This is a genomic window from Streptomyces sp. NPDC051677 (genome assembly GCF_044453465.1).
GTDB lineage: Bacteria > Actinomycetota > Actinomycetes > Streptomycetales > Streptomycetaceae > Streptomyces.
This window is the reverse complement of sequence record NZ_JBITCT010000016.1, coordinates 113,410-167,702: the sequence shown is the minus strand read 5'-3', so window position 1 is coordinate 167,702 and position 54,293 is coordinate 113,410. Positions and strand designations below refer to the sequence as shown.

The following is a 54,293-nucleotide window of genomic DNA, read 5'->3' as shown; positions in this document are numbered from 1 at the left end:
GATGTCATCGCCGCGGATTTCGTCAACACGCCGCTCAGTGCCGCAGCCGGTCGAAGCGGAACGGTGCGAGGGAGGCGGGGCGACGGCCGGTGAGGACGTACTCGGTGAGCTGGTGGCCGCTGGCGGGGCCGAGCGTGACGCCCAGCATGCCGTGGCCGGTGGCCGCGAAGGCGTTGGCGTGGTCGGGGACCCGGTCGATGACCGGGAGTCCGTCGGGGAGGAAGGGCCGGCCGCCGACCCAGGGGTCGCGGATCAGGCCGACCAGGTCGTCCGGGTCGTCGAACCAGCGGCCCAGGTAGTGGCGGCTCGCGAGGGCCACGGCGACGACGCGCCGCCAGTCGAGGCGGTTGTTGTTGCCGCTCAGCTCCATCGTCCCGCCGATCCGCGTGGTGCCGCCGATCGGCGAGGCGACGGCCCTGCGTTCACCGAAGTACAGCGGGTGCCGGGGCGCGGGATCCAGGTCCACCGAGAAGCTGTAGCCCTTGCCCGCCTGGAGCGGCAGCCGGGACCCGAGAGCGTTCAGCAGCGGCGCGGAGCGCATGCCGGCCGCGATGACGACGGCCGTGCAGGGAATCTCGCCCTGAGCGGTGCGCAGCGCGGTCACGCGGTTCCCTGACACGCGGAACCCCAGGGTCTCGACGTGCTCGTGGATCTTCACCCCCGAGGCGGCGAGGGTCTCGCCGAGTCCGCGGGCGAACGCCTCCGGATCCACCACGCCCTCCCCCTCGACGAGATAGGAGGCGCGCACCCCTGGCGACAGCGCGGGGTCCAGCAGCCGGGCCTCGTCGCCGGTGACGACCTCGTCGGGGACGAGGTAACGGCCGTCCGCCATCTCCCGTTGCAGGGCGAGGTGGTGGCGGGCCTCGGCCGGGGACAGGAAGGCGTGGACCATGCCGGGTCGGGTCAGGGTCGTCTCGGCCCCGGCCGCGCGCAGGCCGTCGAAGAGGCCGAAGGTGGTCCGGTTCAGCTCGGCGATGGCCGCGTAGCCGCGCCGGAAGGCGGCCGGTGTGCTGCTGCGCCAGAAACGCCACAGCCACCGTACGAACGCCGGGTCGGGCAGGGGCCGTAGATACAGGGGCGAGTCCGGCCGGCCCAGTGAGCGCAGCGCGTACCGGACGACGCCCGGCGCCGGGACCGGCGTCGAATGGCTGAGGCAGATCCAGCCCGCGTTGCCCCGGGACGCCCCGGAGCCCAGGCCCCGGCGTTCGACGACCTCCACGGGCTGGCCCGCCGCGGCCAGGTAGTAGGCCGTGCACAGTCCCACGACACCGCCGCCGACCACCACGACCGGGCCGCCGCCGGCGAGTGCGGCGGTCATGACGCGGGCCCGTAGGAGGCGAGGAACTCCCGGGTGCGGGCCTGGGCGGGGCGGTCGAGGACGTCGCTCGGCCGGCCCTCCTCGACGATCCGGCCGCCGTCGACGAAGACGAGGTGGTCGGACACCTCTCGGGCGAAGGACAGTTCGTGGGTGACCAGCAGCATCGTCATGCCGTCCGCGGCCAGTTCCCGCATCACGCCCAGGACCTCCCGGGTCGCCTCCGGGTCGAGGGAGGAGGTGGGTTCGTCGAAGAGCAGCACCTCCGGCCTGAGCGCGAGCGCCCGTGCGATGGCGACCCGCTGCTGTTCCCCGCCGGACAGTTGCTCGGGCCGGGCGAGGCCGCGGTGGGCCACGCCCACCCGGCGCAGCAGGGTGACGGCCCGCTCAAGGGCCTCCCGCTCGGGGATGCCCGCCTTGCGTTGCGCGAGGACGACGTTCTCCACGGCCGTGAGGTGCGGGAACAGGTTGAACCGCTGGAAGACCATGCCGACGGTGCGGCGCAGTCGTGGCAGGTCGCGGCAGAGCGACCGGCCGCCGTCGTGCACGACCTCGCCGGCCACCTCGACCGTGCCCCTGTCCGGCCTCTCCAGCAGGTTGACGCAGCGCATCAGGGTGGTCTTGCCGCCGCCGCTCTGCCCGATGACGCTCACGATGCGACCGCGGTCGACCTCCAGGTTCACGTGGTCGAGGACCTGACGGCCGTCGAAGGACTTGCTCAGCCCCTCGATCCGTACGACGGCCTCGGTGCGGGCGGGCGGGGTGGTCCTCGCCTCGGTGACGGGCTCGGTCATGCCGCGGCCTCCTTCCGCTTGACGTCCGTGCCGAAGCCGGCGGCGAGGTCGGCCGCGAGAAGCTCCCTCGCCGCCCGGACCCGCCGGCGCCGCCACGGGGAGAGGGGGACGCCCGCTCGTACCTTCCTCTCCAGGAGCAGCAGGAGCTGGGAGAGCGGGTAGCAGAGCGCGAAGTACAGGGCGGAGATCACCAGGTAGACCTCCAGCGCCCGGAACGTGGTCGAGGTGATGAGCCGACCCTCCGACATCAGTTCCGCAGCGGAGACGGTGACCAGCAACGAGGTGGACTTGAGCAGGTCGACGAGCATGGTGTTGGTGCCCGGCAGGGCCTGCCGGACGGCCTGGGGCAGGACGACGTGCACGAAGATGCCCGCCCTGGCCATGCCCTGCGCCTCGCCCGCCTCGGTCTGTCCGGCGTGCACCCCGCTGATGGCGGCGCGGAAGATCTCGGACAGGTAGGCGGCGTAGAAGACGACGAGACTCAGACAGCCGGCCGTGAACACGTCCAGCCGGATCCCGGCCGAGGCGAGGCCGAAGTAGGTGAGGAAGATGATGGCGAGGAGGGGGACGTTCTTGAAGACCTCGGTGTACACGGCGGCGACGGCCCGCGCGGGCCATGCCCTGCTCAGCCGGAGCAGGGCCACGACGAGGCCGAGGACGACCGCCCCGGCGAAGCTGACCACCGTGTACGAGAGGGTGCGCCCCAGCGCGTCCAGCAGGTCGGACCGGTAGTCGGACCAGGGGACTTGGAAGAGACCGGACATGTCATCCCCTCACTGACCGGACCGGCCGACGGTCGGCGGCGTCCAGTCCTGCGGGCGGTCCACGCCACGGCGCGCGGCCGCGACGTCGGCGGCGGGTACGAGGAACTGCTGGGGATCGCCGCCGTACTTCTCGACGAGCCTGGCCATCTCGCCGTTGGTGTACATGGCGTCGATCTGCGCGGAGATCGCCTGCTCCAGCTTCGTGGCCTTCTTCGGGAGGTAGAAGCCGGTCTGGTACGGCTGGAAGTACGCGTAGGCGGGCTTCGCCTTGACCTCGGCAGCGGTCGGCGGGGTCAGGTACTCCGTCCTGATCTTCAGTTCCGGGCGCTGCTTCTGCGCCGCGATGATGATCAGCGGGTCGAGGAAGCCGACGTCGACGCGGCCCGCGCCGAGGTCGTCGAAGACCCCCGTGGCGTCCGGGTAGGCGTGCAGCTCGGCGCCGGGCACGGACTGGATGGACTTGACCCACACATAGCCCTCGACGGTGCCGAGGGCGAGGCCCTTGAGGTCGTCGACGGTCCGGTAGGTCTTGCCGCTGCGGACGGCCATCGCCGGGGGCGAGTAGTAGGGCGGATCGGTGAAGAGTCCCTGCTTCTGCCGGTCCGCGGACCAGGCGACACCGCCGACGGTGATGTCCACCCGGCGGGACTGCACTCCGGCGAGCATCCCGGCGAAGTCGGTGACCTGCGGTTTGATCGTCAGGCCCAGCTTCTTGGCCACAGAGGCGAGGATGTCGCCGTCGAGGCCGACGATCTTGCCGCCCCGGACGCTGGTGTACGGCGCGTACGGCTGGACGGCCACCTTGATGACTCCGGGCGTGAGCGTCCCCAGGGCGGCAGTCTTCGCGGAGACGTTCTTCGGAGCGTCGGCGGCGGCGTCGGAGCCGCAGGCGGCGACCGACGGGAACAGGAGAAGTGCGCAGAGAGCGATCAGGAGGGAACGCATACGGGTCATCGGCCCGGGCCTTCCGTAGGGCGCTGGAGGAACCCGCCGTTCACCACGTCGAGCCCCCGGCGGGGAAGTGATGAGGCCATACGCTAGGGATCCGCCTGCCGCGCGTCACCGTTCACTTCGTACGAATGTGTGGCTGATATCGCTCGCTCCCCTGTACGGTGCGTCCATTCACGGCCCCACCGGCGACGGGAGGAACCCCGTGCTGAGTCCGTCACTCGCGCAGGAGATCGCCGGGGACACCTCCGCCGTGATCGGCTTCAACGTGCTGATCACCGATGCGGACGGCATGGTCATCGGCAGCGGCGACAGCAGTCGGGTCGGCACCTTCCACGAGGCCTCCGTCGAGGTCGTCCGCACTCAGGAACCGGCCACGCACAGCGCGTCGCAGGCCCACCGGCTGCGCGGGGTGCGTCCCGGGGTGACCCTGCCGCTGGTCAGCGGCGGCCGGGCGGTGGGCACCGTCGGGATAACCGGCACTCCCGCCCAGGTACGCCGGTTCGGGCTGCTGGTGAGGCGCCAGACGGAGATCCTGCTGAGGGAGTCCGTGATGCTGCGCTCCCGCCTGCTCTCGGAGCGGGCGGCCGAAACGCTGCTCGCCGACATCGCCTCCTACGATCCGCAGGTCGTCGAGGGCGACTTCCTGGTGTTCCGAGCCGCCGAACTCGGTTTCGACCTCCGACTGCGCCGGGTCGCGGTGGCCTTCGAAGTGACCGTGCCCGACGCGGCCGCACGTCGCCGGGGCGCGCCCACCCAGGACATGGCGCTGATCCGCTCGGAACTGCTGCGGACCGTCCGCGAGGTCTTCGCCGACCCCCAGGACATCGTCGCGGGCGCGGCGCCCGGATGGATCGGCGTCCTGCACCGGCTGCCCGCCCGGCGACCCACCGAGTCGCTGGTGACCGACTGCCGACGGGTGGCCGACGTCATCGCCGCGCAGCACGGTCTCGCCGCCCGCGCGGGCATCGGTGAGCCGGCCGCCTCCGTGGGCGGTCTGCACGAGTCCTACCAGGACGCGTGCGACGCGCTCCGGCTCGGCGGCCGTCCGCCGGACGGCTGTTCGGTCCACCTCATCGCCGACCTCAGGGTCCATCAGGTCCTGGCGGCGGTGAGCCAGTCCGCCCGCACCCGCCTGCTCGACCTCACCGTCGCGGGTCTGCGGGCCCAGCCGGACTGGCCGGTGCTGCGCGACACGATCACCGCCTGGTGCGAGAACGGCTTCAACCTCGTACGGGCCTCGGCCGCCCTGCACATCCACCGCAACACCGTCGTCTACCGGATGAACAAGATCGAGCAGGTCACCGGCCGTCCGCTGCGCGACCACCGGGCCACCATGGCGCTCTACCTCGCCTGTCTGGCGGACCGACTGGGCGGCGGCTGAACCCCCTCCAGGCCGCTCCCGCCGCCCGCGGTCACCAGGTCACCAGGTCACCGGCAGCTCCCGCACGCCGTGGACCGCGCGTCCCTCGAACGCCAGCTCCTCCGTCTCCGGGCCGGTCAGCCGCAGGTCCGGCAGGCGCTCGAAGAGCATCGGCAGCGCGATCTGGAGCTCGGCCCGGGCCAGCGACTGTCCGAGGCAGTGGTGCAGACCGTGACCGAAGGCGAGATGCTGCCCGGCGTCCCGGGTGAGGTCGAGCGCGTCCGGGTCGGCGAACACCGCGGGGTCCCGGTTGGCCGCCTGCAACGCGACAACGACGCCCTCACCCGCCCGCACGGTGACCCCGCCGACCTCGACGTCCTCGGTGGCGATACGGCGCAGCCCGATGTGGACGACGGTCAGATAGCGCAGGAGTTCCTCCACCGCGCCCGGCACGAGGTCTCTCTCTGCGCGCAGCGCGGCCAGTTGGTCCGGGTGGCGCAGCAGCGCGACGACGCCGAGGGAGAGCATGCTCGCGGTCGTCTCGTGCCCGGCGATGAGCAGTTGGACGAGCAGACCGGCCGCCTCCGCCGGGGTGGCCTCCCCGGTGGCGACCCGCTCGGTGGCGAGCTTGCTCATCAGGTCGTCGCCCGGTCGGCCCGACTTGGCGGCCAGCAGTTCCTGCAGATAGCCGAAGAGGGCCGCCCAGCCGGCCCGCATCGCCTCAGGTCCGGCCGACACGGTGGCGAAGGCGGCGGCCTGCCGGTGGATGAAGTCCCGGTCCGCGTACGGCACTCCGAGCAGTTCGCAGATGACGAGGAGGGGCAGCGGCAGGGTGAAGTGCTCGACGAGGTCGGCGGGTTGGTCCTGTGTGACGAGAGCGTCGAGGAGCTCCCCCGTGATCTTCGCGATGGCGGGCCGCAGTTGCTCGACCCGGCGGAAGGTGAACTCGGGGATGAGCATGCGGCGCAGCCGGGTGTGGTCGGGCGCGTCCATCGCGAACAGCTGGCCGGGGCTGCGCGGCGGCGGTGTCGGCTGGAGTCCGGGGAATCCCGGCCGGACGTTCTCCGAGCTGAACCGCGCGTCGCTGAGGACGGCCCGGGCGTCCTCGTGCCGGGTGACCAGCCAGGGGTGGGTGTCGCCCCACAGGCTGATCCGGGTGAGGGGCCGCTCCCTGACCCAGCGCCCGTACTCGGCGGCGGGATCGAGGAGGGGGCGGTGCCGGGGCAGGGGCGGCGGGGTGTCCGTCGAGTGCATGTGGGGGGCTCCGGTGGTCAGGGGGCGGTGATGCCGGCCAGCGTGAGAAGGAGGTTCTTGACGTCCGTCGCGTCGATCTCGCCCGTTGCGAGGTCCGGACGCGAGCAGAGCAGCACGGGGCTGTCCTGCGGGTCCTGGGGCAGCCGGCCGTGGCTGCCGCGCACACCGGAGGGGTCCAGCGGGACGGTCTTGATGCGGTAGCGCAGGCCGGCTTTCTTTCGGACGACCTGGCCGACGGCGCGCGCCTTCACGCCGGGCACGGTGGGGTCGTAGAGGAGTTCGGCGGGGTCGTAGCCGGGTTTGCGGTGGATCTCGACCTGCCGGGCGAAGTCCGGGGCACGCTCGTCGTCCAGCCAGTAGTAGTACGTGAACCAGGCGTCGGACTCCGCGACGGCGACCAGTTCTCCCGAGCGTTCGTGCGCGAGTCCGTGCCGGGCCTTGCCCTGCTCGTCGAGCACCTCGTCCACGCCGTCGAGCCCGGCGACGACCTCGGCGGTCTTCGCGAGGTCGGCGGGGTCGCGGACGTAGACGTGGGCGATCTGGTGGTCGGCGACGGCGAACGCGCGGGACGTCCAGGGGTCGAGGTACTCCATGCCGTCCTGCGTGTGCACTTCGAGGAGCCCGGCCCTGCGCAGGGCGCGGTTGATGTCGACCGGCCGGGAGGCGGGCGCGATGCCGTACTCGCTGAGGATCACGACGGTGGCGTCCTCGCGCCGGAAGTGGTCGAGCAGCGGGCGCAGGGCGTCGTCGAGCCGTCGGGCCTCGCGGGCGGTCTGCGGCGAGTCGGGGCCGGAGCGCTGGGGTTCGTAGTCGAGGTGCGGTACGTACACCAGGGTCAGATCGGGGCGGTGCTCGTCGAAGATCTGGCGGGCGGCGGCCAGGATCCACTGGCTGGAGGGCAGTCCCGCGTTGGGTCCCCAGTAGGTGAACAGCGGGAACGGGCCGAGCCTGGTGGTGAGTTCGTCGTGCAGGGCGGGCGGCCAGGTGTAGCAGTCGGGTTCCTTGCGGCCGTCGGAGTAGTAGACGGGGCGCGGCGTGACGGTGAGGTCGACGTCGGCCCCCATGGCGTACCACCAGCAGACGTTGGCGACCTTGTAGTCGGGCTTGCTGCGGCGTGCGGTGTCCCACAGTTTCTCGCCGCCGACCAGCGCGTTGTGCTGCCGCCACAGCAGGACCTCGCCCAGGTCGCGGAAGTACCAGCCGTTGCCGACGATGCCGTGCTCGGCGGGGGGCGCGCCGGTGAGGAGGGTGGACTGCACCGAGCAGGTCACGGCTGGCAGCACGGGGTTGAGCCGGGCCTGGAAGCCCTGTGCGGCGACGGCCGAGACGGCGGGCATGTGGCGCAGCATGCGGGGGGTGAGGCCGACGATGTCGAGGACGACTGTTCTCGTCATGAGACGCGCTCCTTTCGCGGGTGTGCGGTGGGTTCCCGGACCAGGCCGAGTTCCTCGAACCGGTCGCGGGTCCAGGCCAGTTCGGCGGCGAGACCCTCGACGAGGCTCGCGCCGTCGTGCGGCCGCAGGTGATCGGGCAGGACCGACCAGGTGTACGTCTCGACCTCGACGTGGTCGCAGACAGCCTGCGGGCCGCCGAGCAACTCACCGAGGGTGGTGGTCAGTTCGTCCGCCGTGGTGCGCAACGGCGGTGCGGGCTCGGCATGCAGCGGGGCGTGGAAGTGCACGCGCCAGGCGGAGCCGGGGTCCAGCTCTCCGGCGAGGGCGTCCGGCAGGTCGTCCACGCCGGAGACGACGCCGTGCGGGGCGGTACGGGTCTGGTGCAGGAAGCGGGGCTCGGCGAACCGGGCGAGGGCGGCCCGCGCCTGCGGGTCGGCCGGGTCGTCGGCCTGGAGGGCGCTGGACGCCTGCACCTTGACGACGGGGAGTCCGGCCTCGGCGAGGCGACGCAGGGCCGCGGCCGGTTCCTCGAACTGCACGGCGAGATGGCAGGTGTCCAGGCAGACGCCGAGCCGCTCGGGGTCCAGTCCCCCGAGCTCCCGGGCCGCCTGGACGGTGTCCTCCACCACGCATCCTGGTTCGGGCTCGAAGCCGACCCGGATCGTGCGGCCGGTCTCGCGTTCCAGGTCGGCCAGCTCCCGGGCGAGTTCGTCCGCCGCGCGGCGGGCGGTGTCGCGGGCGGCCGTCGGCCACGGGGTGCGCCAGGCCAGCGGCAGGGTGGAGACGCTGCCGCGCCGCGCGTCGTCGGGCAGCAGCCCGGCGAGCACCCGGGCGCAGTCGACGGTGTAGCGCAGGCGCGCGGGGTCGGTCCAGTCGGGCAGGTAGACGGCCCGTTTCACCACCTCGCGGTGGAAGCCGCCGTAGGGGAAGGCGTTGAGGGTGACGGTCTCCAGGCCGCGTGCGGTCAGTTCGGCGCGCAGGCGGCGTACGGCGTCGGGCCGGGCGGTCAGTTCGGTGACGACGTCGTGGGCCAGCCACAGGCCGATGCCGAGCAGGTCGACGCCGAGGGTCTCCCGGACGGGCTGGGCGTAGGCGGCGAGCTGGTCCACCACTCCGTCGAGGTCCTCGGCCTGGTGGACGTTGCTGCAATACGCGAGGTGGACGGTGGTGCCGTCGGGGTGTCGGAAGCGCACCGCGGGTTCACTCTCCGCCGCGCTTGATGGAGTTCCCCTCGAACAGACCCGTGTCGTCCGGTTTGACGTCGTCGAGGTCGAGCCGGCCGCTCTGGCCGTAGAAGGCCACGGGGTTGCGCCACATGACCTGGTCGACGGTGTCGTCGTCGAAGCCCGCGGCGAGCATGGCGTCCGCCGTCTTGCGGGTCTTGAGCGGGTCGCTGCGGCCCCAGTCGGCGGCGGAGTTGACGAGCATGCGCGCGGTGCCGTGCTCCTGGAGGATGCGGACCATGCGGTCCTCGCTCATCTTGGTGTGCGGGTAGATGGAGAAGCCCATCCAGCACCCGCTGTCGGCGACCATCGACACGGTGAGTTCGTTGAGGTGGTCGACGAGGACGCGCTCCGGCGCGATGCCGGACTCGCGGACCACGTCGAGGGTGCGCCGGGTGCCGACGGCCTTGTCGCGGTGCGGGGTGTGGACCAGGACCGGCAGGTCGTGCTCGACGGCGAGTTCGAGCTGACGGGCCAGGGCGACGTCCTCCTCGGGGGTCATGGAGTCGTAGCCGATCTCGCCCACGGCGACCACCCGGTCCTTGGCCAGATAGCGCGGCAGGACGTCCAACACCCCTGCGCAGCGCGGGTCGTTGGCCTCCTTCGGGTTGAGGGCGATGGTGCAGCGGTGCTGGATGCCGAACTGCGCGGCGCGGAACGGCTCCCAGCCGAGCAGCGCGTCGAAGTAGTCGGTGAAGCTGTCCACGGAGGTGCGCGGCTGGCCGAGCCAGAAGGACGGCTCCACGACCGCCCGGACGCCGGCCGCGTACATCGCCTCGTAGTCGTCCGTGGTGCGCGAGGTCATGTGGATGTGGGGGTCGAAGATACGCATCATGCGGCTCCTGCGGGCGCGGCGGGGGTGGGGGGATCGGTGACGGCCGAAGTGGTGGAATCGGTGGCCGCGGAGGTCGTGGCGTAGGCCTTGAGGGCTCGTACGGCCGCGGCCCGGCGGTCGGGCACGGGTGAGCGGGTCTCCGCGGCCAGCCCGGAGGCCTCCAGCGTGCCGGGGTGGGCGTGCAGCAGCGGCCAGACGTCGGCGGGGACGTCACGGCCGGCGGCGACCCGCTCATGGGCGAAGTCGGCGAGCATACGGGCGAGTTCGCGGTCGGCGCGCTCGGCCAGACCCGCCACCCGATCGAGGGGGACGTCGTAGAAGACGCACTTCAGCACGGCGTGCCGGTAGCCGTCGTAGTCCAGGTGACGTGCCGCGTACGGGCCGAGGGCCGCCTCGATCAGGTCCGTGTCGTTGCCGCGCAGGGCCTCGCGCACCAGCGGCAGTCCCCGGTCGGCGAACGACGCGTCCGCGTCCTCCAGCAGGGCCAGCGAACGCAGCACCGCCCGTTGTTCGGCGGCGTCTCCGTACCGGTGGAGAGCGGTGATCTCCTCGGCGAGCGCCGCTCCGCGCAGCGGTAGGGCGGCGAGCAGTCGGGCGCGGGCGGCGTCCGCCACCGTCCAGCCGTCGACGAGCGGGCCGCGCCCGCAGCGTCGGCCGACTGCCGGGAAGGCGGCGCGCACGGCCGCCGGGTCCCGGCCGACGCGGTCGACGGCATCCGCCAGCCAGTTCTGGGCGTCGGCGGTGAGCTTCCGGTCGAGGGCGGAACGCATGGGGATGTCTGGGTCCACCGCGCATACCTCCTGTTTGGCTGCGCGTACGACAACGGCCGTACGGGGGGGGTGGGGGTGAGGGTGCTCGACGGAGCGACGGGACCGTCGCGGCGTCAGAACGGCTCGGCGGCCTGGAGGAACTCCAGGGACCGGCGGGCGACTTGGGGGGCGTCCAGTGACGCACCCTGGATCTCCACCGAGACCGGCCCTCGATAGCCGGCGGCCTTGAGGGCGGCCAGGACAGGCGGGAAGTCGATCTCGCCCGCGCCGAATTCCAGGTGGTGGTGCACGCCCCGCCGCATGTCCTCGATCTGCACGTTCACCAGGTACGGAGCCGTGCGTGCGACGCAGTCGAGCAGCGGGAGGTCGTCGACGCAGTGGGCGTGGCCGATGTCGAGCGTGACGCCGAACAGGTCGGGGCCACCGAGCCGTTCGCGCAGCTCCAGGACCCGTTCCACGGTGTCGACGAACATGTTCGGCTCGGGCTCGAACCCCAGGGCCACGCCGTACTCGCGGGCGATGTCCAGAACCTCTTCGCAGCCCGCGGTCAGCCGCTTCCAGGCCTCGTCCTCCGACACCCCTTCGGGCGCGGGACCGCTGCACAGGTGGACGGCCGGGGCGCCCAGGTCGGCCGCGATCCGCACGGCGCCGGCCAGCAGCTCGACGCGTCGCCCGGCGCCCTGGGCCGACATCAGCGTCGGGATGTGCTTGTGCCACGGGTCCAGCAGGTACGGCGCCCCGGTCTCCACCACGACCGCCAGCCCGAGCCGGTCCAACCGCCGTGCGAGGGCGTCGACCTGGCGGGGCAGGTCGGGTGCGAACGGATCGAGATGACCGTGATCGAGCGTGAGCCCGACCGAGTCATAGCCCAGGTCGGCAAGCACGGTCAGCACGTCGTCGAGCCGGTGATGGGCGAACCCGTTGCTCCCGAACCCATACCGAAGCCGCCCCGAGAAGGACGAACCGGGGCCGCCGGGTTCCGGCCTCATGTGGGCGACACCTTCCGGGCGAGTCTGCGTGCCAGGGGGTGTGCCGCGGCCAGGGCTCCTGCCAGGGCCGCGCCTCCGCCGCCCGCGGTGAGCGCCGCCTGCAGCGGCATCAGGGACATGATCCCGGTGCCGACGGCGCCGCGGACGTTCGCCGCGGACGGCTCCCGAGCCGCCCGCGCCTGTGCCGTGCCGTACGAGGCGAGGTAGCCGAGCGCGCCGACGGCGGCGCCGATCCGGGCGGCCGGGGTCCGGCGCTGTAAAGCCGGAAGGGCCGCGGCGGCCAAGGCGGTTGCGGTGCTGCCGGCCAGCGTGGCGGCGGGCACGCTGCGCGGCGCGCCGGACACCTCGTGGCGGCTCAGCGCCGTGACGGTGTAGGTGTGGGCGCCGACCAGCAGGGCCGTCGGCACCGCGGCCGATCGGCGCCCGGGGTCCGCTCCGGCCAGCACGTTCAGCGCCCGTGCGCCCGCCATGGCGGCCGGACCGGCGGCGGTGGACTTCAGCCGCAGGTCGTACGCCCAGACCAGTCCGGTCAGCGGAAGCGCCACACCGAGGGCGCGCCGTCCCCCGGCCAGCGCGGCGAGGCCGAGGCCCGCCGCGGTGAGCCCGCATGCGGTGGCCAGCGCGGTGGAGCGGGCAACTCGCCCGGAGGGTATGGGGCGTTCGGGGCGTTCCACCGCGTCGACGGTGGCGTCCGCGTAGTCGTTGAGCGCCATCCCGGCCCAGTAGAGAGCCACCGACGAGGCCATCGTCGCGACCGTACGGGGGCGGGCCGTCCCGGCACTCGCGACGGCGCCGGCGAGGATGTCACCGGGCACGCTCAGCGCTGCGGGCAAGCGAATCAGCTGCGCCAGATCGGCCAAGCGCGGGGAAGGCGAGAAGTTGTTCGGGCCGTGCATGATCGGACCCTACGTCGATCATTTTAGCGCTCATATACCTCACCCCCATCATTTCTGTGAAGAAACCGTGTGCACACAGGCCGGACGGGCGCGCCATGACCCCCTTGCCCGGCCCTGAGCGACCCCCTAGCCTGATTTTGTGCCGCTAATAAACAAAATCCGAACGCACACCGCCGTGCCGGACGACCGCAACCACCTCACCTCTCTCCGCATCGCCCTGACCGCCTTCTTCGCCCTCGACGGCTTCATCTTCGCCGGATGGGTCGTCCGCATCCCTGCCATCAAGGACCAGATCGGCGCCTCCCCCAGCACCCTCGGTCTCGCGCTCCTCGGCGTCTCCGCGGGCGCGGTGATCACGATGATGGTCACCGGGCGCCTCTGCCACCGCTACGGCAGCCACCCGGTCACCGTGGTCTGCGCGGTCCTGCTCTCCCTCAGCGTCACGCTTCCCCCGCTCACCCACTCCGCCGCCGCCCTCAGCGCCGTCCTGCTGCTCTTCGGCGCGGCCTACGGCGGGATCAACGTCGCCTTCAACAGCGCCGCCGTCGCTCTGGTCGCGGCGCTGCGCAGGCCGATCATGCCCACGTTCCACGCGGCTTTCAGCCTGGGCGGCATGATCGGCGCGGGGCTCGGCGGCCTGGTCGCGGGCTCCCTGTCCCCCACGCACCATCTGCTGGGCCTCGGGATCATCGGCCTGCTCGTCACCGCGCTCACGGGCCCCACGCTGCTGCGGCACGAGCCACCGCGCCCACCCGACCACGACGCCACCGCCACAGCCGACGTCGCCGAGTTTCCGGCCTCCGCGAAGGCGGCCCTCGACGCGCCCTCGCAGGCGGCCCCGCGCCGCCCGACCGCCCGCACCCGCCGTCTCGTCCTCGTCTTCGGCCTGATCGCCCTCTGCACGGCGTACGGCGAAGGCGCCCTCGCCGACTGGGGCGCCCTGCACCTGGAACAGGACCTGGGCTCCTCCTCCGGGGTCGCCGCGGCCGGTTACTCCTGTTTCGCACTAGCCATGACGGTCGGCCGGCTCACCGGCACCACCCTCCTCGAACGGCTCGGCCGTACCCGCACGGTGGTGGCCGGCGGCGCGGTCGCGTCGGCCGGGATGCTGCTCGGCTCCCTCGCCCCGGCCGTGTGGGCGGCGCTCCTGGGCTACGCGATCGCGGGACTCGGCCTGGCCAACCTCTTCCCGGTGGCCGTCGAACGCGCGGGAGCCCTGGCCGGCCCGAGCGGAGTCGCCATCGCCTCCACGCTCGGCTACGGCGGCATGCTCCTGGGCCCGCCCGCCATCGGTTTCATGGCGGACTGGTTCTCCCTGTCCGCCGCCCTCACCAGCGTGGCGGTCCTGGCCGCGCTGGCCGCAGTGATCGGCTTCACCACACGCCGAGCCACAGCCACCTGACCGCTCCGTCCCAGCGACTTGACCGCTCGGCGGCTCGGCGACTCGGCGACTCGACCGCTCAGCGGCTCGGCGGCTGGACCGCTCGGCGACCCGGCCGGTCGGCGACTCGACGACTTGACCACTCGGCGACCCGGCGACTGAACCACTCCGCGACCCGGCCGGTCAGCGACTCGACGGCTCGGCGACTCGACCGCTCAGCGGCTCGGCGGCTGGACCGCTCGGCGACCCGGCCGGTCGGCGACTCGACGACTTGACCACTCGGCGGCCCGGCGACTTGACCGCTCCGCGACCCGGCCGGTCGGCGACTCGACGGCTCGGCGACTCGACCACCCGGCGACCCGGCGACTTGACCGCTCCGCGACCCGGCCGGTCGGCGACTCGACGGCTCGGCGACTCGACCACCCGGCGACCCGGCGACTGGACCACTCCGCGACCCGGCCAGTCGGCGACTCGACCGACCAGCGGCTGGACCGCTCGGCTCCGCGGCGACTCGACCGCCCGACGACCCGGCGACTGGACCGCTCCGCGACTCGGCGTCCGCTCCCTTCGACCGTGCTCCATCCGGCAGACTCCCCGCATGGAGACTGCCGAGTTCATTCGCGTCCTGGACCGCGAGGGCCGGTCGCTGGCCGCCGCCGCGGCGGAGGCCGGCCCCGGTGCGAAGGTTGTGACCTGCCCGGACTGGCAGGTCACGGACCTGCTGCGCCACACGGGCAAGGTGCACCGCTGGGCGACGTCGGTCGTGGCCGAGGGCCACTCTTCGTTCCAGCCGGTGCCAGAGGCGCCGGACCTGAACGGCGACGCACTGCTGACCTGGTTCCGCGAGGGGCACCGACGACTCGTCGACACTCTTTCCGCCGCCCCGCCCGACCTGAGGTGCTTTCACTTCTTCCCCGCGCCGTCACCGCTCGCGTTCTGGGCCAGACGACAGGCGCACGAGACGGCCGTGCATCGCGTCGACGCGGAGTCGGCCCGCGGCCGGACGCCCGAGGAGATCGCCGGGGAGCTCTCCGTCGACTTCGCGGCGGACGGCATCGACGAGTTGCTGCGCGGCTTCCACGCGCGCGCCAGGAGCAGGGTGCGCACCGAGGAGCCCCGGGTCCTGCGGGTGCGGGCGACGGACGCGGCGGACGCCGTGTGGACCGTCCGCCTGTCGTCCGAGCCGCCCGTGACGGAGCGCAACGCCGAAGGGGATGCCGACTGCGAGGTGTCAGGACCGGCGGCACTGCTCTATCTGTCCCTGTGGAACCGGCTGCCGCTCCCGAGCGCGACCGGCGACGCCTCACTGGCGGCGCTGTGGCGGGAGACGTCCGCCATCTGAGGAACCGCGAGGTCAGTCCGACAACATCCGGGTCAACACCGCGCGCTGCACCGGCCGTACGTCGCCGTGCAGCGCGCGCCCCTTCCCCGTGAGCGCCACCCGCACGCCCCTGCGGTCCTCCGCGCACATGCGGCGCTCGACGAGACCGTCCCTCTCCAGGCGCGCGACGAGCCGCGACAGCGCGCTCTGACTGAGGTGGACCCGCTCGGCGATCTCCTGGACGCGGTAGCTGCACGAGCCGTCCGGCGCGCCCGACTCGGCGAGGACGTCGAGCACCTCGAAGTCGCTGGCGCACAGGCCGTGTTGATGCAGGGCCCGGTCGAGTTCGCACTGGGTGCGCGCATGCAGCGCCAGCATGTCCCGCCACTGCTCCACCAGCGCCTGCTCGGCCTCGGTCTCGCCCGTCTTCGCCGCCATGGGGCGCACCGTAGCAGAGAACGGAATTTATTGCATGAGAATTAAATGCGCTTGCAATCAATGCGTACGCATGTAGTGTCTCCGCCATGACCTCTCCGCTCCCCTCCTCCGCGTCCCCGATCGCCGAGGGCCGCTGGACCGCCCGGCTGTGGGGCACCCTGCTGGTGCTGTGCGCCGCGATGTTCCTGGACGCGCTGGACGTGTCGATGGTCGGCGTCGCGCTGCCGTCCATCGGCTCCGACCTCGACCTGACCACCTCGACCCTGCAATGGATCGTCAGCGGCTACATCCTGGGCTACGGCGGCCTGCTCCTCCTCGGCGGCCGCACGGCCGACCTGCTCGGCCGCCGCCAGGTCTTCCTGATCGCCCTCGGCGTCTTCGCGCTGGCCTCACTGCTCGGCGGGCTCGTCGACTCGGGCCCGCTGCTGATCGCGAGCCGGTTCATCAAGGGCCTGAGCGCGGCCTTCACAGCGCCGGCCGGCCTGTCGATCATCACCACGACGTTCCCGGAGGGCCCGCTGCGCAACCGCGCCCTCGCCATCTACACCACCTGCGCCGCGACCGGCTTCTCGATGGGCCTGGTCCTCTCCGGCCTGCTCACGGAGGCCAGTTGGCGCCTCACCATGCTGCTGCCCGCGCCGATCGCCCTGCTCGCGCTGGCGGCGGGCCTGAAGCTGCTGCCGCGCAGCGAACGGGAGAAGGACCACAACGGCTACGACGTCCCCGGCGCCGTCCTCGGCACCGCCTCGATGCTGCTGCTGGTCTTCACCGTGGTCCAGGCCCCGGAGGCGGGCTGGACGTCCGCCCGCACCCTGCTGTCGTTCCTCGCCGTCGCCGTCCTGCTGACCGCCTTCGTCCTCGTCGAGCGACGCTCGGCCGGGCCGCTGATCCGGCTCGGCGTGCTGCGGTCCGGCAGTCAGATCCGCGCCCAGCTCGGCGCGATGGCCTTCTTCGGCAGTTACGTCGGCTTCCAGTTCCTGGCCACCCTCTACATGCAGACGCTGCTCGGCTGGTCGGCGCTGCACACGGCGCTCGCCTTCCTGCCCGCCGGCGCGCTGGTGGCGGTGTCCTCGACCAAGGTGGGCTCGATCGTGGACCGGTTCGGCACCCCGCGGCTGATCGCGGCGGGCTTCGCCTTCATGGTCGTCGGCTACGCGCTGTTCCTGCGCGTCGATCTCGACCCGGTCTACGCCGCCGTCATCCTGCCCTCGATGCTGCTGATCGGCGCGGCCTGCGCGCTGGTCTTCCCCTCGCTCAACATCCAGGCCACCAACGGTGTGGCGGACCATGAGCAGGGCATGGTCTCGGGGCTGCTCAACACCTCGGTGCAGGTCGGCGGCGCGATCTTCCTGGCGGTGGTGACGGCGGTGGTGACCGCGGGCACCCCGGCCGACCCGACCCCGCAGGCCGTCCTGGACAGCTACCGCCCCGGGCTGGCGGTGGTGACGGTCATCGCCGCGGCGGGCCTGCTCATCACCCTCCCCGGCCTGCGCACCCGACGCCCCCAGGGCTCGGTCGTCGTCGCCAAGTCCACCGCGACGGACGCGGATGCGGATGCGGACGTGAGGACAGAAGTGGAGACGGAAGTGGAGACGGAGCCCGTGGGGGCCCGCGACTAGCGGAATCCTCCACCTGTGCGCCCGGCGGGGCCGATTGCCTCGCCGGCGCACGCCTGTGAGACTCGTCGTATGAGCGGTTACGGGGGACGGCGCACACAGGCCGAGCGGGACGCGATCACCGTCGAGATCGGATACGCACTGTGCAGCGCGGTGTTCGCGGCGGCGGTGCTGTACGGGGCGGTCGCCGGACCGGCGCTGCTGTTCGAACTGCCGGACCTGGCCGAGAAGTCGCTGCTGCGGGCGGGCCTCGCGCTCGCGCCCCTGGTGTTCGTGGCCCGGGTGGTCTCCGTGCTGGTCCGCTTCCGTGCGGAGGCTCAGCCCAGCCAGCCCGGCCGCACCAGCCCCGACTCGTAGGCCAGCACGACCAGTTGGGCCCGGTCCCGGGCGCCCAGCTTCACCATGGTGCGGCTGACGTGGGTCTTGGCGGTGAGCGGGCTGACGACCAGCCGGCGGGCGATCTCCTCGTTGGTCAGGCCGATCCCGACCAGCGCCATCACCTCCCGCTCCCGTTCGGTGAGCCGGACCAGCGCATCGGCCGTCGCGGGCTCCTTGGAACGGGCGGCGAACTCGGCGATGAGCCGACGCGTCACGCCCGGCGAGAGCAGCGCGTCCCCGGCGACCACCGCCCGCACGGCGCGCAGGAGTTCCTCCGGCTCGGTGTCCTTGACCAGGAAGCCGGAAGCACCCGAGCGGATCGCCTCGAAGACGTACTCGTCGAGTTCGAAGGTGGTGAGCATGACCACCTTCACCTGGGAGAGCGCCTCGTCCTCGCTGATCCTGCGGGTGGCGGCAAGGCCGTCGAGCAGCGGCATCCGGATGTCCATCAGGACGACGTCGGGCCGCAGTTCACGCACCGCGCGCACCGCTTCCTCCCCGTCGGCGGCCTCCCCGGCCACCTCGATGTCCGACTGCGCGTCGAGCAGCGCCCGGAACCCCGCCCGGACCAGCGACTGGTCGTCGGCGAGCAGTACGCGGATCACCGGTCCTCCTTCGCTCACTGGTTCGCCCCGGTCTCCGGGCCCGTCCGGATCGGCAGTACGGCGAGCACCCGGAAGCCGCCGTCGGGCCGCGGGCCCGCCTCGATCGTGCCACCCAGGGCCGCGGCCCGCTCCCGCATTCCGGCGAGACCGTTGCCGCTGCCGCCCGCGTCGGCCCCGGTCGCCGGTCCCTCGTCGTCGATCCGGAGCCGTAGCGTCCCGCCGCTCCGATCGAGCCGCACGCGCGCGTGGCGCGAGCCGGAGTGGCGTACGACGTTGGTGAGGGCCTCCTGGACGATACGGAAGGCGGCGAGGTCGGCGCCGGGCGGCAGCCGGGGCGGTTCCCCTTCCACCTGGACCGTGAGGCCCGCACGCGCCGCCTGTTCCACCAGCTCGGGCAGCCGGTCCAGGCCGGGCGCCGGAGTGCGCGGCGCGTCCCCCGGCGTGCGCAGGGTGTCGAGCACCTGGCGCACCTCGCCCAGTGCTTCCTTGCTGGCGGACTTGATGGTGGTCAGCGCGGTGCGCGCCTGCTGCGGGTCGGAGTCGAGGAGCGCGAGGCCGACGCCCGCCTGCACATTGATGACGGACAGGCTGTGCGCGAGGACGTCATGCAGTTCGCGGGCGATGCGCAGCCGCTCCTCGTCGGCGCGCCGCCGGGCGGCCTGGGCGCGTTCGGCCCGCTCACGGTCCCAGCTCTCGCGCCGGATCCGGGCCAGTTCCGCGATCGCCACGATCGCCACGACCCAGCCGGCGACGACGATCTCCTGCCCGTAGGGCGCCGGGTCGTCGCCGGCGGGCGGCAGCCACCGGTACAGCCAGTGCGCGACCAGCAGATGCACGGCCCACAGCATGCCCAGGGCCGTCCAGGCGGCCCGGCGGTGCCCGGCGACGACGGCGGCGAAGCAGGCCACGGCCACGGTCAGGAACACGGGCCCGTACGGGTAGCCGGCGCCCAGGTAGAGCGCTGCGGCGCCCGCCGTGCCGAACACGACGGCCACCGGGTGCCGTCGCCGCCACAGCAGCAGCCCGGAGGCGACGACCAGCAGCACGCGCGCGAAGCCGTCGAGCGAGGCCCGCTCGCCGTCCTGCGCGTGCGCCGCGAAGTTCGAGCCGACGAGGACGAAGACGGTGACCAGCACGGTGGAGCGCCAGGGCCACCTCGTCGCGCCCGGCGCCGTGTCCTCCCGGCCCTCCCAGCGGCGCAGCCACGGTGGCCCGTGCCGCCACCACCGCAGCGGGCCACCACGCCCGCGCACCTGCTCTTCGTCCATGTCCGCAACGCTAGACGCCGCCGCCCGCGCCGGACGTCCGCCGGACGAGGTGATCACCCGTACTCCCCTGGAAGTACGCGCCGGCACACTCGCGCCCCGTGCACCGGGGCGCAGCCCTCACGCCTGGCGCAGCCCCACCTCGTGGGCGAGCCGGGTGATCGCGTACCGGAAGAACGGCTCGCGTTCCTCCACGAGGCGGTGGAACTGCCCGAAGAGCTCGAAGCCGACCAGTCCGTAGAGCTGGGCCCAGGCCGCGACGAGTGCGGCGACCGCGCCCGGGGGCAGGTCGGGGGCGAGGTCGGCCGCCATCCGCACCGCCTCGGGAACCAGGTCGTCCGTCAGGAGCGGCGCCTGAAGCCCCTGCGCCCGGTGTGCGTCGCGCACGATGTCGATGAGGAGGACGCCGACGCGGGCTGCGGCCGGGACGGTCGCGTCGGGTGCGCTGTAGCCGGGCACCGGCGAGCCGTAGATCAGCGCGTACTCGTGCGGGTGCGCCAGTGCCCAGCGGCGCACCGCCTCGCCGACCGCGACCCAGCGCTCGACGGGGACGGCGTCGGCGACGGCGGCGTGGGCGGCCTCCGCGCTCGCGCCGAGGGAGTCGTAGGCGTCGATGATGAGTGCGGTGAGCAGGTCGTCGCGGCTCGGGAAGTAGCGGTACAGCGCGGACGAGACCATGCCGAGCTCACGGGCGACGGCGCGCAGCGAGAGCTTGGCGGCGCCCTCGGACGCGAGCTGTCTGCGGGCCTCGTCCTTGATGGCGGCGGTGACTTCGATCCTGGCGCGGGCACGGGCCCCTCGAACGGTGCTGCTCATACCCCCACTGTGCCATGAACGAGGAGCGGTGCACACAATCGAGAACGGTGAACAAAAAAGAGAGCGGCGCTCTTGCTAAGGCGCGCTGCTCTCGGGCAGACTCTCCTCAAGCGAGAGCAGTGCTCACACTTTCCGTCTCAGGAGGCAGCAGCCATGTCCACCCACGTACAGAAGCCCGGCTGGTTCACCGTCAACGTCTTCAACCGTGCCGTGGCCTGGCTGACCCGTCGCGGTCTCAGCGTGTGGGGTTCGAGGGTGCTGGCGGTCCGCGGCCGCAAGAGCGGCGCGTGGCGAACCACCCCGGTGAACCTGCTGACCGTGGACGGGCAGCAGTACCTGGTCGCGCCGCGCGGCCACGTCCAGTGGACGCACAACATGCGCGCGGCGGGCGGCGGCGAGCTCCACCTCGGCAAGGCCGTGGAGGAGTTCACGGCCATCGAGGTCGCCGACGACGACAAGACACCTCTGCTGCGCGCCTACCTCAAGCGCTGGAAGGCCGAGGTCGGCGTCTTCTTCAACGGGGTGGGCCCGGACTCCTCCGAGGCCGAGTTGCGCCGAATCGCCCCTGACCACCCGGTGTTCCGGATCACGGTCACGAACCGGCGGTGATCGGCGCGTCGAGCGCCCGGGTTCGGGAACCGTCAGGAACCGGTCTCTTCGGCCGCCTGCGCCGTCGCCGCCTGCCGCCGGTCCATGGCGGTGAGCGCCCGCTGGGCCATCGGATGCGTGCGGACGAGCTCGCCCAGCGTCGTGTGGCCGCGCGTGATGTCGGTGAACGCGCGCCACGCCGGGCGGAAGCCGGTGAGGGCGGCGTGGAAGAGCCCGGGCCGCCGCTCGAAGAGGGTGAGCATCCGCTTGCCGACGCTCATCTCCACACCGAGGCCCGCCTTGACCGCGAAGGCGTAGTTCAGCGCCTGGCGGCGGGCGTCCACCGCGTCGTGCGCCTCCGCGATGCGGACCGCCCACTCGCCGGCGAGCCGGCCCGACCGCAGCGCGAAGGAGATGCCCTCGCGGGTCCACGGCTCCAGCAGACCCGCCGCGTCGCCGCACACGAGCACCCTGCCGCGCGAGAGCGGGGAGTCGTCGGCGCGACAGCGGGTGAGGTGACCGGAGGAGATGCTCGGCTCGAACCCGGCGAGACCGAGCCGCCCGATGAAGTCCTCCAGATAGCGCTTGGTGGCGGCGCCCTCGCCGCGCGCCGAGATCACGCCGACCGTCAGCGTGTCCCCCTTGGGGAACACCCAGCCGTAACTGCCGGGCATCGGACCCCAGTCGATGAGGACACGGCCCTTCCAGTCCTCGGCGACCGTCTCCGGCACCGGGATCTCCGCCTCCAGGCCGAGGTCCACCTGGTCGAGCTTCACACCGACGTGCGCGCCTATCCGGCTCGCGCTGCCGTCCGCGCCGACCACCGACCGGGTCAGCAGCGTCTCGCCGCCCTGCAGGACGACCGCGACGGTGCGCCGGTCGGGAACGGCCGAGCCGTGCTGCTCGACGCGCGTGACGGTGACGCCCGTACGCAGCTCGGCGCCCGCCTTCTGGGCGTGCTCCACGAGCTGCTGGTCGAACTCGGGCCGGTTGATCAGCCCGAACAGCATCTGGCGGGAGCGGCGGGTCCGGGTGAAGCGCCCGTTGTTGGAGAAGGTCACCGCGTGCACCCGGTCCCGGAAGGGCAGCTCGAAGCCGGGTGGCAGGGAGTCGCGCGAGGGTCCGATGATGCCGCCGCCGCACGTCTTGTAACGGGGCAGCTCCGCCTTCTCCAGCAACAGCACCCGCCGTCCCGCGACCGCCGCCGCGTAGGCGGCCGAAGCCCCCGCGGGCCCCGCGCCCACCACGACGACGTCCCACACCAGCCGCATGTCGTCCGCCGAAGAGTTCTCGTCGTCCGCCGAAGAGTTCTCGCTGCTCACGATGGTCTACTGCTCCCGATCAAGCCGCTTGCCGCACCTGTCCCCCGCATCCTACGGCGGAGATCGTCACGGTCCGATGACGGTCCGCTGTGCGAGGATCGGCGGCGTGCGCGCCCCCCATCCCGGCAGCGCGTACGCTCGCACGGTCCCCCGAACGGACCAGTGCCACCCCGTACAACGTCGCACCCACAAGGAGCGTGCCCATGTCGTCGAATCCGGTCGCCGAGACCGTCGCCTCGCTCATGCCCAGGGCGCGGGCGGAGCTCACCGAGTTGGTGGCCTTCAGGTCGGTGGCGGACTTCGACCAGTTCCCCAGGAGCGAGAGCGAGGCCGCCGCGAACTGGATCACGGCCGCGCTGCGCGCCGAGGGCTTCCAGGACGTGGCCCTGCTCGACACCCCCGACGGCACCCAGTCGGTCTACGGCTACCTGCCCGGCCCCGTCGGCGCGAAGACCGTCCTGCTCTACGCCCACTACGACGTGCAGCCGCCGCTGGACGAGGCCGCCTGGACCACCCCGCCCTTCGAGCTGACCGAGCGCGACGGCCGCTGGTACGGCCGCGGCAGCGCCGACTGCAAGGGCGGCGTCATCATGCACCTGCTCGCCCTGCGCGCCCTCAAGGCCAACGGCGGCGTCCCGGTCCATGTGAAGGTCATCGTCGAGGGCTCCGAGGAGATGGGCACCGGCGGTCTGGAGCGGTACGCCGAGGAACACCCCGAGCTGCTGACGGCCGACGCCGTCGTCATCGGCGACGCGGGCAACTTCCGCGTCGGACTGCCGACGGTCACCGCCACCCTGCGCGGCATGACGATGATGCGGGTGCGGATCGACACCCTCGAGGGCAACCTGCACTCCGGGCAGTTCGGCGGGGCCGCGCCCGACGCGCTGGGCGCGCTGATCCGCGTCCTGGACTCGCTGCGCGCCGAGGACGGCTCGACCACCGTCGACGGGCTGACCGACGACTCGCACTGGGAGGGCCTGCAGTACGACGAGGGGCAGTTCCGCCAGGACGCGAAGGTGCTGGACGGCGTCGGGCTGATCGGCTCCGGCACGGTCGCCGATCGCATCTGGGCCCGGCCCGCCGTCACCGTCCTGGGCATCGACTGCCCGCCGGTGGTGGGCGCCACCCCGTCCGTGCAGGCGAGCGCCCGCGCCCTGATCAGCCTGCGCGTGCCGCCGGGCGTGGACGCGGCCGAGGCGACGAAGCTGCTCCAGGCGCACCTGGAGGCCCACACGCCGTGGGGCGCGCGGGTGAGCACCGAGCAGATCGGGCAGGGTCAGGCGTTCAGCGCCGACACCACCAGCCCGGCGTACGCGGCGATGGCCGAGGCGATGGCGGTCGCCTACCCCGGTCAGGACATGCAGTACGCGGGCCAGGGCGGTTCCATCCCGCTGTGCAACACCCTCGCCGCCCTCTACCCGCGGGCGGAGATCCTCCTCATCGGTCTGAGCGAGCCGGAGGCGCAGATCCACGCGGTCGACGAGAGCGTGTCCCCCGAGGAGCTGGAGCGGCTGTCGGTGGCGGAGGCCCTGTTCCTGCGCACCTACGCGGCGAGCTGAACCGGCCTCTTGGCCGGCGGCGCGAGACGCGGGCGCTGACGGACCCGACCGGTTTCCGGCGCGGGCCGTCGACTCCCGTGCCTCGACGCCCGCTTCAGCGGCCTCCCTCACCCCGTCCAGGACGCAGCCGCCGCAGTCGTCGGCCGCCGCGCCCCGATCGCCGAGGTGAGGGAGGGTTCCGGAGGACCCGCCCGGCAGGAGAGCGGCGCGGCCTGTTTCCGGCGGAGGCGCTACGGCGTCTCTCGTCCCGGTAGGAGCTCCCCGGTGGGAATGCCCGCCTCCAGGTAGTGCGCGGCCCCGCGCTCGCGGGCCCGTAGCGCCCAGCGCAGTCGCTCGTAGCGGATCGGCGGCAGGAGGTCGGCCGCCTCCTCCTCCGTGGCGAAGCGCCAGGCCCGCAGTTCGGGGCCGGGCAGCAGCAGTCCCGCCACGGCCGCCGGGTCGAGCAGGCCGCCGTCGAAGAGGAGGCGCAGCCCGCCGTAGCCGGGAGGCGCCGGTCGCTCCCAGTCGACGACGAGCAGCCGGGGGACGTCCGCCAGCCGGATCCCGGTCTCCTCCTCGACCTCGCGCACGCCCGCGCGCGCGGGCGCCTCGCCGGGCTCCACCACGCCGCCCGGGAACTCCCAGCCGGGCTTGTACGTCGGGTCGACGAGGAGCACCCGGTCCTGCTCGTCGAAGAGGAGCACGCCGGCGGCCAGCGTCTCGGCGGTGGGCTCGGGGGTCTGCACGATGGCGCACGCGGACACCGCGCCGCCGGCCACGGCCTCGGCGATCCGGGCGGCCGTCTCGTGCGGGGTGAGGGCGCCGTTGTCCACGAGGTGGGCGTCGGCGGTGAGCCAGGAGGCGAGGGCGGCGTGGTACGGCTCGATGTGGTCGTACGACCACTGCCGGATCCGTATCTCGCCGTCCGGGAGGTCGGGCGGGACCTCCCGGTTGGCTATTCGCTCGCGCAGGATCGTTTCCGCCGGAGCGAGGAGGACATGCCGGACCGCGATCCGGCGAGCGGCGAGGCCGCCGAAGATCTCGTCACGGTACTCCTGGCGCAGCAGGGTCATCGGGACGACGAGCGTGCCGCCCAGCTCGGCCAGGAGCGCGGCCGCCGTGTCGATCACGAGCCGTCGCCAGATCGGCAGGTCCTGGAAGTCGCCGGCCTCGGCGAGTCTTTTCGGCGGGAGCAGGAACGGGAGCGCCCCGCCGATGATCTCGGGGTCGAAGAGCGTGCTGTTCGGGATCAGGTCGATCAATTCCCGTGCGGTGGTTGTCTTCCCCGCACCGAACGCGCCGTTGATCCAGACGACGGTCACAGGTCCCCCTCTTCTGTTGGCCCCCTGTGGCTTGCCCGCTCCACCCTGCCACGGAAACCAGTTCCCGTTGAGGGCGCACGAACGCCGTGGCGTCGGCACCCCTCCCGGTGGGGTCCGGCGCCACGGCCTCGTGCCCGGTACCTGGTCCGTCAGCCGTTCTGCCCCAGGGCGTCGTCGTCGACGGCCAGGCTGTCGCCGGCGATGACGGTGTGATCGAGCGTGCTGAGGGTGTCGCCGACGTTCAGTCCGCCGAGGTCCTCGGCGCCCAGGCCGTGCGAGGGGGTGATCGCCGCGACGACGAAGCCGGTGGCGAGGGAGGCGATGGCGAGCATGCTGCGCTTCTTCATGCGCGGATCAACTGCGCGGACGGGCGCGGGGTCACGCCTCCCCCGGTAATCCGCTCGCGCGGCGCGCCGGCCCGCCGTGAGAATGCCGTGATCGTCGACGTTTTCGAGGAGCCTCGCCATGAGCGGTCCGCAGCACGCCCACGCCAGTCTGGACGGGCTCGTCATGGGCGACGCCTTCGGCGACAGCTGGTTCACCCGCTCCGACGAACCCGCCGAGGCGCTGTGGGCGGCCCGGGAGCCGCGTCCGGCGCCGTGGTGGTGGACGGACGACTCGGCGATGGCGTTCGTGCTGTTCGCCCACCTGACGGCGCACGGGGAGGTCCGTCCGGACGACCTTGCGCGGGAGTTCGCCGCCGAGTACGGCCGCGACCCGGGCCGCAAGTACGGCCCGTCCATGCACGGTGTGCTGCGGCGCATCGCCGACGGCGAGGACTGGCGGGCGGTGACGACGGGGCAGTTCGGCGGACAGGGGTCCTACGGCAACGGCGCGGCGATGCGGGTCGCCCCGCTGGGGGCCTGGTTCGGCGGCGATCTGGCCGCGGCCCGCGAGCAGGCGCGGCTGTCCGCGCTGGTCACCCACGCCCATCCGGAGGCGGTCGCGGGCGCGGTGGCCGTGGCGGTCGCCGCCGCGCTGGCTGCCGCCGGCGCGGGCTCGGACGCCCCTGTGCGCGCGGTCTTCCTGCGGGAGGTCGCCGCGCAGGTGCCGGACGGCGACGTCCGCTCCGGACTGCTGGTGGCGGCGAACCTGCCCGAGCACACGTCGGTGCGCCACGCGGCGTCCGTGCTGGGCTCGGGGACGCTGATCTCGGCTCCGGACACGGTGCCGTTCGCCCTCTGGGCCGCCGCGGGACACCTGAACGACCTGCCCGAGGCCCTGTGGCAGACCGTGGGCGGCTGGGGCGACCGCGACACGACCTGCGCCATCGTGGGAGGCGTGGTCGCGGCCCGCACCGGCACGAGCGCGATCCCGACCGCCTGGCGCCAGGCCTGCGAGAGCATCCCGCCCCGGAGCGGCTGGGACGCCCTCGCCGCGACCCGCCCGGTCGCCGGCTGAGCCCACCCCGCCCACTCGCTCCCCACAACCAGCCACACCCGCCACCCGGTCAAACTGCACCACCCCTCGCCCAATACCCCCAGCCCCAGCCCCAGCCCCACAGAATCCCCCAGCCCCGCCCCCGACCGCTCGCTCCCGACGGCAGACTGCGGCCGCCGACTCGGCGAACAGCGTGACCTCACGCCCATCCGACGTCGATAGCCCCAGCCGCCCAAGCCGCCTCGACCAGTCGCTCCCCACGGCCGACCGCGTCCGCCGACCGGGCGAACAGCGCCATCACACGCCCACCCGACCTCAATAGCCCCAGCCCCACAGAATCCCCCAGCCCGCCCGCGACTGGTCGCTGCCCACGACCGACCGCAGCCGCCGACCGGGCGAACGGCGTGACCTCACGCCACCCGACCTCAATAGCCCCAGCCCCACAGAATCCCCAAGCCGCCCCCCCACCCGCCGCTCCCCACGACCGACCGCAGCCGCCGACCGGGCGAACAGCGTGACCTCACGCCACCCGACCTCAATAGCCCCAGCCGCCCCGACCGCTCGCTCCCGACGGTCGGCCACGGCCCTCGGGAGCGGGCGAAGTGCGTGACCTCACGCCCGGGCCCCGCCGGGGCGCCGGGCCGTCCGCCCGGCCTCGAGAAGTCGAGGCGCGCGGAACCTCCAGGCCGGAACGTTCCTGCTGTGCTCTGTCAGACGCCCGCCGCGGCTCTCCTCGCCAGGGCGGCCGCAGCCGCCCCCACGAGGCCCGCGTCCGTGCCCATCTGCGCGGGTGTCACCGTCAGGCGCTGGACGAAGGAGAGGGTCGCGTAGTCGCGCAGGGCCCGGCGCAGGGGCGCGAGGAGCACCTCGCCCGCCTTGCCCACGCCTCCGCCGATCACCGCGATGTCGATCTCGACGAGGGTGGCCGTGGCCGCGATGCCGGCGGCCAGGGCCTGGGCGGCCCGTTCGAAGGAGGCCACGGCGACCGGGTCGCCCGCCCGGGCGGCCGCGGCCACGGCGGCCGCGGAGGTGTCGCCGTCGGGGCCGGGCAGCCAGCCGTTCTCCAGGGCCCGGCGGGCGATGTTGGGACCGCTGGCGATGCGTTCCACACAGCCGCGCGCACCGCACGGACACGCGTCGCCGTCAAGGTCGACGCTGATGTGGCCGATGTGGCCCGCGTTGCCGGTGGGACCGGGGTGGAGTCGCCCGCCCAGCACCAGGCCGCCGCCGACGCCGGTGGAGACCACCATGCACAGCGCGTTGTCGTGGCCGCGGGCCGCGCCCTGCCAGTGTTCGGCCGCCGTGATCGCCACGCCGTCGCCGATCAACTCGACCGGGAGGTCCCCGGTCACGGCCCGGACCCGGTCGACCAGCGGATAGTCCCGCCAGCCCGGCACGTTCACCGGGCTGACCGTGCCCGCGGAGGCGTCCACCGGGCCGGCGCTGCCGATGCCGACGGCGTGCGCGCGCCCCCACAGCGGCGACACGGTCAGCTCCCCCAACACCTCCTCGACGGCCCGCATCACGGTGTCGCCGTTCTCCTGTGCGGGCGTGGGGCGCTGCGCGCGGCCCAGGATCGTGCCGTCGCCGTCCACCAGCGCTCCGGCGATCTTGGTGCCGCCGATGTCGAGCGCGGCCACGAGGTCGGTGTGCATCAGTCTGGTTTCTCCCGGTCCACCATGGAAAGGGGCTGGCCGGTCCAGCGGTTGGGGGACGCGGGCCGGAGATTGCGGTGGACAGTGTCCCCCGCATCTGACAACGTTGTCCAGGCTCTATGCTCGACGCCATATCCTCATACAACCCCTGGGACCCGCGCATCCCCGTACGCAACACGTTGTGGACACAGTGTGTGGGCGGCGGGCAGGGCCCGCCTTCCGGGGACTACAGGACAGGACCCAGCATCGTGCCCGAGACGCAGCGCCGGCCCGAGAGCCGTTACGGCAACCGTCCCACCATGAAGGACGTCGCCGCTCGCGCCGGAGTCGGCCTCAAGACGGTCTCGCGCGTGGTGAACGGCGAGCCCGGCGTGACGCCCGAGACGGAACGGCGTGTCCAGGAGGCCATCGACGCGCTGGGCTTCCGCCGCAACGACAGCGCCCGGGTGCTGCGCAAGGGCCGTACGGCGAGCATCGGCCTGGTCCTGGAGGACCTCGCCGACCCGTTCTACGGGCCTCTCAGCCGCGCGGTGGAGGAGGTCGCCCGGGCCCATGGCGCCCTGCTCATCAACGGCTCCAGCGCCGAGGACCCCGACCGCGAGCAGGAGTTGGCGCTGGCGTTGTGCGCGCGCCGGGTGGACGGCCTGGTGGTGATCCCGGCCGGTGACGACCACCGGTATCTGGAGCCCGAGATCAAGGCGGGGGTGGCCACGGTCTTCGTCGACCGGCCGGCCGGGCAGATCGACGCCGACTGCGTCCTGTCGGACAACTTCGGCGGCGCCCGCGAGGGCGTGGCCCATCTCGTGGCACACGGGCACCGCCGGATCGGCTTCATCGGCGACATGCCGCGCATCCACACCGCCGCGGAGCGCCTGCGGGGCTACCGCGCGGCGATGGAGGACGCGGGCATACCCGTCGAGGACGCGTGGATGTCGCTGGGCGCCACCGATCCGCTGCGGGTGCGCCGGGCGACCGAGGAGATGCTGTCCGGCCCCGCGCCCGTGACGGCGATCTTCTCGGGCAACAACCGGGTGACGGTCACCGCGATCCGGGTGCTCGCCGAGCGGACCCGCCGGGTCGCCCTGGTGGCCTTCGACGACCTGGAACTCGCCGACCTGCTCCAGCCGGGGGTCACGGTGATCGCCCAGGACGCTGCCGCTCTCGGTCGCACCGCCGCCGACCGGCTGTTCCGGCAGCTGGACGGCACCCTGATCGCGCCCGAGCGCATCGAACTGCCGACCCGGCTCGTCACCCGCGGCTCGGGTGAGCTGCCGCCGGCGGACTGAGGCTGCTGTGGACGCCCGCGACGAGGACCGCACGCTGGAGACGCTGGGCCTGGCCGTGGCCCCGCGGGACCGTCCGCTGAGTTATCCCGGCGCCCGTCCGGCCGGGTCCGGGCTGCTCGACGGGGACAGGCTGCTGCCGCTGGACCGGCTGACGCACCCCGACCGGACTGCCGTGGTGGCCGTCGGCTCCAACGCCAGCCCCGCCCAACTGCGCCACAAGATGGCCGAGTTCGGGATCGCCTCGCCCGTCCCGATGGTGAAGGCGCGCGTGACGGGCCTCGACGTGGGCGTCTCGGCCCACGTCAGCCGGCTCGGATACGTGTCCGCGTCCCCGGTCAACGCCCCTGATACGACACGGGAGTTGTTCGTCATCTGGCTGGACGCGGAGCAACTCGCCATGGTCGACGCGACGGAGCCGAACTACGACCGGGTCCTGCTGCCCGCGCCGGCGTTCCGGGTCGAGCTGGAGAACGGCGAGGCGCTCCTCGACCAGTTCGCATACGTGAATCATCACGGCGTGCTGCACAACGGCGCCGGCGCTCCGCGCAGCCATCCCGGACAGCGCGCCCTGATCACCGAACTCCTCGCGGGATCACCGGCGTTGCGGCAGCTGTTCGGGGTGACTCCGGAGGAGTTCTGTGCCCGGGCCCGGGCCGACGCACGGCTGTGCGCGCGGGGTACCCGGTTGTTCGCGGAGGAGAAGCTGGTGACCGCTTCCGGTCTGGAGCATCTGCACGTCCGTTAGGATGATCACACGGCATCGCGTGTCGGTCACCGTCCGGGTGAGGCATGGAGGAGCCCGTGAGTTTGCCTTACGGAGGCATTCCACACATGTCAGTCGAGCTGAATCACACCATCGTCCACTCCCGTGACAACCGGGAGTCCGCCGAGTTCCTCGCCCACGTCCTGGGACTCGAAGTCGGGGCCGAGTGGGGCCCGTTCGTCCCGGTCGAGACGAGCAACAGGGTCACCCTGGACTTCGCCACCATCCCGGCGGAGTCCATCGTCATGCAGCACTACGCGTTCCTCGTCTCGGACGAGGAGTTCGACGCGGCCTTCGACCGGATCAAGCAGGGCGGGATCACGTACTTCGCGGATCCGCACGGCAGACGGCCCGGCGAGATCAACCACAACCACGGCGGTCGGGGCGTGTACTTCATGGATCCGTCGGGGCACGGGATGGAGATCATCACGACCCCGTACACCTTCCCCGCGCAGTAGTCGTTCCTAGGCCGTCGGCCGCTCGGGGCGTCCTGGCCCCGACCGGCCGGCGGCCGTCGCGCTACTGCGCGGACGCCGTCAGATCGCCCCGGCGCGGGGCTGCGAAGCCCTCCAGAGCGGCCCGGCTCAGCCCGGTCGCCCCGGTCACCTCGGCGAGGTCGAGGGCGCCGCAGTCCAGGCCGCGCAGCAGATAGCCGCTGAGGGCCTTGGCGGTGGCCGGCTCGTCCATCACGTCGCCGCCGGCCCGGTTGGCGTACCGGGAGAGCCGCTCGGCTGCCTGGGCGAAGCCCTCGCGGTAGAACGCGAAGACGGCCGCGTAGCGGGTGGGAATGTGGCCGGGGTGCATGTCCCAGCCCTGGTAGTAGGCGCGGGCGAGGGCGCGACGGGTGAGGCCGTAGTGCAGGCGCCAGGCGTCGTGGACCTGCTCGGTCGGGCCGACGGGCAGCACGTTCGTGGAGCCGTCCGAGACGCGTACCCCGGTGCCGGCCGCCGCGACCTGCATGACCGCCTTGGCGTGGTCGGCGGCCGGGTGGTCGCTGGCCTGGTAGGCGGCGGAGACGCCGAGGCAGGCGCTGTAGTCGAAGGTGCCGTAGTGCAGCCCGGTGGCGCGGCCCTCGGCCGCCTGGATCATGCGGGCCACCGTCGCGGTGCCGTCGGCGGCGAGGATGGACTGGCTGGTCTCGATCTGGATCTCGAAGCCGAGCCGCCCGGGTTCGAGCCCGCGCGCCTTCTCGAAGGCCTCCAGCAGCCGGACCATGGCGGTGACCTGCTCGGGGTACGTCACCTTCGGGAGGGTGAGGACCAGCCCGTCGGGCAGGCCGCCGGCCTCCATCAGGCCGGTGAGGAAGACGTCGAGGGTGCGGATGCCGCGGTCGCGTACGGCGGCCTCCATGCACTTCATGCGGATGCCCATGTACGGGGCCGCGGCGCCCTGGGCGTACGCCTCGGCGATCAGGCGGGCCGCCCGCGCGGCCGTCTCGTCCTCCTCGGCGTCCGGGCGGGGCCCATAGCCGTCCTCGAAGTCGACGCGCAGGTCCTCGATGGGCTCACGCTCCAGTTTGGCCCGCACGCGCGCGTACACGGGCTCGGCGAGCGCGTCGGACAGGCCGAGGCAGGCGGCGAAGGAGGAGGCGTCGGGGGCGTGCTCGTCGAGGGCGGCGAGGGCCCGGTCGCCCCACGAGCGGATCGTGTCGGCGCCGAAGGCGTCACCGGGGACGTAGACGGTGTGGACGGGCTGGCGGGTGCCGGGGTCTCCGGGGTATCGGCGGTCGAGTTCGGCGTCGACCGGGGTGAGGGAGGCGCTGATCTCCTCGCTGACGGCGCCCGCGAGAGTCGTCGTCACCGTCTCCTGCTGTCCCTGACCCATCCCACACCCTCCACATTTCCGCGATACGGAATAAACAATCCGTAGAACGAAGTTAGCCGGGGAGCTTCCGGCAGGTCAACACCCTGTCCACGCTGTGGCGCCCCCGCGTTCACCACCGCACCTACGCCCCCTTCCGCACAACGGTTCACCCCTTCATCCTTGCTCACGAGACGAGGGGGGACACATGACGGGCAGCGGTGGGCCGACCCGGCGGGCGGGACTGAGAACGATGGTGGCCGCCGCGGCCGCCCTCCCCCTGCTCGGCATGGCAGGTGCGTCCGCCGCCCGGCACGAGAACGCGCCACCGGAGCCGCCCCGCCGCACGCCCGTGCCGCCGCTGGAGGTCATGACGTTCAACCTCCGTTACGCGTCCACCGAGGAGCCCAACAGCTGGGCGGACCGCCGTCCGGTGATGCGCACCCTGTTACGCCGGGCCGCTCCGCACGTCATCGGCACCCAGGAGGGACAGCCGCCGCAGCTGCGGGACATCCAGGCCGATCTCGGGCCGCACTACGACTGGATCGGCACGACCCGCGGCGGCGACGAGGAGGTGATGGCCGTCTTCTACGACAAGCGCCGGCTCGCCCCGGCCGACTTCGCGCACTTCTGGCTCTCCGACACCCCCGAGGTGCGCGGCTCCAACACCTGGGGCGGCGCCCACCCCCGCCTGGTCACCTGGGTCCGCTTCCGTGATCTGTGGGCGCAGGGGCGGGAGCTCTACCTCCTCAACACCCATCTCGACAACGCCAGCCAGTACGCGCGCGTGCGCTCCGCCGACCTGATCGCGCAGCGGATCTCCCGGCTCGACCGCTCCCTGCCGCTGCTGCTGACCGGCGACTTCAACGCCATCGCCCACGAGAACCCGATCTACGACACGCTGCTGGCCGCCGGCCTGGTCGACACCTGGGACGCGGCACGCGCGCGTGGCGGGGCGTACGCGACGTTCCACGGGTACAAGGCGCTCACGCCGGGCGGGGACCGCATCGACTGGATCCTGGCCACGCCGGGCGTCACGGTCCACCGGGAGTGGACCGACACCCTTACCGTCGACGGGCAGTACCCGAGCGACCATCTCCCGGTACAGGCTTCCTTGAGCCTGGAATGAGCCGAGGCCCCCGTGACCGGAGCGGTCACGAGGGCCTCGTACAGTCATGCGACTGCGGGATGATCAGCCCTTGCGGGTGTTGATCTCCTCGGTGAGCTGCGGGACGACGTCGAACAGGTCGCCGACGACGCCGTAGTCGACGAGGTCGAAGATCGGGGCCTCGGCGTCCTTGTTGACGGCCACGATGGTCTTCGAGGTCTGCATGCCGGCGCGGTGCTGGATGGCGCCGGAGATGCCGTTGGCGATGTAGAGCTGCGGCGAGACGGACTTGCCGGTCTGGCCGACCTGGTTGGTGTGCGGGTACCAGCCCGCGTCCACCGCGGCGCGCGAGGCGCCGACGGCCGCGCCGAGGGAGTCGGCGAGGGCCTCGATGATCGCGAAGTTCTCCGCGCCGTTGACGCCACGGCCGCCGGAGACGACGATCGCGGCCTCGGTCAGCTCCGGACGCCCGGTCGACTCACGGGCCGTGCGGCCGGTGACCTTGGTGCCGGTGGCCTGGGCGGAGAAGGTCACCGCGAGGGCCTCGACGCCGCCTGCGGCCGGGGCGGCCTCCACGGCGGCGGAGTTCGGCTTGACCGTGATGACCGGGGTGCCCTTGGCGACACGGGACTTGGTGGTGAAGGACGCGGCGAACACCGACTGGGTGGCCACCGGGCCCTCGGCGCCGGCCTCCAGGTCGACGGCGTCGGTGATGATGCCCGACCCGATGCGCAGCGCCAGACGCGCGGCGATCTCCTTGCCCTCCGCGGAGGACGGCACCAGGACGGCGGCCGGGGAGACGGCGGCGACGGCGGCCTGCAGGGCGTCGACCTTCGGAACGACGAGGTAGTCGGCGTACTCGGACGCGTCGTGCGTGAGGACCTTCACGGCGCCGTGCTCGGCCAGCGCGGCGGCGGTGTTCTCGGCGCCGGCGCCGAGCGCGACGGCGACGGGCTCGCCGATGCGGCGGGCGAGGGTCAGCAGCTCGAGGGTCGGCTTGCGGACGGCGCCGTCCACGTGGTCGACGTAGACGAGGACTTCAGCCATGGGTTTGTTCTCCTGCGAAACGAAGTGGAGGGGCGGTCGGCGAGGGGCCTTAGATGAACTTCTGGCCCGCGAGGAACTCGGCGAGCTGCTTGCCGCCCTCGCCCTCGTCCTTGACGATCGTGCCCGCGGTGCGGGCCGGGCGCTCGGTCGCGGAGTCCACGACCGTGTAGGCGCCCTCGAGACCGACTTCCTCGGCCTCCAGGTCCAGGTCCGACAGGTCCCAGGACTGAACCGGCTTCTTCTTGGCCGCCATGATGCCCTTGAAGGACGGGTAACGCGCCTCGCCCGACTGGTCGGTGACCGACACGACCGCCGGCAGGGAGGCCTCCAGCTGCTCCGAGGCCGCGTCGCCGTCCCGGCGGCCCTTGACGGCGCCGTCCTCGACCAAGACCTCGGAGAGCAGGGTGACCTGCGGGACGCCCAGGCGCTCGGCCAGCAGGGCCGGGACGACGCCCATGGTGCCGTCGGTGGAGGCCATGCCGGAGATCACCAGGTCGTAGCCGGCCTTCTCGATCGCCTTGGCGAGCACGAGCGAGGTGCCGAGGGCGTCGGTGCCGTGCAGGTCGTCGTCCTCGACGTGGATCGCCTTGTCGGCGCCCATCGACAGCGCCTTGCGCAGCGCGTCCTTGGCGTCCTCGGGGCCCACCGTCAGGACGGTGATCTCCACGTCGTCGTCGGAGTTCTCGGAGATCTGCAGCGCCTGCTCGACCGCGTACTCGTCGAGCTCGGAGAGCAGACCGTCCACGTCGTCCCGGTCGACGGTCAGGTCATCGGCGAAGTGCCGGTCGCCAGTGGCGTCGGGCACGTACTTCACAGTGACAACGATCCTCAAGCTCACGCCGGCTCTCCTACTGCATCGTCAGTTCTCGGCTGCCTTCTTCCAGGCAGCATAGGCGTCACAAGCGGCCGATCCCGGTTGGGGCGGCCTGCGCTCCCGACCGAAATATTACTCGTCAGTACACCCAGTTCATGCCCGCTAAGCAAGCGCTTTGAACTGTGACCTTTGCAACGCAGCGTAATCGGAATCCGACGACTTCGCAGGAGAGCCGGGCAGTGATCAATCCCGCAGAGCGGTGAACCGCCCCTGGTGGTAGAGCAGCGGGCGGCCCGCGCCGTCGGGATCGCCCAGGACGACCTCGGCCAGCACGATGCGGTGGTCCCCCGCGGGAACACGCGCGACGACACGGCACACCAGCCACGCGAGCACGTCGTCGAGGACGGGGACGCCCTCCGGACCCTCGCGCCAGACGGTCGGCGCGCCGAAGCGGTCGGCGCCGCTCCTGGCGAACGTGGCGGCCAACGCCTGCTGATGCTCGCCGAGTATGTGGACGCCCAGGTACTCGGCCCCGGAGATCACGGGCCAGCTGGAGGCGCCGACGCCGATGCCGAAGGAGAGCATCGGGGGCTCGGCGGAGACGGAGCTGAGTGAGGTGGCGGTGAAACCGACCGGACCGCTCTCATCGGAGGCGGTGATCACGGCGACCCCCGCCGCGTGCCGCCGGAAGACGGAACGCAGGAGATCGGGAGAGGCGAGTCGAGGGATGCCGAGGTCGGGCGTGGCCGTCATGGAGTTGTCCTTCTGCAGGGAGTGGCGAACCGGGCCGTAGGTGCTCAACAGACCGGACAGCGCGCGCTCGCGGTACGGACCAGGTCGACATGGACCCGTCCGTGGAGAAGGAGTTCCTCAGGCATACAGCCAGGCTGACGATGGGTGGCGCGCACAGTCAAGTGCGTTCCGGGATCTGGGAGCTGCCTCACCGTCGCCTTCGGGAGGGTCACACCGCCTCCCCCAGGGCGGCGATGACGTCGGCCTTGCGGGGCTGGCCGGTGGCGCGTCGGACGATGCGCCCGTCGGCGTCGAGGACCAGGACGGTCGGCGTCTTGAGGATGTCGAGTTCGCGGACGAGGTCCAGGTGCGCCTCCGCGTCGATCTCGATGTGGGTGACCCCGGGGACCACGCCCGCCACCTCGCCGAGGACCCGGCGGGTCGCCCGGCAGGGCGCGCAGAAGGCGCTGGAGAACTGCACGAGCGTGGCCCGTTCGCCGAGTTCGCCGCCGAGCCGGTCCGCCCCGAGTCGTCGTCCGTCGTCGCGCCCGCGCACGCGCACTCTCCCGCTCCGCCGCCGCTGCAGCACTCCGAAGGCGCTCGCCGCCGCGAGCACGGCCACGCACACCACCACTCCGGTCATCAGCCGCTCCAGCGTTCATGAGACTGCAAAGATTCCCGACCCCATGAATCGTTTCCGTTGCGGAATGCTTGATTCATGGACATCGACGCGAGGGGCCCGCGCTTCGGGGCCGCCGTGACGACCGTAGTACTCGCGGTCGTACTGATCACGGGCAGTGCCTGGCTGCTCGCCTGGCAGACGCTGGCGTTCGCGCTCGGCGCGGCGGGCGGGGTGGCCCGCTCGCCGTACGGTTGGCTGTTCCGCACCGTCGTACGGCCGCGGATCGGGCCGCCGACCGAGTTCGAGGCGCCCGAGCCGCCGCGGTTCGCACAGACGGTGGGACTGCTGTTCGCGGGCGTCGGCCTCGTCGGCCTCACCCTGGGGCCCGACTGGCTGGGGCTGGCGGCGACCGGCGCGGCGCTGGCGGCCGCCTTCCTGAATGCCGCTTTCGGGTACTGCCTGGGCTGCGAGTTGTACCTGCTCGTACGGCGGGTCGCGGTGCGCCCGGAGTAAAGGCGAGTTAAAAGGCCGAGGTGGATCAAGCGGGTTGAAGTGACGAGGATCTCGCCGCCGTCGGGCACCAGGACTGGCTCCCCGGCCGTTCTTCGGGCACGATCTGCGAGATGCCGTAAACCTACGGCAGCGTAACTTTGCCGTCGGGAGCCTCCCCCGGCAAAGAGAAGGAAGGGTCCGCCCCGCCCATGGCAGAGCTTGTCTACCGCCCCGTCGTCGGCCTCGCCCAGACGTTGTTCAAGGTCTGGGACCTCAAGATCGACTGCAAGGGGTCGGAGAACATCCCGCGCTCGGGCGGAGCCGTGCTGGTGAGCAATCACATCAGCTACCTCGACTTCATCTTCGACGGCCTGGCCGCGCTCCCGCAGAAACGTCTCGTTCGTTTCATGGCGAAGGAGTCCGTGTTCCGCCACCGGATCTCCGGTCCGCTGATGCGCGGGATGAAGCACATCCCGGTCGACCGCAACCAGGGCGAGACGGCGTACCAGCACGCGCTGGAGTCGCTGCGCTCCGGTGAGATCGTCGGGGTGTTCCCCGAGGCCACGATCTCGCAGTCGTTCACCCTGAAGAGCTTCAAGTCGGGTGCCGCCCGCATGGCCCAGGAGGCGGGCGTCCCGCTGATCCCGGTGGCCCTGTGGGGGACGCAGCGGCTGTGGACCAAGGGCCACCCGCGCAACTTCAAGCGCAGCCACACCCCGATCACCATCCGCGTCGGCGAGGCCGTCGAGGCCTCCCGTGACAAGTACGCGGGCGCCATCACCCGGCAACTGCGCGAGCGTGTCCAGGAGCTCCTGGAGGCCGCTCAGCGCGCCTACCCGGTGCGGCCCAGGGACGCGAGCGACACCTGGTGGATGCCGGCCCACCTGGGCGGCACGGCGCCGACGCCGGAGCAGGTGCGCGAGGCCGAGGCGCGCTGACGTCCGTCGGCTGGGGGCGCGCCCGCCGGGGCGGGCTCTCGCGACCCCGCGCTCCGGGCGCGCCGCGGACGCCGATAGGGTCCCTGCCTTGTCGGGACAGGTCCCGTCCCCATCGGGACGGCTGTTGTCCGCCGAACGCGCTACGGGGGCGAAGATGCGGCGCTGGGTGAAGGTGTCGGTGGCGGCTGCGGCCGTGGTCGGACTGGGCGGGTGGATCGCCCAGCCGTACGTCCACGAGTGGTGGGTGATCCGGACCGCCTGCGACGGGGTGCTCCCCGACGGCGCCGTGCGCGACCTCGTTCCCGGCGACGCCCGGGTCGTGGGCGCCGAGTCGGGCGGGGTGAAGGCGCTCGGCGACTACGGCTGCGAGGTCACCGTCGCGGGTGACCACAGCGCCGACTGGCGGCTGTTGAACCTGCACGCCTACACCCAGCGCGACGACCAGGACCGCGAGTTCATGTTCGCCTTCCCGGAGGGCGGGTTCGCGCAGCAGGCGGCGATGCCGGAAGGACTGCCCGGGTTCATCGCCCGCTTCGGCGCCCTGGAGTTCCTGCTGCCCTGCCCCGACCTGGGCAAGGACGCGGACGGCCGTCGGCGCAAGATGCTGGTGCGCGCCGGCGTCAGCCTCAACGGCCCCTGGCGGCAGCCCGCTTCCTACGAGGTGGCCGTCGCCTTCGCCAACTCCGCCTCGAAACGCCTGGGCTGCGGCGCCGAACCGCTCAAGGCGCCGGAGGGCGTCAGCCCGGCCGACCCCGAGGAACAGGACCCGAAGACGGTCCCGTTGGCCGCCGCCCGCGACACCGCCTGCGGCTGGCTGGCCGGGGCGGGGCTGCCGAACCCGACGCACTGGAAGCTCGACGCCCAGCTCAACGACGCGGCGCCGACGGGCCGTTGCGAGGCGACCCTCGACGAGGAGTTCGCGGACGACGACTCGACGGGGATGGACTTCGTCGCCTGGTTCGGGGACTGGAGCAACCGTCTCGTCGCCGGCAACCACACCAGCCGCCCGTCCCTGTCCGCGAGCGCCCGCTGCGCCGGCGAGGCCGCCCACTTCGCGCTCGATGCCTCCAAGGACGTGCCCGGCGTCGACCAGGCGAAGAAACGGGCACTGTTGAAGGCCTTCGCCGCGGAGCAGGTGAAGCGGCGGGGCTGCACCGGCCTCGCGCTGGACGCCTGACGCGGGTCGTCGTCAGATCGTCAGCCAGAGCGCCCGGACGTAGCGGTCGTCGATGACCTGCCGCATGGCGGCCGCCCGCGCCTTCGGGATCTTCCGTGCCGTCGCCCAGAAGGCCACCACCCTGAGCAGCTGGTGCCGGGCGTCCATCAGGTCACCGCGCACCCGGCCCTCGGGCCGCCCGGTGATGCCGGCCATCGGCGGGCGGGTGGTCACCTGCGCGGTGTGGGCGAGATAGACGCCGCGCGTGTACCGGCGGACGGTCTTGTCGAAGGCTGTGACGTCGGGGATGGCGCCGTCGCGGGCGTAGCGGGCCCGGTACCTCATCAGGGCGCCGACCCGGTCGGCCATGTGCTCCAGGTCGCTGTCGACCCAGTAGGTGTCGGGCGTCTCGAACCTGTCCTTGCCCGGCTTCGGGTGGTAGTCGGGGTCACGGCCCTGTCCGTCCAGCCGTTCCAGGTAGTAGGCGAGCCAGGCGCGCTCGGCGGCGTACAGGATCGCGAACGCCTGCGGATCCTTGGCGAGTTCGGCGACCAGGTACTCGGGGTCCGCCTTGATGCCCGAGTAGGGCTGGGTGTGCTCGAAGTCGGCGTGGGCCTCGTCGGGGGCGAGGAAACGGCCGTACGTCGTCCAGCCCTCGTCGTCGGGTGTGGTGAGCTCCGCCGGGACGGCGGGGCGTACGGCGTCCTTGTCGGACCCGCCGTACCGGTGCTGGTCGACGATGTACTGGGCGAGCATGCGGGCGACGCCCGGGGCCATCCCGTCGGGCAGCTCGGTGTCGTTCAGGACGGCGGCCACCGCGAAGGCACTGCGGGCCTGGGCCGGGGTGTGCGGGTTCTCGATCCCGGTGGCCCGGGTGCCCGCGTCCACGACCTCGCCGAGGACCTTGCCGCCGTCGCCGCACGGATGCTCGTGCACGAGCAGTGCGCGCACGGCGTCGAGACGGGCGAGGTCGTCGCCCGGATCGAGCGCGCGGGTCGCGGCCGCGGGATCCCTGACCAGGGCTCGGGTGGAGGAGGGGATCTTCTGGCAGGGCGTGTCGTCCCCAGCGCCGACGAGAACGATCGGTACGGCGGCGGCAAGGAGGGCGAGTCCCACGGCGGAGGCGAGCAGCCGGTGCTTCCGCAGCCGGGCAAGAAGGCCCCGCCGGTCGTCGCCTTCCTGGCCGTCGCCTTCCTGGCCGTCGCCTTCCTGGTCCTCGCCCGGCGGAGCGTGCTGTCGCAGGTCGTCGTCGCCGTCCGTGTCGGCCTCTCGGGCCTCTCCCCCGTCATGCATGCCGGGGAGACTAGCCGCAGCGGCCGTCCGCGGCGGCAGCCGGGGGGCTCACAGTGATGCGGGGAGCGTCTGCCAGAGGTGCGGGCGGTCCTGCGCGGCCTGCAGTGCCGCGAGAACGGCCGGGTGGGGTGCGGCGTACAGGCCGGGGTAGTCCAGCTCGCCCGTCTCGGGGTCCGGCAGGAAGGCCAGTCGCTCGCCGTCCAGGGAGAACCGTGCGTCCACGCCCGGCTTGTTGCCGCGTGGATCCTGGCGGTGCCAGGCCCCGTTGAAGCGCACGGCGACGAGTCCGTGCACGGCGTACCCGTCGCCCTCGTCGTGTGCGAACCGCTGGTAGCACAGCGCGGTCGGGATGTCCTCGGCCCGCAGCAGGGCGGCCAGCGCGTGGGCCTTGGCGTAACAGATGCCCGTTCCCTGCTCCAGCACGTCCGAGGCGCGCCAGGTCACGCGCGGGTCGCCGGCGTCCTGCGAATGGGGAATGGCGTCGCGGACGAACTCGAACGCCAGGCGTGCATAGGCATACGAGTCCTCCGCATCCCGCGCAAGGCGTGCGGCCGCGGCCCGCACCAGCGGATGGTGATGGTCGACGGCCTCGTCAGCAGCCAGATACGCGGACAGGTCAGGGTTCTCCTGGATCAGCTCCATGGCGGGAGAGCATAGGAATGCGATCACCCACGCGTCAAATACTTTTGAGGGCGACCGCATACCTATGCACCAAGCGTCAGGGCCTGCTAGCGCGCCGTCTCCTCCTTGACCGCCGCCACGAACGCATCGACGTCCTCCTCGGTCGTGTCGAACGAGCACATCCAGCGCACATCGCCGGCCGCCTCGTCCCAGAAGTAGAACCGGAACCGCTTCTGCAGGCGCACGCTCACGTCGTGCGGGAGCCGGGCGAAGACGCCGTTGGCCTGCACCGGGTGGAGGATCTCCACGCCGTGCACGGCCCGCACGCCCTCCGCCAGCCGTTGGGCCATCTCGTTGGCGTGGCGGGCGTTGCGCAGCCACAGGTCCTTGGCGAGCAGTGCCTCCAACTGCACGGAGACGAAGCGCATCTTGGACGCGAGCTGCATGGACAGCTTGCGCAGGTGCTTCATGTGGCGCACGGCGTCCTGGTTGATGACGACGACCGCCTCACCGAACAGGGCGCCGTTCTTCGTGCCGCCCAGGGAGAGGATGTCGACGCCGACCGCGTTGGTGAACGTGCGCATCGGGACGTTCAGGGTGGCGGCCGCGTTGGCTATGCGGGAGCCGTCCAGGTGGACCTTCATGCCGTGCGCGTGGGCGTGGTCGCAGATCGCGCGGATCTCGTCCGGCGTGTAGAGCGTGCCGAGCTCCGTGCTCTGGGTGATCGACACGACCTGCGGCATCGCGCGGTGTTCGTCCTCCCAGCCCCAGGCCTGCTTGTCGATCAGCTCGGGGGTCAGCTTGCCGTCGGGCGTGGGGACGGTGAGCAGCTTCAGGCCGCCCATGCGCTCCGGCGCGCCGCCCTCGTCCACGTTGATGTGGGCGCTCTCGGCGCAGATCACCGCACCCCAGCGGTCGGTGACCGCCTGGAGCGCGACCACGTTGGCGCCGGTGCCGTTGAAGACCGGGAACGCCTCCGCCGTGGGCCCGAAGTGGCTGCGGACGATCCGCTGGAGGTTCTCGGTGTAGTCGTCCTCGCCGTACGACACCTGGTGGCCGCCGTTGGCCAGGGCCAGGGCGGCCATCACCTCCGGATGGGCCCCGGCGTAGTTGTCGCTGGCGAAACCGCGGAGATCGGGGTCGTGGTGGCGACGGGCGTCGGTCTTCGGGGGGTTCACGGCTTCTCGGTGAGCCACAGACGCTGTCCGTTCACTTCGGGGGCGGGCTTCTCCCAGAATCCGGCGATGGCCTCGGCCAGGTCCTTGACGTCCGTGAAGCCCGCGAACTTCGCGTTGGGTCGCTCGGCGCGCATCGCGTCGTGCACCAGCGCCTTCACCACCAGGATGGCAGCCGCGGAGGTCGGTCCGGCGGCGCCCCCGGCCTTGTGGAAGGCGTCGGCGAGCGCGAGGGTCCAGGCCTCGGCGGCGGCCTTGGCGGCGGCGTACGCGGCGTTGCCCGCGGTGGGCTTCGAGGCGCCCGCGGCGCTGATCAGCACATACCGGCCGCGCTCGCTGCGCTGGAGGCCCTCGAAGAAGGCGAGCGAGGTGTGCTGCACGGTCTTGACCAGCAGCAGTTCCAGGAAGTCCCAGTCGTCCAGGCTGGTCTTGACGAAGGTCTCGCTCCCCCGCCAGCCGCCGACGAGGTGGACCAGGCCGTCGATCCGGCCGAAGTCCTTCTCGACGCGGTTGGCCCAGTCACGGGTCGAGTCCAGGTCGAGCAGGTCGACCGGCTCGCCGGTGACGCTGGCGCCCCCGGCCCCGTAGCGGGCCGCGTCGACGGCCTCGGCCAGGCGCTCCGGGTCGTTGTCCGCGCCGACGACGGTCGCGCCGGCCTCGGCGAGCCTGAGCAGTGCCGCCCGGCCGGCGGGTCCGCCCGCGCCGGCCACCGCGATCACCGCACCGTTGAGAGCCCCGTTCCCCATCCTTGCCTCCTGCTGAGCGGTGTGCGTACGGTCGCTCACGCGGCGACCCTCTCGGCGCTGTCCGCCGTGATGCCCTTGGTGGAGGCGATCACGTTCTTCAGCTTCTTGGACAGTGCCTCATAGAACATGCTCAGCGGAAACTCGTCCGGAAGCACGTCATCCACGAGTTTGCGCGGCGGCTGGCTCAGGTCCAGGGCGTCGGGGCCCTTGGCCCACTTGGAGCCCGGGTGCGGGGCGAGATAGCTGGAGACCAGCTCGTAGCCGGCGAACCAGTGGACGAGCTTGGGGCGGTCGATGCCGTCCCGGTAGAGCTGCTCGATGTCGGCGCACAGCTGGTTGGTGACCTGCGGGGCGCGCTGCCAGTCGATGTGCAGCTGGTTGTCGGTCCAGCGGACGACCTCGTGCTTGTGCAGGTAGGCGAAGAGCAGCTGGCCGCCGAGACCGTCGTAGTTGCGCACGCGCTCGCCGGTGACCGGGAAGCGGAACATACGGTCGAAGAGCACCGCGTACTGCACGTCGCGGGCCTGCGGGACGCCGTCGGCCTCCAGCTTCACGGCCTCCTTGAAGGCGGTGAGGTCGCAGCGCAGCTCCTCCAGGCCGTACATCCAGAACGGCTGCCGCTGCTTGATCATGAACGGGTCGAACGGCAGGTCGCCGTGGCTGTGGGTGCGGTCGTGGACCATGTCCCACAGGACGAAGGCCTCCTCGCAGCGCTTCTGGTCGTGGACCATGGCGGCGATGTCCTCGGGCAGCTCCAGGCCCAGGATGTCGACGGCCGCGTCGGTGACCCGGCGGAAGCGGGCGGCCTCGCGGTCGCAGAAGATGCCACCCCAGGAAAAACGTTCCGGCGCCTCGCGGACGGCGATCGTCTCCGGGAAGAGCACGGCGGAGTTGGTGTCGTAGCCGGCCGTGAAGTCCTCGAAGGTGATGCCGCAGAACAGCGGGTTGTCGTAACGGGTGCGCTCCAGCTCGGCCAGCCACTGCGGCCAGACCATGCGCAGCACGACGGCTTCCAGGTTGCGGTCCGGGTTGCCGTTCTGCGTGTACATCGGGAAGACGACCAGATGCTGGAGCCCGTCCGCGCGGCTCGCCGCGGGCTGGAAGGCCAGCAGCGAGTCGAGGAAGTCCGGTACCTCGAAGCCGCCGTCGGACCAGGTCCGCAGGTCGCCGGTCAGGGCTCGGTGGTAGTCGGCGTCGTGCGGGAGCAGCGGAGACAGCTCCTCGACGGCCTCGATCACGCGCCCGACCGCCTGCTCGGCATCGGTGCGCGCGGGTGCGCCCTCGGCCGCGAAGTCGATCGACCCGTCCTTGGACTGCCAGGGCCGAACCTGCTCCACGGCATCCTTGAGCACGCGCCACGCCGGGTGCTCCACCACCCTGGTCGCCGGAGGAACCCGCTCCCCCGTTGCTGCCTGCACAAGAATTTCCGTCATGTCCCATCCTCCACTGGAGAACCTCACGTCAGGACACCGTATGCATATGAGGTTTCTTCCAGCAAGTGGACCTTCGAGAGATTATCCTGCGCGCCCGGCTCTTCACCGCATTTTTTCCTGTCAGACATCGAAGGAGCGAATACTTCCGCTTCGACTGGGTAGAGGCGGGGCCCAGGCGGTCGGCTCGCCCGCCTGCACGTGTCCATGGCAGGGCGGGGCCGTTAGGCTGCGAGCTCTTCACCCCGCCGTCGACGGAAGCGAGTCCCGTCTTGAACTTCCTCACCATCGGTCACCGCGGAGTCATGGGTGTCGAGCCCGAGAACACCCTGCGATCCTTCGTCGCCGCCGAGCAGGCCGGTCTCGACGTCGTCGAGCTCGATCTGCACCTGAGCAAGGACGGCGCCCTGGTGGTGATGCACGACCCCGACGTGGACCGTACGACCGACGGGACCGGGCCCATCGCCGACCAGACGCTTGCCGAGCTGCGCACCCTCGACGCGGGCGGCGGGGAGCGCGTCCCGTTCTTCGAGGAGGTCCTGGACGCCGTGCAGGTGCCGCTCCAGGCCGAGATCAAGGACGTGCAGGCGGCGCGGGCGCTGGCCGAGGTGATGCACGCACGGGACCTGGTGGGACGCGTGGAGGTGTCCTCCTTCCACGACGAGGCCGTCGCAGAGATCGCCCGGCTGGTCCCCGGGGCGCGCACCGCGCTCATCGGCAGCCGCTACGGCCTCGACATCGTGGACCGGGCCGTGGACGCGGGCGCCTCGACGGTCTGCCTGAATCTGCGGCGGCTCAACCTGGAGACCGTCGAGGAGGCGCGCAAGCGGGACCTGCGCATCATCGGCTGGGTGGTCAACACCCAGGACCAGCTGCGGCTCGTCCGGGCCCTGGAGCTGGACGGCGCGACCACCGACTACCCGGAGATCAGGCGCGCGGGCCGCTTCACCGCATGACCGCGCGCGAGCGCTCGGGCTCAGACGAGCGGCTTGATCAGCAGTTCGAACTGCAGATCGTCGCGCTGGGGGATGCCGAAGCGCTCGTCGCCGTACGGGAAGGGGGTCATGCGTCCCGTACGGCGGTAGCCGCGCCGTTCGTACCAGGCGATGAGGTCCTCGCGGACGGAGATCACCGTCATGTGCATCTCGGTGACGCCCCAGTTCTCGCGTGCCTGCCGCTCGGCCTGCGCCATGACCGTCTTGCCGAGGCCGCCCCCCTGTGCCGTCGGGCTGACCGCGAACATGCCGAAGTAGGCGTGCTCGCCGCGGTGTTCGAGCTGGCAGCAGGCGACGATCCGGCCGCCCTGCTCGACGGTGAGCAGTCGGCTGTTCGGCGCCTTGATGACGTCGAGCACGCCGTCGGGGTCGGTGCGCCGGCCCTGGAGGATGTCCGCCTCCGTCGTCCACCCGGCCCGGCTGGAGTCCCCGCGGTAGGCGGACTCTATGAGCGCGACGAGAGCGTCCACGTCGGCGTCGGTGGCGTCGCGGAAGGCGAATTCGGTGGCGGCGGTGTCCATGCGGGCGATCTCCGGTCTCTGACGCGGTGGAAACACGACGAGCCTAACCCTGCCGCGCAAGGGCCCGTCCGGCGCAGACGTATGCACATCGGACCCGTCTACGACGGGTTCCGTCGGCTGCCGTGGGGGTCCCTCCCGCTCGAGCGAAGCCGAGAGTGGGGGAGCGCGTGCCAGACCCCGCGTCTGCGACATGACCGGCCGGACAGGTCCTAGGCTCCGGACACATGGTGCATGTACTCAGCAGCAGGACCCTGCTCCGCCCGACCGATCCCGAGCGCTCCCGGGCCTTCTACGGCGAGCAACTGGGCCTGGCCGTCTACCGCGAGTTCGGTACGGGACCGGAGCGCGGGGTCGTCTACTTCCTCGGCGGCGGTTTCCTGGAAGTCTCCGGCCGGTCGGACACCCCGCCGGATCCTGCCGTCCGGCTGTGGCTGCAGGTGCCGGACCTGGCAGCGGCGCACGACGAACTGCGGACCAGGGGCGTCGACGTCGTCCGCCCGCCGGTGAAGGAGCCGTGGGGCCTGCTCGAGATGTGGATCACAGACCCGGACGGCACACCGATCGTCCTGGTGGAGGTCCCACCGGACCACCCGATCCGCTACCGCCCGGGCATCTGAGGCGAGGCCCCGGAGGCGGAGTTCGGGTGTCCGTCGGCGGCCGTTCGCCCGTACTGCCGGTCTCGTACACCGAGCCCGACTGGGATCGCGCCAGGGACGGCGGCGAGCAGGTGTGGGCGCGGCTCACCGTCGTGAAGTCTTGACCCGTCCGGTGATCCCCGGATTAAGGTGGCCGCCCCGAGCAGGAGCACCCTACCCATGACCAGCCTGTACGTGCGGGAGATCACGCGCGAGGATCATCTGGCCCATCTGCGGCTGTCCCCCGACGCGAGCCATCTCCAGATCCCCGAGTGGGGCGACGTGAAGCCCGACTGGCTGCCGGAGAGCGTCGGCTGGTTCGAGGGCGAGGCGTTGGTCGCTGCGGCGCTCGTCCTGTACCGGCCGCTGCCCGGGACGCGGCGCTACCTCGCGTATCTTCCCGACGGACCGGCGATCGACTGGCGGACCCCTCGTATCGAGCGTTGGCTGGACCCGCTCATCGCCCATCTGAAGGGAATCGGGGCGTTCTCGGTGCGGATCGGGCCGCCCCTGGTCGTACGTCACTGGGACGCGGCCACCGTGGCGGCGGGCATCGCCGCCCCCGACGTACGTCATCTGCGCGATCTGCCTGCGGCCGGCATCGACGGATTCGCGCTCGACGCCGCGGAACGGCTGCGACGGCTCGGGTGGCGGCCGTGCGGGGAGAACGACGGCAGCGGGTTCGGCCTCGGTCAGCCGCGCTACGGCTGTCATATCCCGTTGGCGGGGCGCTCGGCGGACGATCTTCGCGGCGCCCTCGCACCGCATTGGGAACAGTCCCTGCGCACGGCCGAGACGGCAGGCGTCCATGTCACGTGGGGCTCGGCCTCCGACCTGCCCGAGTTCCACCGCCTGTACACCGCGACCGCCGCCCGCGACGGCTTCAAGGCCCGCCCGTTGGACTACTTCCGGCGTATGTGGGAGGCCCTGAACGCCGAGGACGACGACCGGCTCCGCCTCTACCTCGCCCGGTACGAGGGCGAGGTGCTGTCCACGGCCCTCATGATCAGCGTCGGCTCGCGAGCCTGGCACTCGTACGCCGCCTCCGGTCGCCGGGGGCGTCAACTGCGGCCCAGCAGCGCGCTGTTGTGGCACATGCTGAGCGACGCACGGGCGGCGGGCGCCGAGACCTACGACCTGCGCTCCATCACCCCCGCCCTCACCGAGGACCGTCTCCTCGGCCGGCTCCGCTTCAAGACGGGGGCCGGCGGCCGGGCCGTGGAGTACCTCGGTGAGTGGGAACTGCCGCTGGGCAGCCAGGGCAAGGTGCTGCAGCGGGCGTTGGGGGTCTACCTCGGGCGCAGATGACCTTGCCGCCGCGGGTCGGTCGATCGCAGCCCCCCGCGACCGGCTCAGCAGGTCACCGGTCGAGCCGGTCAGGATGGTCGTTCACGTCGTCTTCAGGTCGGCCTGCACCAGGTCGTGGTCCGAGTACGGGGTCGGATGCACACGGTGCTCGAGCGGGACGATGCCTCGCAGGAATATGTAGTCGAACTTGCTCCGCCAGTCGGTGGTCGGCCGGCAGTCGCCGGTGGGCGAGGGATGGCACTGCGGGTCTGCGTCCACGGCCAGAGCCCACATCCTGGTGAGTTCGGGGGCGTCCGGCACGGCGTTGAAGTCGCCGAGAACGATCACGCGGTCGTGCCGGGCGACTTGTGCGGCGAGTACGGCGGTCTGGGCCGCTCGGACCGCCTCTTGACGTCGTTCGGCGAGGTGCGTGTTGAAGACCCGGGTGGGCCGACCGCCCACGGTGGAGGTGACTGCCATGTACCCGCGGTCTTCGGATCCGCCGTCGGGGTATTCCACGGTCACGGCGTCTGTCATCGGCGCCGCCGAGAGCAGCGCCTGGCCGTAGGCCCCCGGACTCCACGGCGTTCCCCCGCAGCGGCTCCAATTCCGGAGAACCGCCCCGTACTCGACGTGGTAGACCAGCCCGTACAGGCTCTCCAGATGGTCGCGGATCCGCTCGACGTCACGCACGCACGCTTCCTGCAGGCCGATGATCTGGGGCGCATACGTGGCGATCTCCGCCGCCCGGTCGACGTTGCTCTTCTTGCAGGGGTTGCAGAGGTTCCACGTCATGACCCGGTTCGGTACGACGTCCCGGACGGCGTCGGCGGGCAGTGCCCTGGCGGAGGGGGCGTCGCTTGGCGCACGGGAGCCGACGAGCACCACGCAGGCCACGATCAAGGCGCCCATGAGCAACCTCATGTCCTTACCGAGCACCCTCGCCACCTCCGTGTGCATGCCCATGGCATCCGCCGTCTTCCCGCACGAGGTTATGGGACGGAGCTGTCGGGGCCCCATGCGATGTGCGGGAAGAGGGCGTCGTGCGTGGAGTCACCTGGGGTGGTGCAGCCAGCGCTGGAGGGCGGCGTTGACGCTGCCGGACAGGGCGCTGAGCTGGTCGATGGCGTCGCGGTCTTCGGGGTAGGGCGGGATGCCGGCCGCGGTCAGCGCGGCGTGCAGCTCGATGCGCCGCTGGTCGCGCGGGCCGATGGCGAGGTTGAGACGCTCGGCGGGATTCGGCGGCGGCAGCAGGTAGTCCATGTCCTGACGCGAGAGGTCCTGCGAGATGTCCTGATGCGAGATGTCCTGGGGCGAGTCTGCCGGGTCCGGCCAGAGGACTTCGGCCGCATCGACGGCATAGGGGTCGACGTAGGCACGGGGGGCGCTGTGTTCGGGGGCGGTGGTCGTCACGTTGGTCTCCTCACCGGCTTCTTGCGGTTCTGCCGGACATGAGGCGTGCGGAGCCCCCGCCGGTTGCGGTCACCGCCGTACATCACGCCGACGGCGTCATCGGCGGCTCATCCTCTGGTCCGACCAGCGGCTCATTCCTTCAGGCGCGATCACACATCGCGGCGGCTCACGACGAGCACGGCGAGTGCGACCGTGATCAGCGGCCAGAGCGTGTACACGGTCCAGGAGCCGGGGACGGCCGAGGCCGTGACCGCCGAACGGCTGAGGATCGCACGGGAGTTGCACGACATGGTCGCCCACAGCATCGGCATCATCGCCATCCAGGCCGGAATGGGCAGCCGGGTCATCGAGACCCAGCCGGCACAGGCGCGTGAGGCGCTGCGCGCCGTCGAGGCCACCAGCAGGGAGACCTTGTCCGGCCTTCGGCGCACGCTGGTGTCGCTCCGTCAGGCCGACCGGGGCGCGACCGCCTCGGAGCAGTCGCCGCTCGCGCCCTCGCCGGGGCTCGCGGACGTCGAACGGCTGGCCGCGGCGCCCGCGGGCGCGGGGGTACGCGTCGACGTGCCGCAGCGGGAATCAGCGTCCAAAACTGGGCGCCCGGGAGATGGGCCTGGTCACGCCGCCGCGCTGATGGCGTCCCCGACGCGAGGTGAGGGGTGGGTGAGGGCGGCGCCGCTGCGAGGAACGGCCTCAGGGCCCTACGGACGGCGGGCCTGGTCGTCACGGGATGCCGTGGGCCGGGGGGAGGCTTAGCGTGCTGGAGGGGGTTCCTGTTCCCTTCGGAAGGAACGCCATGAAGCTCGACGCGCCCGTCCCCGGCGGGCCCTGCTGGGCCGAGCTGGGGACCAGTGACCTGGAGGCGGCGAAACGGTTCTACGCGGAACTGTTCGGCTGGCGCGCGGAGACGGATCCGCGACAGGAGGCGGGCGGCTACACGGTCGCGCACCTCGGCGCGGCTGCCGTCGCGGCGCTGACTCCCCTGTACCAGGAGGCACAGCCGTGCGCCTGGAACGTGTCGTTCGCGGTGACCGACGCGGATGTCAGCGCCCGGCTGGTCACGGAGGCCGGCGGCAAGGTGCTGGTCGGCCCGATGGACGTCTTCGACGTGGGTCGTTTCGTGGTCGCCCTCGACCCTGGCGGCGCCGCGTTCCAGCTGTGGCAGGCCCGGGCCTTCCCTGGCGCCGGGCTGTTCAACGCGCCCGGCTCGCTCGGCTGGGTCGAGCTGCTGACCCGGGATCCCGAGCGGGCGGAAGTCTTTTACACCACCGTGTTCGGCTGGACCGTCAGGCCCTCCGAGAACTATCTGCAGTGGGGCGTCGGCGGCGCGGACTTCGGCGGCATGATCACGATGGACGAGAAGTTCCCGCCCGAGGTGCCGCCGCACTGGCTGCCGTACTTCGCGGTGGCCGACGTGGACGCGGCCACGCAGAGCGCGGTCGGGGCGGGCGGCGCCGCCCTCATGGAGCCGACCTCGGTACCGGAGGGTCCGCGGATCGCCGTGCTGCGGGACCCGCTGGGCGCGGTGTTCGGCGTGTATCGGGCGGGGGACGAGGGGTGAGGGCCCGGCCCGGTTGCGTCGAAGTCGCCGGGCAGGGTCCGTCGGGCCGGGTCGAAGAGGCGCTCAGATCCGCAACGTCCGCATGAGCCCCTCCAGCTGACTCAACAACTCTCCCAGCAGATCGGCCAGTTCGCCCTGGCGGTCGCCGTCCAGGGCGGACAGTAGGGCGCTCTCGTAGGCGAGTTGCTCGGGCATGACGCCGTCGACGAGGTCACGTCCGGCGTCGGTGAGGCGGAGGTGGGCGACGCGGCGGTCGCGGGAGTCGCCGCGCCGCTCCACCAGACCGCGTTCGGTGAGCTGCTTGAGGCGCTTGGTGACGGCGGCCCCGGAGGAGAAGGTCTCGCGGGCCAGGTCGCCGGGGGTCAGCTCGTGGCCGGTGCGGCGCAGCGCGCCGAGCAGGTCGAACTCGGGGCGGCTCAGGCCGGCCCGCCGCAGCGGCGCGTCCTCGGCCTGCTGAAGGAGGGCTGCACAGCGGTTGACCCGGCCGATGATCTCCATGGGCGTGGTGTCGAGCTCGGGCCGCACGGTCTGCCACTGCCGTACGACGGCGGCAACCGTGTCGCTCCTCGCCGGAACGCCGGAATCCGCCCACGCCCCGCTCTCCCGGTCGGCTGTGGGGTGTTCTCGGGGTGCTTCGTCGGTCGTGGGGTCTTCGGAGCCGTCCTCTCTCCCGTTTTCGGCCGCCGCCCGTCCCTGCGTCGCCGTCATCGCCGCGCGTCCTCCGCTTTCGTGCTCGCGTCCCGGTCCAGGAGCAGCCCCTGGCGCCGTACCGTCGCCGCGAGCGTACGGTGTCCGGACTGTTCGGCCGTCACGACCCGCTCCTCGGGCAGGGCTCGCTGCCGCCACTCGCCGGACGCCGCGTCGGCGGTGGCGCGCAGATCGACCAGTGCGGCGGCGAGGCCGCGGCGGGCGGATTCCAGGGCGCCAGGGGTCGGGCGCTGCTCCGCCAGCAGGCGCGCGGCGTGCTCGCGGGCCCGTTCGACGGCCGTCAGCGCATGTCCGAGGCGGTCGCCGGCCCGGCGGTTGGTGACGACGACCGCGGCGAGGAAGCCGACCACGGCGCCGACGAGGGTGTCGACGAGCCGCTCGGCGATCAGCCGACCGGAGTCCTGGGCCTGCCTGAACTCGGCGTGACCGTCACCGGCGCCGTCCGTGGCGGCGTGGGCGGCGGCCGCGTTCAGGGCGTGCGCGGCAGCGCGGCGCTCGGGACCGTGCGGCTAACAATTCAGCATGTGTTTTATCTGTGAAAGATATCGAATGCTCCCATCGAATGCCCCCCGTGTACACCCTTGCGCCCGCGTGCGCGCGGCGTGGTGTGGGCATCGCATCCCTCGACGGGGAACGTCGAGCGGGGAGGTGCGCGTGCACGGACCGGCTTCGCCCGGCTGGCTGCTGGTCGCGCTGTGTGCGGCGACCGGGGGCTACTGTCTGCTGCGGATGCGCAGCAAGGTCGAGGAACAGCGCAAGGCCGCGGGCGGCGAGGCGCTGATGGGTTTCGGGATGGCCGCGATGGCCGTGCCCCCGGCCGTGTTCACCCCACCGGCGTGGGCCTGGCCGGCGTACACGGCGGTGTTCGGCGCGGCGGCGCTGCGGGCCCTGTGGGCCTTGTGGGCGGCCCGCGCGACGAGCGCCCATCATCTGCACCACCTGGTGGGGACCGGGGCGATGGTCTACATGGCGGCCGCGATGGCCGCCTCGCCTTCGTTCTCGTCGGCGCACGCACACGGTCACGACCCCGCGCACGACGGCTCGGGGGTCCCGCTGCTGACGGGCGCGCTGCTGCTGTACTTCGCCGGGTACGTCCTGCTCTGCGGGGTCCGGTTGCTGCCGGTGGCCGGGGTGGGCGGAGCCGCCCTCGCGTGGGGCGACCGACCCGAGGTGGCACGCGCCTGCCGGCTGGCGATGGGCATCGGAATGCTCGCCATGCTGCTGACGATGTGATGGCCGTCCCCAACTGCCGGACGGGCGGCGGCAGTCCGCATGCCAGGGCGTGGTCTGCGTCACTTCGCCGTAACAAGTCGTACCCCTGAGCAGTACGCCGCTCATAGGGTGCTGTCCATGATGGTCCCCGCGGTCCTGCTGCTGCTCGGCGCCCTGACCGCCGTCGTCGGCCCCCGGCTGATCGCCCGGGCCGACTGGCCGGACCACGAACCGGTGGTCGCCCTGTGGGCGTGGCAGTGCGTGGTGGCGGCGGTCCTGCTGTGCTGCGCGCTGTCGATGACGCTCAGCGCGGCGGCGGCCTGGCACGCGGTGCGCGGCCAGCTCTTCGCACCAGCCCCTCGGCCGGTCGTGGAGGCGTACGCACTGGGCACGGCCGGCCCTTGGGCGGCGGCGACCGCGGTGACGCTCGCGTGCGGCGGGCTGTGGAGCGGGGCGATGCTCGTGCGGGAGGTGCTGCGCAGTCGGGCCCGAGCCCGGTCCCGGCGCGCCGAACTCCGGCTACGTGCCCCGTTGCTGCCGGGCGAGGGCTCCGTCACGGGTCGGCTGCTCGTGCTGGAGGGTGAGCGTCCCGACGCCTGGTGGCTCGCCGGTGCGGAACCCCAACTGGTCGTCACCACGGCCGCGTTGCGGCGGCTGAAGGGACGTCAGCTCGATGCGGTGCTCGCGCACGAGCAGGGGCACGCCCAGGCGCGGCACGACTGGTTGCTGCACTGCTCGACGGCGCTGGCCACCGGGTTTCCGCAGGTGCCGGTGTTCGCCGCATTCCGCGACGAGATGCACCGGCTGGTCGAGTTGTCCGCCGACGACATGGCCTCGCGCCGTTTCGGCCGGCTGACGACCGCGCTGGCGCTCGTGGAACTCAACGAGGACCGGGGCGTGTTCGGCCCCTCCCCCGCCCCGCAGGCCCATCTCCCGCAGCGCGTACACCGATTGCTCACACCGCCCGACCGCCTCACCGCAGCCCGAAGACTCCGCCTGACCGCAGCGGCCTCCCTGGTACCCGTGATCCCGGTGCTGGTGACCCTGATCCCGGGCCTGCGAGCACTGGGCTGACCGCGCACCGCCCCCGGGAAACCCGCACAGCCGCAACGAACCACCCCACGGCCGGAAAGCCCACCAAGGCGCCCGAGGAACGACTCCACGGCCGGTGGACGGCCTGGCAGCACCCCATGGCCAGAAACTCCGGGGGCCGGAAACCAGCACCCCACAGGCCGGGCAAGTCCCCGGGTTCGCCTCTGGCCCCCCGATTCGGCGAGGATCGACCCATGCACAACCCGTCCGTCGACTCCCCGTCCCGCCCCCGACTCCGCCCCGGCGCCCCGAGCCCGGCCCTGCGTGGCGCCCTGATCCTCGGTGTGTGCTCCGGTCTGCTCCTCGTCCTGGTCTGGGTCGAGTGGCATCCGCTGATCGCCGTCGACGGCGACATCTCCCGCACCGCCCACCGATGGGCCGTCGCCGCCCCCGACGTCACCCAGGCCTGCCGCATCCTCACGGACTGGGTCTGGGACCCCCTGACCATGCGACTGCTCGGCGCCGCGGTCGCCGTGTGGCTGGTGTGGCGGCACGCGGCCTGGTGGACGGCCGGGTGGCTGGTCGTCACATCGGCCCTGGGCACGCTGATCCAGCAGGGCCTCAAGGCCGGGGTCGGCCGGGCCCGCCCGGTGTGGCCCGACCCCGTCGACTCCGCGCACTACGCCGCGTACCCGTCGGGGCACGCGCTGACCGCGACCGTGGTGTTCGGCCTGCTGCT

55 protein-coding genes and 2 pseudogenes (1 of these 57 running past the window's edge) are annotated in these 54,293 nt (G+C 72.2%); 23 read left to right on the top strand and 34 right to left on the bottom strand.

The genetic code is table 11. The features are described from left to right. Positions 1-34: 34 nt before the first annotated feature. The 4 genes from ACIBAF_RS21010 to ACIBAF_RS20995 are packed head-to-tail and all read right to left on the bottom strand — an operon-like array spanning position 35 to position 3,827. Positions 35-1,318 (bottom strand): NAD(P)/FAD-dependent oxidoreductase, encoded by a 1,284-nt coding sequence (locus ACIBAF_RS21010; RefSeq protein ID WP_399464728.1) that lies wholly within the window; start codon positions 1,316-1,318, stop codon positions 35-37. After that, complete coding sequence (locus ACIBAF_RS21005) at positions 1,315-2,109, bottom strand: amino acid ABC transporter ATP-binding protein (protein WP_399464727.1); 795 nt, start codon at positions 2,107-2,109, stop codon at positions 1,315-1,317. Before ACIBAF_RS21005 ends, ACIBAF_RS21010 begins: the two co-directional genes overlap by 4 nt. After that, positions 2,106-2,873 (bottom strand): amino acid ABC transporter permease, encoded by a 768-nt coding sequence (locus ACIBAF_RS21000; RefSeq protein ID WP_399464726.1) that lies wholly within the window; start codon positions 2,871-2,873, stop codon positions 2,106-2,108. Before ACIBAF_RS21000 ends, ACIBAF_RS21005 begins: the two co-directional genes overlap by 4 nt. A gap of 9 nt (positions 2,874-2,882) precedes the next feature. Continuing rightward, a complete protein-coding gene (locus ACIBAF_RS20995; RefSeq protein WP_399464725.1) occupies positions 2,883-3,827 on the bottom strand; it encodes a transporter substrate-binding domain-containing protein in 945 nt (314 codons plus the stop codon). 199 nt (positions 3,828-4,026) lie between these two features. On the opposite strand from ACIBAF_RS20995, the gene ACIBAF_RS20990 reads away from it, so the two are divergent. Then, positions 4,027-5,205, top strand: a complete 1,179-nt coding sequence (locus ACIBAF_RS20990) for a CdaR family transcriptional regulator (protein WP_399464724.1) — start codon at positions 4,027-4,029, stop codon at positions 5,203-5,205. Positions 5,206-5,244: 39 nt separating this feature from the next. Here the strand turns inward: ACIBAF_RS20990 and ACIBAF_RS20985 are convergent, their stop codons facing one another. The 7 genes from ACIBAF_RS20985 to ACIBAF_RS20955 form a co-directional block, all read right to left on the bottom strand. Then, positions 5,245-6,438: a cytochrome P450 gene (locus ACIBAF_RS20985; RefSeq protein ID WP_399464723.1), complete on the bottom strand. Its 1,194-nt coding sequence runs from the start codon at positions 6,436-6,438 to the stop codon at positions 5,245-5,247. A gap of 17 nt (positions 6,439-6,455) precedes the next feature. Continuing rightward, on the bottom strand, positions 6,456-7,832 hold the full coding sequence (locus tag ACIBAF_RS20980) for an alkaline phosphatase family protein (RefSeq protein WP_399464722.1): 1,377 nt from the start codon (positions 7,830-7,832) through the stop codon (positions 6,456-6,458). After that, positions 7,829-9,025: a metabolite traffic protein EboE gene (gene eboE / locus ACIBAF_RS20975; RefSeq protein ID WP_399464721.1), complete on the bottom strand. Its 1,197-nt coding sequence runs from the start codon at positions 9,023-9,025 to the stop codon at positions 7,829-7,831. Before eboE ends, ACIBAF_RS20980 begins: the two co-directional genes overlap by 4 nt. 7 nt (positions 9,026-9,032) lie before the next feature. Beyond that, positions 9,033-9,887 (bottom strand): TatD family hydrolase, encoded by an 855-nt coding sequence (locus ACIBAF_RS20970; protein ID WP_399464775.1) that lies wholly within the window; start codon positions 9,885-9,887, stop codon positions 9,033-9,035. Further along, on the bottom strand, positions 9,887-10,678 hold the full coding sequence (locus ACIBAF_RS20965) for an EboA domain-containing protein (RefSeq protein WP_399464720.1): 792 nt from the start codon (positions 10,676-10,678) through the stop codon (positions 9,887-9,889). The genes ACIBAF_RS20970 and ACIBAF_RS20965 overlap by 1 nt, the downstream gene beginning before the upstream one ends. 95 nt (positions 10,679-10,773) lie before the next feature. Next, positions 10,774-11,649 carry a sugar phosphate isomerase/epimerase family protein gene (locus tag ACIBAF_RS20960; protein ID WP_399464719.1) on the bottom strand — a complete coding sequence of 292 codons (876 nt, stop codon included), beginning with the start codon at positions 11,647-11,649 and terminating at the stop codon, positions 10,774-10,776. Further along, a complete protein-coding gene (locus ACIBAF_RS20955; protein ID WP_399464718.1) occupies positions 11,646-12,545 on the bottom strand; it encodes an SCO3242 family prenyltransferase in 900 nt (299 codons plus the stop codon). Before ACIBAF_RS20955 ends, ACIBAF_RS20960 begins: the two co-directional genes overlap by 4 nt. Positions 12,546-12,684: 139 nt before the next feature. Between ACIBAF_RS20955 and ACIBAF_RS20950 the strand changes: the two genes are divergently transcribed. Continuing rightward, a complete protein-coding gene (locus ACIBAF_RS20950; RefSeq protein ID WP_399464717.1) occupies positions 12,685-13,947 on the top strand; it encodes an MFS transporter in 1,263 nt (420 codons plus the stop codon). A 577-nt stretch (positions 13,948-14,524) separates the two neighbouring features. Then, positions 14,525-15,268, top strand: coding sequence for a maleylpyruvate isomerase family mycothiol-dependent enzyme (locus ACIBAF_RS20945; RefSeq protein WP_399464716.1), 744 nt, complete (start codon positions 14,525-14,527; stop codon positions 15,266-15,268). Positions 15,269-15,280: 12 nt separating this feature from the next. Here ACIBAF_RS20945 and ACIBAF_RS20940 read toward each other — a convergent pair whose 3' ends face one another. Next, complete coding sequence (locus ACIBAF_RS20940; RefSeq protein ID WP_399464715.1) at positions 15,281-15,685, bottom strand: MarR family winged helix-turn-helix transcriptional regulator; 405 nt, start codon at positions 15,683-15,685, stop codon at positions 15,281-15,283. An 86-nt stretch (positions 15,686-15,771) separates the two neighbouring features. On the opposite strand from ACIBAF_RS20940, the gene ACIBAF_RS20935 reads away from it, so the two are divergent. Together ACIBAF_RS20935 and ACIBAF_RS20930 are read left to right on the top strand one after the other, a co-directional pair. Continuing rightward, entirely contained in the window at positions 15,772-17,304 is a 1,533-nt protein-coding gene (locus ACIBAF_RS20935; RefSeq protein ID WP_399464714.1) for an MFS transporter, read from the top strand. A gap of 69 nt (positions 17,305-17,373) precedes the next feature. Beyond that, complete coding sequence (locus ACIBAF_RS20930; protein WP_399464713.1) at positions 17,374-17,658, top strand: DUF6332 family protein; 285 nt, start codon at positions 17,374-17,376, stop codon at positions 17,656-17,658. On the opposite strand, the gene ACIBAF_RS20925 is transcribed toward ACIBAF_RS20930, so the two are convergent. From ACIBAF_RS20925 to ACIBAF_RS20915, 3 genes are all read right to left on the bottom strand, one after another. Then, positions 17,619-18,284 carry a response regulator gene (locus ACIBAF_RS20925; RefSeq protein ID WP_399464712.1) on the bottom strand — a complete coding sequence of 222 codons (666 nt, stop codon included), beginning with the start codon at positions 18,282-18,284 and terminating at the stop codon, positions 17,619-17,621. The genes ACIBAF_RS20930 and ACIBAF_RS20925 overlap by 40 nt on opposite strands. A gap of 14 nt (positions 18,285-18,298) precedes the next feature. Continuing rightward, positions 18,299-19,552: a sensor histidine kinase gene (locus ACIBAF_RS20920; protein ID WP_399464711.1), complete on the bottom strand. Its 1,254-nt coding sequence runs from the start codon at positions 19,550-19,552 to the stop codon at positions 18,299-18,301. Positions 19,553-19,669: 117 nt separating this feature from the next. Then, a complete protein-coding gene (locus ACIBAF_RS20915) occupies positions 19,670-20,365 on the bottom strand; it encodes a TetR/AcrR family transcriptional regulator (RefSeq protein WP_399464710.1) in 696 nt (231 codons plus the stop codon). 153 nt (positions 20,366-20,518) lie between these two features. On the opposite strand from ACIBAF_RS20915, the gene ACIBAF_RS20910 reads away from it, so the two are divergent. After that, complete coding sequence (locus ACIBAF_RS20910; protein ID WP_399464709.1) at positions 20,519-20,974, top strand: nitroreductase family deazaflavin-dependent oxidoreductase; 456 nt, start codon at positions 20,519-20,521, stop codon at positions 20,972-20,974. 32 nt (positions 20,975-21,006) lie between these two features. Here the strand turns inward: ACIBAF_RS20910 and ACIBAF_RS20905 are convergent, their stop codons facing one another. Further along, entirely contained in the window at positions 21,007-22,224 is a 1,218-nt protein-coding gene (locus ACIBAF_RS20905) for a geranylgeranyl reductase family protein (RefSeq protein ID WP_399464774.1), read from the bottom strand. A gap of 254 nt (positions 22,225-22,478) precedes the next feature. On the opposite strand from ACIBAF_RS20905, the gene ACIBAF_RS20900 reads away from it, so the two are divergent. Then, complete coding sequence (locus ACIBAF_RS20900; protein WP_399464708.1) at positions 22,479-23,834, top strand: dipeptidase; 1,356 nt, start codon at positions 22,479-22,481, stop codon at positions 23,832-23,834. A 230-nt stretch (positions 23,835-24,064) separates the two neighbouring features. Here the strand turns inward: ACIBAF_RS20900 and ACIBAF_RS20895 are convergent, their stop codons facing one another. Then, the gene (locus ACIBAF_RS20895; protein ID WP_399464707.1) at positions 24,065-25,135 is read right to left on the bottom strand and encodes an NUDIX domain-containing protein; all 1,071 of its coding nucleotides are present in this window, start codon (positions 25,133-25,135) and stop codon (positions 24,065-24,067) included. 149 nt (positions 25,136-25,284) lie between these two features. Then, complete coding sequence (locus ACIBAF_RS20890) at positions 25,285-25,482, bottom strand: hypothetical protein (protein WP_399464706.1); 198 nt, start codon at positions 25,480-25,482, stop codon at positions 25,285-25,287. Between the two features lie 118 nt (positions 25,483-25,600). On the opposite strand from ACIBAF_RS20890, the gene ACIBAF_RS20885 reads away from it, so the two are divergent. Then, positions 25,601-26,536, top strand: a complete 936-nt coding sequence (locus ACIBAF_RS20885; RefSeq protein WP_399464705.1) for an ADP-ribosylglycohydrolase family protein — start codon at positions 25,601-25,603, stop codon at positions 26,534-26,536. Between the two features lie 689 nt (positions 26,537-27,225). On the opposite strand, the gene ACIBAF_RS20880 is transcribed toward ACIBAF_RS20885, so the two are convergent. Next, the gene (locus tag ACIBAF_RS20880; RefSeq protein ID WP_399464704.1) at positions 27,226-28,170 is read right to left on the bottom strand and encodes an ROK family protein; all 945 of its coding nucleotides are present in this window, start codon (positions 28,168-28,170) and stop codon (positions 27,226-27,228) included. 248 nt (positions 28,171-28,418) lie between these two features. On the opposite strand from ACIBAF_RS20880, the gene ACIBAF_RS20875 reads away from it, so the two are divergent. From ACIBAF_RS20875 to ACIBAF_RS20865, 3 genes are all read left to right on the top strand, one after another. After that, on the top strand, positions 28,419-29,456 hold the full coding sequence (locus ACIBAF_RS20875; RefSeq protein WP_399464703.1) for a LacI family DNA-binding transcriptional regulator: 1,038 nt from the start codon (positions 28,419-28,421) through the stop codon (positions 29,454-29,456). A gap of 7 nt (positions 29,457-29,463) precedes the next feature. Beyond that, positions 29,464-30,201: a hypothetical protein gene (locus ACIBAF_RS20870; RefSeq protein WP_399464702.1), complete on the top strand. Its 738-nt coding sequence runs from the start codon at positions 29,464-29,466 to the stop codon at positions 30,199-30,201. 86 nt (positions 30,202-30,287) lie between these two features. Beyond that, complete coding sequence (locus ACIBAF_RS20865) at positions 30,288-30,677, top strand: VOC family protein (protein ID WP_399464701.1); 390 nt, start codon at positions 30,288-30,290, stop codon at positions 30,675-30,677. Positions 30,678-30,738: 61 nt separating this feature from the next. Here ACIBAF_RS20865 and ACIBAF_RS20860 read toward each other — a convergent pair whose 3' ends face one another. Beyond that, entirely contained in the window at positions 30,739-32,043 is a 1,305-nt protein-coding gene (locus ACIBAF_RS20860; protein ID WP_399464700.1) for a DUF6986 family protein, read from the bottom strand. Positions 32,044-32,227: 184 nt separating this feature from the next. On the opposite strand from ACIBAF_RS20860, the gene ACIBAF_RS20855 reads away from it, so the two are divergent. Next, positions 32,228-33,148, top strand: coding sequence for an endonuclease/exonuclease/phosphatase family protein (locus ACIBAF_RS20855; protein WP_399464699.1), 921 nt, complete (start codon positions 32,228-32,230; stop codon positions 33,146-33,148). Between the two features lie 63 nt (positions 33,149-33,211). Here ACIBAF_RS20855 and ACIBAF_RS20850 read toward each other — a convergent pair whose 3' ends face one another. From ACIBAF_RS20850 to ACIBAF_RS20835, 4 genes are all read right to left on the bottom strand, one after another. Further along, complete coding sequence (locus ACIBAF_RS20850) at positions 33,212-34,174, bottom strand: electron transfer flavoprotein subunit alpha/FixB family protein (RefSeq protein ID WP_399464698.1); 963 nt, start codon at positions 34,172-34,174, stop codon at positions 33,212-33,214. A 49-nt stretch (positions 34,175-34,223) separates the two neighbouring features. Further along, positions 34,224-35,012, bottom strand: coding sequence for an electron transfer flavoprotein subunit beta/FixA family protein (locus ACIBAF_RS20845; RefSeq protein WP_399464697.1), 789 nt, complete (start codon positions 35,010-35,012; stop codon positions 34,224-34,226). Positions 35,013-35,231: 219 nt separating this feature from the next. After that, positions 35,232-35,741 carry a flavin reductase family protein gene (locus tag ACIBAF_RS20840; protein ID WP_399464696.1) on the bottom strand — a complete coding sequence of 170 codons (510 nt, stop codon included), beginning with the start codon at positions 35,739-35,741 and terminating at the stop codon, positions 35,232-35,234. Between the two features lie 208 nt (positions 35,742-35,949). Further along, positions 35,950-36,363, bottom strand: a complete 414-nt coding sequence (locus tag ACIBAF_RS20835) for a thioredoxin family protein (protein WP_399464695.1) — start codon at positions 36,361-36,363, stop codon at positions 35,950-35,952. A 75-nt stretch (positions 36,364-36,438) separates the two neighbouring features. Here ACIBAF_RS20835 and ACIBAF_RS20830 point away from each other — a divergent pair, with 75 nt between their 5' ends. From ACIBAF_RS20830 to ACIBAF_RS20820, 3 genes are all read left to right on the top strand, one after another. Continuing rightward, the gene (locus ACIBAF_RS20830; RefSeq protein ID WP_399464694.1) at positions 36,439-36,855 is read left to right on the top strand and encodes a DUF4395 domain-containing protein; all 417 of its coding nucleotides are present in this window, start codon (positions 36,439-36,441) and stop codon (positions 36,853-36,855) included. A gap of 188 nt (positions 36,856-37,043) precedes the next feature. Next, the gene (locus tag ACIBAF_RS20825; protein WP_399464693.1) at positions 37,044-37,772 is read left to right on the top strand and encodes a lysophospholipid acyltransferase family protein; all 729 of its coding nucleotides are present in this window, start codon (positions 37,044-37,046) and stop codon (positions 37,770-37,772) included. A 124-nt stretch (positions 37,773-37,896) separates the two neighbouring features. Then, positions 37,897-38,949, top strand: coding sequence for a hypothetical protein (locus ACIBAF_RS20820; protein ID WP_399464692.1), 1,053 nt, complete (start codon positions 37,897-37,899; stop codon positions 38,947-38,949). Positions 38,950-38,961: 12 nt separating this feature from the next. On the opposite strand, the gene ACIBAF_RS20815 is transcribed toward ACIBAF_RS20820, so the two are convergent. From ACIBAF_RS20815 to ACIBAF_RS20795, 5 genes are all read right to left on the bottom strand, one after another. Continuing rightward, the gene (locus ACIBAF_RS20815) at positions 38,962-40,221 is read right to left on the bottom strand and encodes a hypothetical protein (protein ID WP_399464691.1); all 1,260 of its coding nucleotides are present in this window, start codon (positions 40,219-40,221) and stop codon (positions 38,962-38,964) included. 48 nt (positions 40,222-40,269) lie between these two features. Next, positions 40,270-40,863, bottom strand: coding sequence for a transglutaminase domain-containing protein (locus tag ACIBAF_RS20810; protein ID WP_399464690.1), 594 nt, complete (start codon positions 40,861-40,863; stop codon positions 40,270-40,272). Between the two features lie 86 nt (positions 40,864-40,949). Then, positions 40,950-42,020 (bottom strand): threonine aldolase family protein, encoded by a 1,071-nt coding sequence (locus ACIBAF_RS20805; RefSeq protein ID WP_399464689.1) that lies wholly within the window; start codon positions 42,018-42,020, stop codon positions 40,950-40,952. Then, a complete protein-coding gene (locus tag ACIBAF_RS20800) occupies positions 42,017-42,763 on the bottom strand; it encodes an SDR family NAD(P)-dependent oxidoreductase (protein ID WP_399464688.1) in 747 nt (248 codons plus the stop codon). The genes ACIBAF_RS20805 and ACIBAF_RS20800 overlap by 4 nt, the downstream gene beginning before the upstream one ends. A 35-nt stretch (positions 42,764-42,798) precedes the next feature. Then, positions 42,799-44,196 (bottom strand): DUF6421 family protein, encoded by a 1,398-nt coding sequence (locus ACIBAF_RS20795; protein WP_399464687.1) that lies wholly within the window; start codon positions 44,194-44,196, stop codon positions 42,799-42,801. A 269-nt stretch (positions 44,197-44,465) separates the two neighbouring features. Between ACIBAF_RS20795 and ACIBAF_RS20790 the strand changes: the two genes are divergently transcribed. Further along, positions 44,466-45,149, top strand: coding sequence for a glycerophosphodiester phosphodiesterase (locus ACIBAF_RS20790; RefSeq protein ID WP_399464686.1), 684 nt, complete (start codon positions 44,466-44,468; stop codon positions 45,147-45,149). 20 nt (positions 45,150-45,169) lie between these two features. On the opposite strand, the gene ACIBAF_RS20785 is transcribed toward ACIBAF_RS20790, so the two are convergent. Continuing rightward, entirely contained in the window at positions 45,170-45,709 is a 540-nt protein-coding gene (locus ACIBAF_RS20785; protein ID WP_399464685.1) for a GNAT family N-acetyltransferase, read from the bottom strand. 224 nt (positions 45,710-45,933) lie between these two features. Here ACIBAF_RS20785 and ACIBAF_RS20780 point away from each other — a divergent pair, with 224 nt between their 5' ends. Beyond that, positions 45,934-46,326 carry a VOC family protein gene (locus ACIBAF_RS20780; RefSeq protein WP_399464684.1) on the top strand — a complete coding sequence of 131 codons (393 nt, stop codon included), beginning with the start codon at positions 45,934-45,936 and terminating at the stop codon, positions 46,324-46,326. A 198-nt stretch (positions 46,327-46,524) separates the two neighbouring features. Then, entirely contained in the window at positions 46,525-47,652 is a 1,128-nt protein-coding gene (locus tag ACIBAF_RS20775) for a lipid II:glycine glycyltransferase FemX (protein WP_399464683.1), read from the top strand. Between the two features lie 81 nt (positions 47,653-47,733). Here the strand turns inward: ACIBAF_RS20775 and ACIBAF_RS20770 are convergent, their stop codons facing one another. Both ACIBAF_RS20770 and ACIBAF_RS20765 read right to left on the bottom strand, forming a co-directional pair. Then, positions 47,734-48,597 carry an endonuclease/exonuclease/phosphatase family protein gene (locus tag ACIBAF_RS20770; RefSeq protein WP_399464682.1) on the bottom strand — a complete coding sequence of 288 codons (864 nt, stop codon included), beginning with the start codon at positions 48,595-48,597 and terminating at the stop codon, positions 47,734-47,736. Between the two features lie 87 nt (positions 48,598-48,684). After that, the gene (locus ACIBAF_RS20765) at positions 48,685-49,044 is read right to left on the bottom strand and encodes a hypothetical protein (RefSeq protein ID WP_399464681.1); all 360 of its coding nucleotides are present in this window, start codon (positions 49,042-49,044) and stop codon (positions 48,685-48,687) included. Between the two features lie 237 nt (positions 49,045-49,281). Here ACIBAF_RS20765 and ACIBAF_RS20760 point away from each other — a divergent pair. Beyond that, positions 49,282-49,608, top strand: a pseudogene (locus tag ACIBAF_RS20760) (histidine kinase dimerization/phosphoacceptor domain-containing protein); the annotation flags it as partial. Between the two features lie 229 nt (positions 49,609-49,837). After that, a complete protein-coding gene (locus ACIBAF_RS20755; protein ID WP_399464680.1) occupies positions 49,838-50,602 on the top strand; it encodes a VOC family protein in 765 nt (254 codons plus the stop codon). 63 nt (positions 50,603-50,665) lie between these two features. On the opposite strand, the gene ACIBAF_RS20750 is transcribed toward ACIBAF_RS20755, so the two are convergent. Both ACIBAF_RS20750 and ACIBAF_RS20745 read right to left on the bottom strand, forming a co-directional pair. Beyond that, positions 50,666-51,310, bottom strand: coding sequence for a MarR family winged helix-turn-helix transcriptional regulator (locus ACIBAF_RS20750; RefSeq protein ID WP_399464679.1), 645 nt, complete (start codon positions 51,308-51,310; stop codon positions 50,666-50,668). Beyond that, positions 51,307-51,729: pseudogene (locus tag ACIBAF_RS20745) on the bottom strand (FUSC family protein); the annotation flags it as partial. The pseudogene ACIBAF_RS20745 and the gene ACIBAF_RS20750, both read right to left, overlap by 4 nt. A gap of 235 nt (positions 51,730-51,964) precedes the next feature. On the opposite strand from ACIBAF_RS20745, the gene ACIBAF_RS20740 reads away from it, so the two are divergent. The 3 genes from ACIBAF_RS20740 to ACIBAF_RS20730 form a co-directional block, all read left to right on the top strand. Beyond that, positions 51,965-52,543, top strand: coding sequence for a DUF5134 domain-containing protein (locus ACIBAF_RS20740; RefSeq protein WP_399464678.1), 579 nt, complete (start codon positions 51,965-51,967; stop codon positions 52,541-52,543). A 117-nt stretch (positions 52,544-52,660) separates the two neighbouring features. Next, the gene (locus ACIBAF_RS20735) at positions 52,661-53,596 is read left to right on the top strand and encodes a M56 family metallopeptidase (RefSeq protein ID WP_399464677.1); all 936 of its coding nucleotides are present in this window, start codon (positions 52,661-52,663) and stop codon (positions 53,594-53,596) included. 212 nt (positions 53,597-53,808) lie between these two features. Beyond that, a protein-coding gene (locus ACIBAF_RS20730; protein ID WP_399464676.1) for a phosphatase PAP2 family protein crosses the window boundary here: on the top strand, positions 53,809-54,293 show its 5' portion. It continues 208 nt past the right edge of the window; the window shows 485 of its 693 coding nt (coding positions 1-485); it begins with the start codon at positions 53,809-53,811; the stop codon falls past the right edge of the window.

Excerpts from the sequence above, each read along its gene's own strand:
- ACIBAF_RS20970 (WP_399464775.1), bottom strand. The coding sequence starts at position 9,887 with ATGCGTATCTTCGACCCCCACATCCACATGACCTCGCGCACCACGGAC.
- ACIBAF_RS20755 (WP_399464680.1), top strand. The coding sequence starts at position 49,838 with ATGAAGCTCGACGCGCCCGTCCCCGGCGGGCCCTGCTGGGCCGAGCTG.
- ACIBAF_RS20850 (WP_399464698.1), bottom strand. The coding sequence starts at position 34,174 with ATGGCTGAAGTCCTCGTCTACGTCGACCACGTGGACGGCGCCGTCCGC.
- ACIBAF_RS20920 (WP_399464711.1), bottom strand. The coding sequence starts at position 19,552 with ATGGACGAAGAGCAGGTGCGCGGGCGTGGTGGCCCGCTGCGGTGGTGG.
- ACIBAF_RS20945 (WP_399464716.1), top strand. The coding sequence starts at position 14,525 with ATGGAGACTGCCGAGTTCATTCGCGTCCTGGACCGCGAGGGCCGGTCG.
- ACIBAF_RS20985 (WP_399464723.1), bottom strand. The coding sequence starts at position 6,438 with ATGCACTCGACGGACACCCCGCCGCCCCTGCCCCGGCACCGCCCCCTC.
- ACIBAF_RS21010 (WP_399464728.1), bottom strand. The coding sequence starts at position 1,318 with ATGACCGCCGCACTCGCCGGCGGCGGCCCGGTCGTGGTGGTCGGCGGC.
- ACIBAF_RS21005 (WP_399464727.1), bottom strand. The coding sequence starts at position 2,109 with ATGACCGAGCCCGTCACCGAGGCGAGGACCACCCCGCCCGCCCGCACC.
- ACIBAF_RS20835 (WP_399464695.1), bottom strand. The coding sequence starts at position 36,363 with ATGACCGGAGTGGTGGTGTGCGTGGCCGTGCTCGCGGCGGCGAGCGCC.
- ACIBAF_RS20775 (WP_399464683.1), top strand. The coding sequence starts at position 46,525 with ATGACCAGCCTGTACGTGCGGGAGATCACGCGCGAGGATCATCTGGCC.
- ACIBAF_RS20825 (WP_399464693.1), top strand. The coding sequence starts at position 37,044 with ATGGCAGAGCTTGTCTACCGCCCCGTCGTCGGCCTCGCCCAGACGTTG.
- ACIBAF_RS20930 (WP_399464713.1), top strand. The coding sequence starts at position 17,374 with ATGAGCGGTTACGGGGGACGGCGCACACAGGCCGAGCGGGACGCGATC.
- ACIBAF_RS20770 (WP_399464682.1), bottom strand. The coding sequence starts at position 48,597 with ATGGGCATGCACACGGAGGTGGCGAGGGTGCTCGGTAAGGACATGAGG.
- ACIBAF_RS20880 (WP_399464704.1), bottom strand. The coding sequence starts at position 28,170 with ATGCACACCGACCTCGTGGCCGCGCTCGACATCGGCGGCACCAAGATC.
- ACIBAF_RS21000 (WP_399464726.1), bottom strand. The coding sequence starts at position 2,873 with ATGTCCGGTCTCTTCCAAGTCCCCTGGTCCGACTACCGGTCCGACCTG.
- ACIBAF_RS20810 (WP_399464690.1), bottom strand. The coding sequence starts at position 40,863 with ATGGAGCTGATCCAGGAGAACCCTGACCTGTCCGCGTATCTGGCTGCT.
- ACIBAF_RS20995 (WP_399464725.1), bottom strand. The coding sequence starts at position 3,827 with ATGACCCGTATGCGTTCCCTCCTGATCGCTCTCTGCGCACTTCTCCTG.
- ACIBAF_RS20890 (WP_399464706.1), bottom strand. The coding sequence starts at position 25,482 with ATGAAGAAGCGCAGCATGCTCGCCATCGCCTCCCTCGCCACCGGCTTC.
- ACIBAF_RS20940 (WP_399464715.1), bottom strand. The coding sequence starts at position 15,685 with ATGGCGGCGAAGACGGGCGAGACCGAGGCCGAGCAGGCGCTGGTGGAG.
- ACIBAF_RS20915 (WP_399464710.1), bottom strand. The coding sequence starts at position 20,365 with ATGAGCAGCACCGTTCGAGGGGCCCGTGCCCGCGCCAGGATCGAAGTC.
- ACIBAF_RS20885 (WP_399464705.1), top strand. The coding sequence starts at position 25,601 with ATGAGCGGTCCGCAGCACGCCCACGCCAGTCTGGACGGGCTCGTCATG.
- ACIBAF_RS20785 (WP_399464685.1), bottom strand. The coding sequence starts at position 45,709 with ATGGACACCGCCGCCACCGAATTCGCCTTCCGCGACGCCACCGACGCC.
- ACIBAF_RS20860 (WP_399464700.1), bottom strand. The coding sequence starts at position 32,043 with ATGGGTCAGGGACAGCAGGAGACGGTGACGACGACTCTCGCGGGCGCC.
- ACIBAF_RS20980 (WP_399464722.1), bottom strand. The coding sequence starts at position 7,832 with ATGACGAGAACAGTCGTCCTCGACATCGTCGGCCTCACCCCCCGCATG.
- ACIBAF_RS20780 (WP_399464684.1), top strand. The coding sequence starts at position 45,934 with ATGGTGCATGTACTCAGCAGCAGGACCCTGCTCCGCCCGACCGATCCC.
- ACIBAF_RS20800 (WP_399464688.1), bottom strand. The coding sequence starts at position 42,763 with ATGGGGAACGGGGCTCTCAACGGTGCGGTGATCGCGGTGGCCGGCGCG.
- ACIBAF_RS20960 (WP_399464719.1), bottom strand. The coding sequence starts at position 11,649 with ATGAGGCCGGAACCCGGCGGCCCCGGTTCGTCCTTCTCGGGGCGGCTT.
- ACIBAF_RS20750 (WP_399464679.1), bottom strand. The coding sequence starts at position 51,310 with ATGACGGCGACGCAGGGACGGGCGGCGGCCGAAAACGGGAGAGAGGAC.
- ACIBAF_RS20840 (WP_399464696.1), bottom strand. The coding sequence starts at position 35,741 with ATGACGGCCACGCCCGACCTCGGCATCCCTCGACTCGCCTCTCCCGAT.
- ACIBAF_RS20830 (WP_399464694.1), top strand. The coding sequence starts at position 36,439 with ATGGACATCGACGCGAGGGGCCCGCGCTTCGGGGCCGCCGTGACGACC.
- ACIBAF_RS20910 (WP_399464709.1), top strand. The coding sequence starts at position 20,519 with ATGTCCACCCACGTACAGAAGCCCGGCTGGTTCACCGTCAACGTCTTC.
- ACIBAF_RS20815 (WP_399464691.1), bottom strand. The coding sequence starts at position 40,221 with ATGCATGACGGGGGAGAGGCCCGAGAGGCCGACACGGACGGCGACGAC.
- ACIBAF_RS20900 (WP_399464708.1), top strand. The coding sequence starts at position 22,479 with ATGTCGTCGAATCCGGTCGCCGAGACCGTCGCCTCGCTCATGCCCAGG.
- ACIBAF_RS20955 (WP_399464718.1), bottom strand. The coding sequence starts at position 12,545 with ATGCACGGCCCGAACAACTTCTCGCCTTCCCCGCGCTTGGCCGATCTG.
- ACIBAF_RS20855 (WP_399464699.1), top strand. The coding sequence starts at position 32,228 with ATGACGGGCAGCGGTGGGCCGACCCGGCGGGCGGGACTGAGAACGATG.
- ACIBAF_RS20935 (WP_399464714.1), top strand. The coding sequence starts at position 15,772 with ATGACCTCTCCGCTCCCCTCCTCCGCGTCCCCGATCGCCGAGGGCCGC.
- ACIBAF_RS20795 (WP_399464687.1), bottom strand. The coding sequence starts at position 44,196 with ATGACGGAAATTCTTGTGCAGGCAGCAACGGGGGAGCGGGTTCCTCCG.
- ACIBAF_RS20735 (WP_399464677.1), top strand. The coding sequence starts at position 52,661 with ATGATGGTCCCCGCGGTCCTGCTGCTGCTCGGCGCCCTGACCGCCGTC.
- ACIBAF_RS20905 (WP_399464774.1), bottom strand. The coding sequence starts at position 22,224 with ATGCGGCTGGTGTGGGACGTCGTCGTGGTGGGCGCGGGGCCCGCGGGG.
- ACIBAF_RS20865 (WP_399464701.1), top strand. The coding sequence starts at position 30,288 with ATGTCAGTCGAGCTGAATCACACCATCGTCCACTCCCGTGACAACCGG.